The following is a 57,671-nucleotide window of genomic DNA, read 5'->3' on the forward strand; positions in this document are numbered from 1 at the left end:
GTCTTGACGCTTACAGATGCCGCAGCAGCGCGCGTGAGTGAAATCATGGCATCCCGTGAAGATGCACTTGGTATTCGCGTGGGCGTAAAAAAAGGCGGCTGCGCCGGGATGGAATACACTATTGAGCTCGTAAATGAACCAAAAGCCGGTGACGATTGCGTCGAGAAAGACGGGGCAAAGGTCTATATTGCGCCGGAAGCCGTTCTGTTTCTGCTCGGCACGCAAATGGATTTTGAAGTCACAACATTGCGCACTGGTTTTGTGTTCAACAATCCTAACCAGACGTCGGCTTGCGGCTGCGGAGAGTCTGTGGAACTGACCCCGGCCTCGCCAGAAAGCCTTCGCCAGATGCAAGGCGCTGCTTAGAGCGAGTCTTAAGAAAAAGATGCGTGGTAAAAAAGGTTAGAGCTTGGTCCCGCCAATGGATGACGAAACCTTACGAGAATTATTTGCGGGGTTGGGATCCATCAGTATTCGCCGTATGTTTGGCGGAAAAAGCATCTATCATCAGGGATTGATTATAGGGCTTGTCGTTCAGGATGAACTGCTTCTGAAAGCAGACATTCATACTGCAAATATGTTCATTGATGCCGGATCACGACAATGGTCTTACGACAGCAGAAAGACAGGCAAACCTGTTGCCATGCCCTATTGGAGCGTACCGGAAGAATCCTTCGATGATCCTGATCTTATGACCAACTGGGCAAGATTGGCATTTGCTGCAAGCCTCCGGTCAGGTACAAAAACTAAAAAGCCGAACTGAAAAATCAGCTCGGCTTTTGTTTTCTTATGCCAGAACCCCAGTGGGGATGAGCATGAATGCTGGAATATCGTTACCAAAACCTACTGGCACAGGACCATCATCATCGTCGCGATCGCGGCGACGTTTATGATGATCATACTGCGGCTTGCCACGACGCTCATCGTTTGATGTACGAATAGCATCACGACGCTCTTTAATTTCGTGAATAATGGGCTGGGGTTCATCGGCTTGAACGATCACAGGTGCCTCAACCTTTTGTTTATCTTTCGATTTACCCTTGGCATCTTTGCCTTTGCCTCGAGCGTTCCTGCCCTTGCGTGACGTATCTTCAGATTCGTCCACTGCTGGCAAAGTTGTCAAATCACCATCATGCCATTCAATCTTTTCGCCAATCATCGATTCGATGGCACTCAGATGCTTCGTGTCGGCGGTGGTCACCAATGTGAACGCCTTGCCCGAACGACCGGCACGACCCGTGCGGCCAATACGATGGACATAATCTTCCGAGTGAATCGGGATATCATAATTGAACACATGGCTGACGTCAGGAATATCGAGGCCGCGTGCAGCAACATCAGAGGCGACAAGCAGTTGAAGCTTACCTTCCTTGAAGTTCGAAAGCATCATCATGCGGGCGCGCTGATCCATATCACCATGCAAAGCGCCCGCATTGAATTCATGACGTGTTAATGAGCGGAAAAGTTCTGAGACATCTTTTTTACGATTACAGAAGATAATCGCATTTTTGATTGCATCACCTTCCGAACGGATCAAATCGCGCAAAGCTGCACGCTTGTCCCAATCTTTACGACCAGATTTAACAAGGCGTTGAGTTACGGTTTTTGCCGTCGAAGACGCTTTCGCTACTTCAATACGTGTTGGCGAATGCAGGAATTGTTCCGTCAGTTTGGTGATTTCCGGCGGCATCGTTGCCGAGAAAAACAACGTTTGGCGTGTGAACGGGATCAGTTTGCAGATCCGCTCAATGTCCGGGATAAACCCCATATCGAGCATCCGGTCAGCTTCATCGATAACCAGAATCTCAACGCCAGTCAAAAGCAGCTTCCCACGCTCAAAATGATCAAGAAGACGGCCCGGAGTTGCAATAAGCACATCTGCTCCGCGCTCAAGCTTACGCTCTTGATCTTCAAACGAAACACCACCAATCAACAACGCCACATTGAGACGCTGATTGACGCCGTATTTTACAAAATTTTCTTCGACCTGAGCAGCGAGTTCGCGCGTTGGTTCGAGAATAAGCGTACGCGGCATACGAGCGCGTGCACGCCCTTTTTCCAGCAGATGCAGCATCGGCAAAACGAAAGATGCAGTCTTACCCGTACCCGTTTGTGCAATGCCAAGCACATCCTTACGCTCCAGAGCTGGAGGAATAGCTCCGGCCTGAATAGGTGTAGGTGCTGTATATCCAGCAGCTTCAACGGCGGCGAGTACTTTCGGGGAGAGACCGAGTTCGGCAAATGTTGTCAATGGAGGCGCAGCTCTCTGTTCGGAAATGAATTCCACCTATCCTGTCATTGCAGCCACGTCATAATCCGGCGCAGGAACTAAGGCAAAAAAGGCGTCTGCAACGCAGTAAGCGTTTTCTTGCAGCATCGCCTACGTCTAAAGAGAGCAAAAGTCAACTAAAATACCGTCAACGGATATAAAGTGCCCATTTATTTGTATTTTATTGTATTTCTATCAGCCACTACAAAAGACTTTACTAAAAGCAAAGCCAACTAATGTCTAAATTGTTCTGTCAAAATTCGTTCATCCCAGGAATGATTTTGATCAAACAAGATGGCAACGTGACTATTGATAGCTTCGCGCACCGTCACCGCTCTGACAGATTTGACTTCGTTATTGTCCGCCACGGCATTGACGGGCCGCTTTCCAATTTCAAGTAAATCCATACGTACAGTGACATGGTTCGGCAAAAGCGCCCCGCCCCACCGGCGTGGACGAAATGGGCTAACAGGTGTCAAAGCAAGCAGAGGTGCCTCTAAAGGCAGGATTGGCCCTTGAGCAGATAAGTTATATGCTGTTGATCCAGCCGGTGTAGCAACCATCAGGCCATCACAAACCAATTCCTCGAGCCGCACTTTTCCATCAATCGTTATGCGAACTTTTACAGCCTGATAAGATTGCCTGAAGAGAGAGACCTCATTAATCGCCAGCGCCTTAAAAGGTGGCATATGTTCTGTTTCAGCAATCATTTCGAGCGGACGGATCGTTTCCTTCTGGGCAGCACGTATTCTCGCTGGCAAATCATCCAGACTAAATTCATTCATAAGAAAACCGACAGATCCTCGGTTCATTCCGTAGACAGGCTTACCGCTGTTCATGAAATCACGAAGGGCCTGCAGCATTGTACCATCGCCACCCAATGCGACCACAACATCCGCATCTTCGGCAGCAACATGGCCATACCGCTTCACCAACTCTTTCTGAGCTGCCAGTGATTCCTCAGTTCCAGAGGAAAGGAAATGAATCGTCAGGGATTTATCGTCCATATTATTTCATTCCTGAGTGCCAGCTGCCGTAATTTCCACAGGCAAGAGAGCTATCATATGCAAAACTTGCTTACCATTGCCTTTGAATGTGAATTTTCGCTTTACACGGCTGAAAATTATGCTAATTCCACGCCTGTGCTGCCCTTATAGCTCAGTTGGTAGAGCACCTGATTTGTAATCAGGGGGTCGGGAGTTCGAGTCTCTCTGGGGGCACCACTTTTCCTTCAAAGTGCTGTTTATAGCTGAGTTATGAATACGTTAGCCTATTAAAGTCAGTTTTAACGCCTGACCAAGTATCCCCAACTGCTATTTGGTTTTATTGAGTTTTCTGAAACGTTTCCCTCACCTATTTACCTGTCGAAATCAGCCCGTCATCATCGCGACAATCTTCCTCCAATAGGTCGTGATCAGCTCGCCGAAGGTTTTGGCAAAAGCTCAAAAGCCTGATTGCCCCTCGCTCATACTATCGGCCGGCCGATACGTACCACGTGGAATGCAATATGCTTCACGCTTTGCGGATATGAGAAATCACCGATCCGATCTACCTCTCGCTTCAATCGAGAGGCCGGAACAACTTCCGACTGGGCGGTGGTTCTAAAATACTGAGCCATCTACAAACAAGCATCGGAAGACGTGGCCTGTTTGATTTGGGATGTCAAGCTGATTGACTATAATCAATGCCTGAAATTTTCTACCATTCTAGGCTGCATAAGGTAACAATTGCTTGTTTATATTGGATTGAGGGACACATGGGATCGCGATTTCAACTGGCTTCAATAATTAGTTCTATGGCTTTTATAGTCTTGGTGGGGATTGGCTTTATTGTGATCCTGACAGTACCGACTCTATCTGCAAATCCGGTTTATCCAATGATTATCGCTCTGGTCATCAGCGCCGTAATCACGCCTGTCGTTGGTTGGCTCATCGCGTCTCGTATACTGAAAACTTGAAAAGATAATTCTGCCTCACATTCAACCGGATGCTCTAACTATGCGTGGATTGATTATTCCCTGACAGCATTGGGCCTGCACCCGACTCTGTAACTTCAGCATCACTTGTTCGCGCCGATTGGCAGCTCGTGGGAAATCGCTAAGTATGGCGAATTTCCTGTGAGTTTACCTCTGTGAATGACGTATAGGGCGGGTTCAAAACTGAGTAGACATCGCATTATTCATAAACGCCAGACTAAAAATCTGTACGCCGCTTCTTCTCCTGATATCCTCAAATCCATGCATTTTAGCGGCTTTACACCGTGAATGCGTGATGGTGCTAAATCAAGAGACAAGGATTTTCCCAATCGCAGTCCAAAAAATTGCCTCATAAGTTGCATTTTTAATACATACATCAAAAACGAGTTGGTATAATAGTTATGCGTAATTTAGGGGGAGTTTTCCATGAAATATCTTTTATTATCCGCAGCGGTTTCTCTCATAGCAACGTCTTCATATGCCGCTGATGCAGTTATTGTTGAAGACGTAGCGGTTATCACACCTGTCCACTAACGTTGGGCGGTTTTTTGTTGTCACCACACAACAGTGGCTTCAAGGCACAGCCGATCCCGAAGGCAATGGACAGCTTTATTGAAACAAGCCGATTGCTGCGGACTCAATCAAGAACAAGATCACCTTGCTCCGGATCCTGTTGAGGGAATAACCGGAAAAACCATTTGAAATCAAAAGCCGATTAACGTAATCTTTCTATTGTTGATCATATGATTGTTCACTTTGAAAAAAACTAAGAATGTCAGCTTTATATAAAGCGACGGAACGTTATCTTACTAATATAAAATAATTTGTAATTATTTGAATATTACAACTATTGTCTTCATAATTATTATATAATAAGCCTGCATAATATATTGGGCACAATCTTTTTGGCGAAATCAAACATGTCTCAACGGAGAATCTGCATTTCGGTTGCTACTCGAAACAGACCCAACATGCTTTGCAAGTTATTTGCGTCGCTTGCCGTGATTGTAAAACCTGCAAATGCTGATGTTTCATTTCTTGTTGTTGAGAATAACGCCTCTCCGACTCTTGAACAAACAATCGCTAATTTTCGGGTTCAAATGCCTGAAACTCAAATAGACTATGTGGTGGAAGGTGTTTTAGGCATCTCATCAGCACGTAACCGTGCCCTCGATCATGCGATTGAGCAAGGTTACGATTATCTTGTCTACGTAGATGACGACGAATTTGTTGACGCTGAATGGCTCGTGAAGCTGCTTGCCGAGCGTGATCGCCTTGATCTCGACATATTAGGGTCGCCGGTCAGGCCGATACCTTTTGATGAAAATCTTACGATTTTACAAAAACTCGTTTGGTCAGGTATTGAACGAAGTGGTTATAAATCGGAGCAAAAGTGCCGGCGCAAGTGCGAATCCGGGCGTGGCGATTCAATCAAGGTTGCTACGGGCAGTTGGATGGGGAAACTGGATTTCTTTCGCAGGACCGGCCTCCGGTTCGATTCTCATTTTGGACTTACCGGCGGAGAAGACTGGAACCTTTGGGCCACCGCAAAATCGCTCGGCGCTAAAACCGGTTGGGCGTGTGATGCGATTGTCTATGAGACTGTTCCCTCATCCCGTTTGACGCTGAGCTATCACTATCGCCGCAATCGCGATCATAACATCACAGAATTTGGTGCACGGTACCGAGAAAACCCGAGCAAGACGCTGAAAAAGCTACCGTTGAAGATTGCTGGCCGCGCGCTCAAATTTGTTGGCACCAGTCTATCTATTCCCTTTCGTGGTGGTCAGGGTATCGTCTCATCAGCGACCGCACTGGGAGGACTGGTTGGTCTCTTGCAAGGGTGCTTTGGCAAAAACTCGATGCATTATGCTAATACGACAGGCCACTGAGCAAAAAGAAAAAGCCCTGCAAAACGCAGGGCTTTTTATTGATCAATACCAGCCGACAGCGACCTGCGCTTCTTCTGACATGCGGTCGGCCGACCATGGCGGATCGAATGTCATGGTAACTTCGACCATGGAAACGCCTTCAACTGCACCAACGGCATTCTCGACCCAGCCCGGCATTTCGCCAGCAACAGGACATCCAGGGGCAGTCAGAGTCATTTCAATCTTGACCGTACGATCATCCTCGATGTCGATCTTGTAGATCAGACCGAGTTCGTAAATATCCGCTGGGATTTCAGGATCATAAACAGTCTTCAATGCGCTGATGATATCATCTGTCAGCCGAAGAAGCTCTTCCTGCGGAATAGCAGACGCGGAAAAAACAGACTTTCCATCTGCCGATGCATCTACATCGTCCGTCTTGGTTTCAGCCTGTTCCTGAACTTTCTGTTCGATCTCGGTCATCCGAAAAACTTCCTTGCCTTTTCCAAGGCTTCCGCCAGCACGTCCACTTCAGCACGGGTGCTGTACATACCGAAAGATGCACGGCATGTAGACGTGACGCCAAAGCGTTTCAAGAGTGGTTGAGCGCAATGCGTGCCTGCGCGTACAGCGACGCCTGCGCGGTCAATGACCATAGATACGTCATGCGCGTGAATACCATCAAGCGCAAACGAGATGATGGCTCCCTTGTCCGGTGCGTTGCCATAAATGCGCAAACTATTGATCTTGCTCAATTGCTCATGCGCATAGATACGCAAATCTTCCTCGTGAGCTGCGATTGCAGCGCGACCGATCTTGTCCATATATTCAAGTGCAGCACCAAGGCCAATCGCCTGAACGATTGGCGGCGTGCCAGCCTCAAAACGATGTGGCGGGTGATTGTAAGTGACGTTTTCCTCCGTCACTTCTTCGATCATTTCGCCACCGCCCTGAAACGGGCGCATCTTCTCAAGCATTTCCGCGCGACCATAAAGAACGCCAATACCTGACGGACCATAGACCTTGTGTCCGGTAAAGACAAACCAGTCGCAGCCGAGATCTTGCACATCGACCGGCATGTGGACCGCGCTTTGGCTACCATCAACCAACACCGGAATACCGCGCGCATGCGCCAATTCTACGATCTTCTTGATGGGAGTGACCGTACCGAGCGCATTGGACATATGAGTGATTGCGACAAGCTTCGTACGTTCGGTCAGACGCTTTTCGAATTCCTCGATATGGAACACGCCTTCATCATCAACCGGTGTGAAGACGAGCTTTGCGCCCTGCCGCTCGCGGATAAAGTGCCATGGTACGATGTTGGAATGATGCTCCATGATCGAAAGCAAGATTTCATCACCCTCGCCGATATTCGGCATGCCGTAACCGTAAGCGACCGTGTTGATCGCTTCTGTCGCATTCTTGGTGAAGACGATTTCGCCAACAGATGCGGCATTCAAAAAGCGGCGGACAGTCTCGCGTGACTTTTCGTAAGCATCTGTTGCAGCATTGGAAAGAAAATGCAGGCCGCGATGCACATTGGCATATTCATTCGCATAGGCATGCGTAATCGCATCAATGACGCTTTGCGGCTTTTGCGCAGACGCGCCACTATCGAGATAGACCAGCGGCTTGCCATGAACCTGTCGTGACAGGATGGGAAAGTCTCTGCGGATCGCTTCGACATCATAAGCTGCTGCAAGTTGATTCTTCTGATCCATGATCGTTCCTTCTACCATTGAGGCAGAAAAGGCGGAGTGAAAAACTCACTCCGCCTTTTTTAATCAAGCGTGAGCTGCAAGCCAGTTCGAGAGTACTTCTTCCAGTGCCTCGACCAGAGTTTCGTTTTCCAACTCTTCAATAATCTCGGCAATGAAAGCCTTGATCAGCAGACCGCGGGCTTCGTTTTCAGGAATGCCGCGTGCCATCAGATAGAAGAGGTAGTCTTTCGAAAGTTCCGTAACCGTTGCACCGTGACCGCAAGCCACGTCATCCGCAAAGATTTCCAGCTCCGGTTTCGCATCAAACTCACCGTCATCAGACAACAGCAGCGTGTTGCAGGCCATGCGAGCATCGGTCTTCTGGGCGATCTGTGCAACACGGATCATACCCTGGAACACACCGCGCGCACGGTCCTTGACCACGTTGCGGATGATCTGGGTCGAACGTGTATTTTCCACCAGATGGGCCACCGTCATGGTTATGTCGGTGTGAGAATCATCTGACAGAAGATTGAGGCCGCGAAGCTCGAAATCCGAATCCTCTCCTGCGACAGTCAGATGCACTTCCTGACGAACCAGTTTGCCACCCGCATTGACGATGTAAAGCGTAAGCTTCGAACCGGCACCAATGGTTGCATTGAACTGGGCGAGCTGTGTTCCCTGACCAAAGTCACGCAGGATAACCCATATGACATCAGCACCATCACCGACGCTTACATGGCTGACGGAGGTCGAGAGAGCATCGCCCTCGCCGCCATTTTGACGCTCGATGATCGTTGCTTTTGCATTCGCACCGATTTCGACTGGGAAGCGCGTATGGCCCTGCCCGGTCTTCTGGATATTCTGCAGCTCAAGCGGCGCCTCTAGTTCAACGCCATCAGCAATAGACAATGACCAGCCGTCGCTAACATAAGAAGCGTTGATCTGGCCGATCGTATCATCGGTTCCCCGAATGGTAAGCTGTGGGACGAGCGAACCATCAGCAAGTGCATCACGCACCGCAGAGAGCGTCACGCCATCCGGCGCCTTGGCGTCAAGCGCTGCACCATTGCTGGCAGCAATGACCGTTGAGCCTGCTAGAAGTGCAGGAAGCGCATTGGTTCCAGCAGTCGGATTGAAATCTGGCACGGCTTTCAGCAGCGTGCGGAAATCTGTGTAGTGCCAGCTTTCGATGCGGCGCGACGGAAGACCTTGTACTTTAAGCTCTTCGAGCGCGTTGTCGCGTGCAATGACAACGTCGCCATTACCAGGCAGTTCGCCCATGCGGATCGCGAAGCCATCAATCAGTGCACTTTCAGCTGGCGTCCTTGGTTTTGAGGTCTGGATGTTCATAATCCGCTCCTCAGGCTACTTCGCCGATAATGTCGGCATAGCCATTTTCTTCAAGGTGGTTTGCCAGGGTCTTGTCACCAGACTTGATGACTTGTCCCTTGTAAAGAACATGAACACTATCCGGCACAATATAATCGAGCAGACGCTGATAGTGGGTAATCACGATCACAGCGCGGTCGGGCGAACGCAGTGCATTCACGCCATCGGAAACAATCTTCAGCGCATCGATGTCGAGACCGGAATCGGTTTCGTCGAGGACGCAGAGGCTTGGCTCAAGAAGCTGCATCTGAAGAATTTCAGCGCGCTTTTTTTCGCCGCCTGAGAAGCCAACATTGAGCGGACGCTTCAGCATGTCCATGTCGATGTTGAGGCCGCCTGCTGCTTCTTTCACCCGCTTGATGAATTCAGGAATCTTCAGTTCCGCTTCGCCGCGCGCCTTGCGCTGGCTGTTCATCGCAACCTTCAGGAATTCCATCGTGGCAACGCCAGGGATTTCCATCGGATACTGGAACGCGAGGAAGATGCCCTTGGCGGCGCGTTCAGCCGGATCGAGTTCGAGGATCGACTCGCCATTGTAAAGAATGTCGCCTTCAGTCACTTCATAATCATCGCGACCTGCAAGAATGTAGGACAGTGTCGACTTGCCCGAGCCGTTCGGGCCCATGATGGCGGCAACTTCGCCCTTGTTTACAGTCAGGTTCAGTCCACGGATGATTTCGGTATCCGTGTCAGCGATCTTTGCATGAAGGTTCTTGATCTCAAGCATGGGTATAACCTTGTCTCTCAGCGCAGCCTCAAAAAGAGCTGCTTATGCCAGTTAAAGGGCTGGCCAGAAAAATCGGATGCGGGAAGGCAATAAGGCGCGCCGGATTAACCGACGCTGCCTTCAAGCGAAATACCAATGAGCTTCTGTGCCTCCACGGCGAATTCCATTGGCAGTTCCTGAATAACTTCCTTCACAAAACCATTGACGATGAGCGCGATTGCCTCCTCTTCCGGAATGCCGCGCTGCATAACGTAGAACAGCTGGTCTTCGGAAATCTTGGAGGTGGTTGCCTCGTGCTCGAACTGTGCCGTTGCGTTTTTCGCCTCGATATACGGCACGGTATGCGCGCCGCAATCGTTGCCGATCAGGAGTGAGTCGCACTGGGTGAAGTTACGGGCATTGGTCGCCTTACGGTGAGCCGAAACTTGTCCGCGATAGGTATTATTGGAATTGCCTGCCGAAATACCCTTGGAGATGATGCGGCTCGACGTGTTCTTGCCGAGATGAATCATCTTGGTACCGCTGTCGATCTGCTGATAGCCATTGGAAACGGCGATCGAGTAGAACTCACCACGCGAATTGTCACCGCGCAGAATGCAAGAAGGGTATTTCCACGTTACCGCGGAACCGGTTTCCACCTGAGTCCACGAAATTTTGGAATTATCACCACGGCAATCGCCACGCTTGGTAACGAAGTTGTAGATGCCACCCTTGCCGCTACTATCGCCCGGATACCAGTTCTGAACGGTCGAATACTTGATCTCGGCATTATCCAGCGCGATCAGTTCAACAACTGCTGCGTGGAGCTGATTTTCGTCGCGCTGTGGGGCCGTGCAACCTTCAAGATAGGAGACATAAGCGCCTTCTTCCGCAATGATCAGCGTGCGTTCAAACTGGCCCGTATTCTTTTCATTGATACGGAAATAGGTCGAAAGCTCCATCGGGCAGCGAACGCCCTTTGGTACATAGACAAATGAACCATCGGTGAAGACCGCAGAGTTCAGCGTCGCATAATAGTTGTCAGAAACCGGAACAACAGAAGCGAGATACTTCTGAACCAGTTCAGGATGCTCGCGAATCGCTTCCGAAATCGAGCAGAAAATCACGCCTGCCTTCGCAAGCTCTGCCTTAAAGGTCGTGACAACCGAAACACTGTCGAAAACGGCATCAACAGCCACGCGGCCCGATGCATAGACGTTGTCCGAAGGGTTGCCATCGATTTCGCTTGGATCACCCTGCTTGCGCACGCCAGCCAGGATTTCCTGCTCACGCAGGGGAATACCAAGCTTTTCATATGTGCGGAGCAATTCCGGATCGACTTCATCGAGCGATTTCGGACCGGTCTGATTCTTCGGGGCTGCGTAATAATACGCATCCTGAAAATCGATCTTTGGATAGTCCACGCGTGCCCATGTTGGCTCCTCCATGGTGAGCCAGCGTTCATAGGCCTTCAGACGCCACTCAAGCATCCATTCCGGCTCTTCTTTCTTAGCGGAAATGAAGCGAATGATATCTTCATTAAGACCCTTTGGGGCCTTCTCGGATTCGATTGTTGTCTCAAACCCGTACTTGTACTGGTCCACGTCCAAGCCGCGAACCTGATCAATGGTCTCCTGCACTGCAGGCATTGGCGTTCTCCATCCTCGTCGAATTCAAGGTTCGACAGTTGCAAACGTCAGGGCGATGATAGTCGCTATCTTCGCCACAATATAGTGTGCGTGACGCTTCTTTAAAACCCTTCTAAACTCAATTTCAAGCCCGGCTTTAAATTTGCTGGTAAAATTCAAGAATAATTTACGAGGTTAGGTCCGATTAGGCGTCTAACTGGCCTTTGAGCGCTCGTGACGGGCAACGATTTTGCGCAAAACGTCAAGGAACTGATCGACAGATTCTATTGAAGCATTCGGTTCGAGCGAAACACGGATCGCGCCTGGCCCTTCCTCAAGGCCCATTGCAGCCAGTACATGACTTGGGCCGACTTTGCCCGATGAACAGGCTGATCCTGCCGACAATGCTATTCCGCCAAGGTCGAATGCGATTTGAACGGTTTCAGCCTTTTGTCCGTCCAGCGAGAAGAACGTCGTGTTCGGCAGACGATCAACGGATTTACCGTGGATCTTGGCACTGGGTGCAATCTCCATAAGACCGGCCTCGAGGCGATCTCGCGCTTCGAAAGACCAGCCATTGCCGTTCAGTCGAGTGGCCGCAACATCCGCAGCTGCACCGAAGCCCGCAATTAACGGTAGCGCTTCCGTGCCTGCACGATGACCCTTTTCCTGACCGCCACCACGGACCAGCGCTTTCGGCATCATCAGATCGGAAATAGCAATCACGGCACCGACGCCTTTGGGACCACCAATCTTATGTGAGGAGATTATGAGATAATCGCCAGAACTATCTGAAATATCTAGCTTAAAACGGCCAGCCGCCTGCACCGCATCGACAACGAAGATGCCGCCCGCCGACTTAACAAGTGCTGCAATCTCACGTGTAGGCTGGATCACGCCTGTTTCATTATTAGCGGCCTGGACCGCCACAAGCGGCAAGCCCGCGCTCTTGTCGTGCGCTTCCAGCTCCTGCTTGAGAGTGTCAAGACGCAGAATTCCATTTTCATCGACCGGAAGAACCGTGATGTTTTCTGGTGCAAACTGTCCACCTGCCAACATACAAGGGTGCTCGGTTGCACTGACATAAAGATGCGAAAGACGCACCGGCGAACGGCCCATCATATAGATGGGTGTCAGCAAGGTGGATGCGGCTTCGGTGGCACCAGATGTGAAAAAGACATGGTCAGGCTTAGCATTAACGAGTGCCGCGACACTACGGCGAGCCGATTCGACCAAAGCACGGGCAGCCCTGCCCTCGCGATGCACGGATGAAGGGTTGCCGGTAATGCCTAATGCCTCGATGACTGCATTGCGCGCTTCATCGAGCAAAGGCGCACTGGCATTAAAGTCCAGATAGAGCCTCTTGCCGCTTCCGATCACCGATACTATCTCCTAAGCGAAGCCTTTAAGTGGCGATAGCGCAATTTTCTTGAATTTTCAGTCAGGAAAAGCCTATTAAGCCACATCAGGTACTGAACTGCGGTCCAGTCTATCGAAATTTCAAATTGGTTCTAGAAGCGGCACAAGCACACGTCAAGCTTGCCGCCCTGAAGCCGATCTTCCGATCACCAGCGGAGTACACATGCCAGAAGTCATTTTCAACGGCCCTGCCGGACGCCTTGAAGGTCGTTATCAGCCTTCACGGGAAAAGAACGCGCCTATCGCCCTGATCCTGCATCCGCACCCGCAGTTCGGTGGAACAATGAACAACAAGATCGTCTACGATCTGTTTTACATGTTCCAGCAGCGCGGTTTTACGACGCTTCGCTTCAACTTCCGCGGCATCGGTCGCAGTCAAGGCGAATTCGATCATGGTGCAGGTGAATTGTCGGATGCCGCAAGCGCGCTCGACTGGGTGCAGGCATTGCATCCGGATTCAAAAAACTGCTGGGTTGCCGGTTATTCCTTTGGTTCATGGATCGGGATGCAGCTTTTGATGCGCCGCCCGGAAATCGAGGGCTTCATCTCGGTCGCACCGCAGCCTAACATATACGACTTTGCGTTCCTTGCGCCTTGCCCGTCCTCTGGTCTGATCATTCATGGCGATCAGGATAAGGTCGCGCCTCCGAAAGATGTTCAGGTGCTTGTTGACAAGCTCAAGACACAAAAGGGTATCACGATTACCCAGAATACCATGCCGGGCGCGAACCACTTTTTCTCAGGTATGGGTGACCAGCTTATTGAAGAGTGTTCAGAATATCTGGAACGCCGTCTTGCTGGCGAGCTGGTTGAAATTCGCCAGAAGCGCCTGCGTTAGAATGTGATCTTATGCAAGCCCGGTGAGCATAATCACCGGGCTTTTATTTTGTTGGAAGCGCCAAAACACCGCCAGAAACAGGTTGATCGCAGCCAGTCGTTGTCGGATAGGTGAGCGGTAGCCCGCGCATTGAGCGCACAGCCAGATAGGCCCATGCTTCTGCTTCCATGGCATCGCCATCAAACCCAGCAATATCAGCATCCAGCACGCGTGCACCCTCCCGTTCTGCAAGCGCACTCAGTTCAGCCATGATTGCTGCATTCTTACGACCACCACCACTGACGATATAAGTGCGAGGCCTCGATGGCAGATGTGAAGCCGAACGAAGAATGGCGGCGGCACTGACATAGGCAAGCGTACGCGCCCCTGTCGCCAAATTTGCCTCATCTTTTTCAGGAACGACAAAGTCGCTCCGGTCCAAAGAACGACGGTAATTCCCTTTAAAAAACGCGTGATCGAGATATTTTAAAGCCAAAACTTCATCCACCGCGCCGCTCATCGCCGTGATGCCCCCCGGATCAAAGCTTCCCTGTTCATGCAATTCCATCCACTGATCGATGAGCATATTGCCCGGCCCACTGTCATAGGCCATCAGCGCACCACCCTCACCGACATAGGTCAAGTTGGATATGCCTCCGATATTGACAAAGACGACGGGCCCTTCGAGACCGAACGGAAGATTAGCGGCCAAAGCTGCGTGATATGCAGGAATCAGTGGCGCGCCCTCGCCACCGTGCCGCATATCTTCCGCACGCATATCATAAATAACCGCTATGCCTGTCTCTGCAGCTAAGAGTGCACCATCGCCGATCTGCACTGTCAACGCTTCGCTTGGGCGATGAAGGACGGTTTGACCGTGAAAGCCAATTACGTCGATTTCATCCGGCTTCAAAGAATGCGCATAAAGAAAATCCTGAACTGCTATCGCATGCAAAAGCGTCTGATCATGTTCAAGCTGTTTAAGAATGCCTGGACGTTCATTACGCTTGTTGATGCTGCGTGCATCAACAAGGGCCGCTTTGAGGCGTGAACGAAATCCATCAGAATAACTCACGGCCGCAGAAGCACCGCGCTCAACATAGTTCTCGCCATCAGTGATAATCAGCGCAATATCGATACCGTCCATTGAAGTGCCGCTCATTAGCCCTATTGCGCGTTTCAGATCGGACATACCGGACTTTCCTTGTTATTTTTGCGTGAATAATGCTAAAGGCAAAATATCATAAGACAGTAAGGACTTACTTACTGTCCGAGTTAATAACGCCTAACCAGTCAGGAAAAGGGCATGTCCGGTTTTAAATCCGATTTTCTTCGCACGCTTTCCGAGCGCGGCTTTATACATCAAATGTCTGATGAAAGCGGCCTTGATGAATTGTTGGCCAAGGAAACCGTGACGGCCTATATTGGCTTTGATCCAACAGCACCAAGCCTCCATGCTGGCGGTTTGATTCAGATTATGATGATGCACTGGCTTCAGCAAACCGGCCATCGCGCGATAGCTCTTATGGGCGGCGGCACAGGCATGGTTGGCGATCCGTCCTTTAAAGACGAAGCACGCAAGCTGATGACCGAAGACACAATTGCCGAAAACATTGCTGGTATCAAACGCGTTTTTGCAAATTACCTCACCTTTGGTGATGGCCCAAAAGATGCCATGATAGTCAACAATGCCGATTGGCTGCGTAACATAAACTATCTCGAATTTCTGCGCGATGTCGGCCGTCATTTCTCGGTCAACCGTATGCTGTCGTTTGATTCGGTTAAAACACGTCTTGATCGTGAGCAATCGCTTTCGTTCCTCGAATTCAACTATATGATCCTGCAAGCCTATGACTTTGTTGAACTCAACAAGCGCTATGGCGTGCGCCTGCAAATGGGTGGCTCGGATCAGTGGGGCAATATTATCAACGGTATCGATCTCGGTCACCGTATGGGTACGCCACAGCTTTATGCTCTTACCTCGCCTTTGCTGACCACAGCTTCCGGCCAGAAGATGGGCAAGTCACTCGGCGGCGCGATCTGGCTTAATGCCGACATGCTCAGTGCCTATGATTTCTGGCAGTACTGGCGCAACACGGAAGATGCCGACGTAGAGCGCTTCCTGAAGCTCTACACGACGTTGCCAATGGATGAGATTGCGAAACTCTCAGCCCTCGATGGCTCGGAAATCAACGAAGCAAAAAAGATTCTCGCAACCGAGATCACCGCTATCCTGCATGGCCGCGCTGCGGCTGAAGAAGCTGCAGAAACCGCACGCAAGACATTTGAGGACGGCGAGTTGTCCCAGAACCTTCCAACTGTCGGCGTGCACAAAGCGACACTGAATGATGGCATTGGCGTATTGGCGCTAATGGTACTTGCAGAACTCTGCGCAACCAATGGCGAAGCACGCCGTCATGTTGAAGGTGGTGCAGTTCGTATCAATGATGAGATTGTGACCGACCCACGCTTGTCCATCAATGCAACAGCTCTCAACGAGCAAGGCGTCATCAAAGTTTCGCTCGGCAAGAAGCGCCACGTGCTGATCCGCCCAGCGTAATGTGATAACTATGGAAATGAATTAGCCCGGCTTAATAAGCCGGGCTTTTTTCGTTTTTTAATCAGAATTCGAAGATCGAACGGAAAATACCGGGTGCGATGATCGAAATTGGGTTCACGATCACCTGTGGCGCTTTGGCGGTGCCTTCAAGTTTGAACGTGATACCCAAAAGACCGCGATCACGTCCATTGCCCAACAGGGCTCCGAAGATCGGCACCTCACCAAAAATACGGTTTACTCCATAGGCAGGCATGAAAGTGCCGGTAATCGACATATTGCCACGCCCATCATAGAGCGTGCCCTGAAATGTCGTCCCGACTGACGGGCCGCGCACGACAGCTCTCGAAAGCTTGAGATAATCGCTTCCTTTTTCGATCAGCGAAAAGCCACGCTCTACATCAACCCGCGACACATCAATATCGCGCTTCACTGCCTGATTGAGGCTGTTACCGCCACTAGAGGGTGAACTGGAGACGATTGTGGCCAGACGAGGCTCATTGATAATCGAGAAATTACGTGCATCAATCTGACCAGTGAGCGGGCCGTTGCCCTGCCCTGCAAGGCCAACTGTAATCTTGCCACCGCGCATTTTGTCATAGAAGTCAAAGAACCGCAGAGTGGCACCGGCATCATTCGACTGCAAGGAAACAGACCGTGCATCGCCCTGATCATTATTTGTCGCTGCAAAAGCCTGACCAGAAGCGGTCGTCGCATTGACCGACACGCCGGATAGTTTGTTTCCGGCGCTTTCATAAGAAACCGCCAGATTGTTCAGTTTCTCGTCGTTAAAGCCGATGACTTCATCGATCTGCGCGCTGACCACGACCCGTGAGCTTTTGCCGCGCGAGCCTTCGCTCTTTTTACCGAGGTCAGAAATCTGTTTGATGATAGAGCGCGCATCAAATTGTTTGCCACGAATATTCACGCGGTAACCGCCCTGACTTTTCGTCGCTTTGATGCTCATCTGATCAGAGCGTGTGAGACGCAAATCGCTGAAATCAGCGGACTGCAGATCGCCACCAGAAATGACCAGATTGCCTTTCGCGCCAAAAGCATCGCCCGTCAGGACCAGATTCTGAATATCGATTCTGCCATCGTCGTTCTTGCTTCTGACCAAATCAAACGTGGCTGTGGCGGGAACACCTGCTCCTTTGCGCCAGCCGAGCCATGGCAGGCTGATCTGGGTTTTATTGAGATCAGCAGATACATGCCGCTTATCGCCATTTTCCATACCCAGATCGACAGAGATTGGCCCTGAGAACAAATCTTTCAGACCGGGCAGAATTTTGTCGCGTGACGCATCGTCGAGTAGGAGCTTAATTTTCTGGTCCCGCTTAACCGGCCCGGAACGGTCAACGGGTTCCGTCATAGAAATGGTCGCAGGCACGCCATCCAGCTTGGCATTGGCAGTTATGATTGCCGATTTCTGATCAACCTTGATGCTGCCATCCGCATCACTGACTTTCGAGCCACCGACAAGCTTCGATAGGGCCAGATTTTTAAAACCTATATCGGCATCCCAAGTCAGTGTTCCGGGCGGCGCACCCTTTGAAACCGCAAAGCCGACTTTGACACGTGCATCGACATCGCCTGTTGCATCTTCCGGCAGAAACGGAACATTTTTCAGAACATCAATCGGCTTCTTGCCTGCAATTTCCGCAATTGCAGCAGCGCTGCCCGTAACCCGCAAATCAAGATCTGCAATCACCGGTCGCTGAGGTCCCCATGGGATGATCAGCGTTCCATCAGAAACCGACGCCTGCCGGTTATCGGGCGTATAAGAGGTGCCGCTTGCCAGCTTGATTGTCGTATGAGCGCCACGAACCGAAATATTCCCCGTCACATCGCGGACAGGCGGCAGTTCGCCGACAACATCAAAACGTGTTCCTGTGACATTAAAATCGGCTTTAATTTCGTCCCCGGTCAGAGGCGGCGGAAGTCCCGGCCCATTAAACCGTCCGGCAGCGAGCGACACTTCGATGCGGCTGTCTTTCAGCGTTCCGCCGAACAGATTTTTCAGAACCCATTCACGCGCACCATCTGCCACATCAATCGGCCACAAATGCTTCGCATCTGCCACGGGCATTTCCGGTATCCTGAGTATGAAAATCATCTCAGGCGAACCGTGCCCAAACGCCATGCTGCCCTGACCATAAAGCTCGCCGGTCGCGGTGCTCACATCAAGATCGGAAAACTGGATACGCTGCTGTTTTGCAAGGAAGCGTCCTGCAATTTTTACACCGAAAATGACTTCAGGATCAGTCGATTCAGCCGGAAGACTGGTTGCGGAACTTGTCACGATTTCAAATCGATAGGACGGACTATCGACGTTATTATCTGCCTCCGGTTCCGGGCCTATCGCCCCATTAAACTCGGCCTTCATGCCGCCCAGTTGGAGACGGGACGGTTTCACTTCAATTTTGCCGCTGCCAACTGAATGCTCAAGGCGAAGCAAGGCTTGTCCGCGCAGATCATCAACGCGGCCAAGTTCCATATCGATTTCATTGACTGCCAGTTCCGCAGAAATCCGCTCCGGCGTATCACCGCTCGCAGATCTGCCTGATAGGGACAGGTTTGCGCTGCCTTTAAAATCAAAATGGGCAGGATTGACGCGATTGCCGTCAATTACAGGCGCAACCTCTTCCGGCGAGCCAAGTTCAACAGGAAGATTGCTTACCGTAATGGCAAATGCATCAAGTTCATTCTCATTGCCTTTGCGGTCTATCGACCCTTCGATATTGACGACCTCGCCCTGCCATAAGGCGCTTCCCAGAACGGAAATCTTTCCGTGATCTTCTGAAAAACGTAAGTTCTGAACTTCCACGCTTTGCAGCTTATCGCCGGTCTTAAAACGGATAGTCGTATTCGACATTGCGATAGCTTGCGTATTCTGGTCGCGCAGAAGCTCCAGATTGCGGCGCATTGCCGAAAAAAGCTCTCCTGAAAGCGCATCGAAATTGATGTAACCTTTGTCGTCATAAGGCAGCGACTTCCAGAATCCAGCGCCTTTCTGTTCCGGCAAATCGAATGCAGCGCCATCAATCTCCAGTTCAGCAAGGCGAATGTCTCCGGTCAGCAATGGCAGCGGAGCAAGGCCCAGCCGAACGGACTTTACATTCTCGATGAAAATTCCGTGCTGCGGATCAGAAATAGACACATCACGCGCTTCGAGGGCCACATGGCTGTTCTTATCGAGTGAAAGCCCGGCGCTGCCAATCGATGCAGAAGCCTGATCACCCAGAACATTGTTCAGGGTCTTCTGTGCTTCGTCGCGCAGCAAATCACTGTTGATGCCACCACGCAGAATGATAAATCCAGCGCCGCCAATCAGTACAAGCACGATGCAAAGTGACAGGAATGCATGAGAGCACCACCAAACGAATGAACGTCTGCGGCGCGCAACAAAAGGCACAGAATCATCTTCGCCGTCACTGGTCAGACGGTCGATTCTTTCCATCTCGCGCTTCGTGAAGCGGATCTTGTGCTGCTTATCTGTCAATATTCCAGCCGAACACCTGAATGCTGTTTTCAGAAAACCTCATGAAGAATTTCATGATGTCCCTGTAACCTACTGATCTATAGTCTCTCAGAGCTGTTTCAATGCAAGAATAATCACTTGCCAAAACACCCCGTAAATAAATGCCAAATCACCCGGCCTCGCCCGAATAGTTGCACAAGGCGGACCCGAATGCGATAGAGCGTACTGCATTAATCCTATAACAGCGCTCGCTCTATCTTTTTGTTTTTGCGTATGTCGTTATCGGAAAACCGGTTTCCACTTTTCCGCGACATGCAATAGCTTTGAGTGTAACAGTCCGTTTGGACCTATATCTACAAAAGAAAGGCCTAGATATGGCTCGTCCCCAAATTGGAGATCAAGCACCGGATTTTTCATTGCCTTCCGATAATGGAGTAATCTCATTGTCGTCACTCAAAGGTTCGCCGGTCGTCGTTTACTTCTACCCAAAAGATGACACATCCGGCTGCACCAAGGAGGCAATTGCGTTTTCCCAGCTAAAGCCGGAGTTCGACAAGATCGGTACACGCATTATAGGTCTTTCGCCTGATAGCGCCGAAAAACATGCTAAATTTCGTAAAAAACATGATCTGACAGTCGAGCTGGCGGCAGATGAAGACCGATCGACGTTGGAAGCTTATGGCGTCTGGGTGGAAAAGAGCATGTATGGCCGTAAATACATGGGTGTTGAACGAACCACATTTCTGATTGATGCCGATGGACGTGTGGCGCATATCTGGGAAAAGGTGAAGGTCGCCGGTCATCCTGAAGCCGTTCTTGAAGCAGCTCGCGCGCTTTAAACCGGCGAATATGTAGATTGAACTGATTACAAAAGCTTCAGATAAGCTTTGTTAACCATGATAAAATTCTGTTGATTCGATTGGTAAAAGCAAAGCAACCTGCATGTTCAGAATTCGGTCTAAAATCGTTGGATTTGGTACGGCGTGTGTCGGCCTTTGCTTTGGCGCTGGCATTTCTATGATCACATATAACGGCCAGTCAGAAAGGCTACCGAACGACAGACTTGCGTCACTGACAAAAGGTTCGGCAGTGATGCAGCCGTTGCCCGCAATACCATCTGAGCCGATGCCAAAAATCTCTTCTCAGCAAGAGCTGATTATTCCTGATAACGCGCCCAATGTTCATGGCATTGATCCGATCATCACCGGGCCACGCGCTTATAAACCCAGAGCAGAGATCAGGAGTACTGCTTCAAAAGGTTCCTGATGCCAAATATCCCTTCGTGATCAAATCAAAACATAAAAAACCCGGCCATAAGCCGGGTTTTCTGCTTTCTTATCGGGACAATCAAAGCGCCGATCTGGATATTTTTCGACGCACATCTTGTTTCGAAAACCGTTCCACACTTTTCGGGATGCGCCCTAATCGATGTCTTCGATTGCTTCGCCGCCGCCCTGAATGCGATGCGCGAGCGCAGCTTCCATAAATGGTGTTACCGCGCCATCAAGCACTTCCTGCGGATTGGTACTTTCAACACCTGTGCGAAGGTCCTTTATGAGCTGGTAAGGCTGAAGGACATACGAGCGGATCTGGTGACCCCAGCCAATATCAGTCTTGCTGGCATTGGCGGCATCAGTCGCTTCTTCACGTTTTTTCAGCTCTTCCTCGTAAAGACGTGCGCGCAACATCGACCATGCCTTCTCGCGGTTCTTATGCTGCGAACGCTCGGCCTGACACTGCACAACAATTCCCGATGCAATATGCGTAATGCGCACGGCCGAGTCCGTCGTATTGACGTGCTGACCACCAGCACCTGATGCACGATATGTATCGATGCGAACATCGGCCTCTGTCACCTGCACATCGATATTGTCATCAATGACCGGATAAACCCAAATACTGGCGAACGATGTGTGACGACGGGCGTTCGAATCGTAAGGCGAAATACGAACCAGACGGTGCACACCGGATTCAGTTTTCGCCATACCGTAGGAGTTATGGCCCTTGATGAGGATCGTCGCAGACTTGATGCCTGCTTCTTCGCCGTAATGCACTTCCATCACGTCGACCTTACGTCCACTGCGTTCAGCCCAGCGTGTGTACATACGCAGAAGCATAGACGCCCAGTCCTGACTTTCCGTGCCGCCAGCGCCAGCATGAACTTCAAGATAGGTATCATTGGCATCCGCTTCACCCGAAAGCAGCATATCGATCTGTCGCCGATCGACTTCCTGCTTGAGTTCACGAATAGTGTTTTCGGCATCAGCTATAATCGACGTATCGTCCTCTTCTTCGCCCATGGCGATGAGTTCGATGCTGTCATTCAACGTCTGTTTGAGCGAATTAATGCCATTGATGCTATCTTCCAGCTGCTGGCGCTCACGCATCAGCTTCTGGGCTTCCTGTGCATCATTCCAAAGGGTCGGATCTTCCGCCCTCTGGTTCAGATAGCCCAGGCGTTTGATTGCCTGATCCCAGTCAAAGATGCCTCCTCAGCAGGCTTATGGCCTGCTGGATTTCGTCAACCAGCGTCTCGATTTCCGCGCGCATGGGCAAATCGTTCCTTCAATAAGTCTGCAATATGTGGAGAAAATACAAGCTCATGAGAGCTGACCTCACACCTGAAGCCGAACCAGCATAAAGCTGTTCAAGCGCCGCGGACCATAATTAGCCCGTGGCGCAGTGTAAAGAGGTGCAAATCAGTAAAGTCCACCAGAACCTGAATTGATAGCACGCGTGGCTTGAGGCGACTGTGGCTGAACGGGCGAGCCTTCACGGTACTGATCCATACCAATGACCGAATAAGTATCAGATGGTCCGGTACCCGGTTTAAACGCTTCAATGATGAGGTTTGGATCGCCTTGATTGGTGCGCATACCCGTTTTCCGGTTAATCGCGATCAGGGTCATGCCTTCCGGCACCCGGAAATCTACCTTCGGCGTTCCAGCCAAAGCATGGGTCATGAAATCCTTGAACACCGGAGCGGCCAGTCCGCTACCCGTACCGCCACGACCAAGAGGTGTTGGTGTGTCATAGCCCATGAAAACGCCGACAACCAAATCTGGCGTAAAACCAACGAACCAAGCATCTTTTTCGTCGTTTGTCGTCCCGGTCTTGCCAGCAAGAGGCCGATCAAGGCTTTTCAAAATCTGTGCTGTACCGCGCTGAACCACGCCTTCCATCATCGATGTGATCTGATAAGCAGTCATTGGATCAAGAACCTGATCACGGTTATCGATCAAAGTTGGCTCTTCCTGACCGGACCATTGCTGAGCGTTACAGCCTTCACACTGGCGCCCATCGTGTTTGAATACGGTCTTTCCATAGCGGTCCTGAATACGGTCGATCATCGATGGCGTAATGCTCTGCCCGCCATTTGCTATGACGGAATAAGCAGTAACCATACGCAAAACGGTTGTTTCGCCTGCACCAAGAGACATCGACAAAACAGGCAACATCTTGTCGTACACACCGAAACGCTCAGCATATTCCGCAACAGTCTTCATGCCCATATCCTGTGCGAGACGCACAGTCATAAGGTTACGCGACTGTTCAATACCATAGCGCAATGTCGAAGGGCCGGAGAACTTGCCGGAATAGTTTTTCGGAGCCCATACGCCAAGCGCGCCCCCCTGATTGACCTCTAACGGACCATCAAGAACGACGGATGCCGGCGTATAGCCATTATCCAGGGCTGCCGCGTAAACGAATGGCTTAAACGATGATCCAGGCTGGCGATAAGCTTGCGTGGCACGGTTAAATTCCGATTGTCCGTACGAAAAGCCACCGACCATTGCGAGGACACGCCCGGTATGGGGATCCATAGCAACCATTGCACCCTGCAATTTCGGCGGCTGCTGCAAGCGGAAACGCGATTCACCTTCACCAACTTTGGAAACATAGACAATATCGCCGGTCTTCAGGACCCCTTCTGGCGACCTTGCGCTGCCACGTTTACCGTCAATATTGGTGACACGCATCGCCCATTTCATATCGTCAGCAGCAATAAAGGCACGATCTCGCGCTTTTCCGCGCGAACCGGATCCATCAATTGACGGCTGCAAGCCGATATCTGCGCCCGCGGCTGAAACATTGAGAACCACGGCAAGCTGCCATTCCGGAACGTCTTCAAAAGCCTGCAGATCACCGAAAGCTGTGCCCCAATCGCTGCCGATTTCCGCGTGCTTTAAAGGGCCACGCCAGCCGCGCGCTTCATCATAGCGGAGCATGGCTGACTGCAAGGCTTTACGGGCTTCCACCTGTAAGGCTGGATTAAGTGTCGTTCTGACGGACAAGCCGCCCTCGTAAAGAGCATCGACACCATATTTCTGGATAATCTGGCGACGCACTTCTTCACTGAAATATTCGGAAGCGAACAAATAATGGGTGGCTGTGCGGGTTTTAACGCCGAGCGGCTGCTTCTTAGCTTCATCAGCCTCCTGAGCCGTTATGTAACCGTTCTCAGCCATGCGATCGATTACCCAGTTGCGGCGTTCAATCGCGCGGTCCGGGTAACGGAATGGATGATAGTTGTTTGGTCCTTTTGGCAAAGCAGCCAAATAAGCGGCATCGGCAATACTGAGCTCACCGACACTCTTGTCAAAATAGGTTAGCGCAGCACTCGCGATACCGTATGAACCAAGGCCGAAGAAAATTTCATTGAGGTAAAGCTCAAGAATGCGATCCTTGGAATACGCCTGCTCGATCCGCATCGCGAGAATTGCTTCTTTGATCTTGCGATCATAGGTCTGGTTCGAAGAAAGAAGAAAGTTTTTGGCAACCTGCTGGGTAATCGTTGAGGCACCAACCGGGCGTCGACCGGATCCTGCGTTTTTAATATTCGTAACAACAGCGCGAGCAAGACCGCCGAAATCGAGACCATGATGCTCATAAAAGGTCTTGTCTTCGGCAGAGATAAATGCAGCCTTTACCCGATTTGGCACGGCCTGAATTGGCAAATACATGCGGCGTTCGCGCGCATATTCCGACATCAGACTACCATCCGATGCATGAACACGCGTCATGACTGGCGGCTCGTACTTGGCGAGCACTTCATAATCGGGCAGATCTTTCGTAACACTGCTGATGTATACAGCAACACCACCGGCAACGATCAGTGCCAGAACAGTTCCAATCCCGAAGAAATATCCGATAAGCCTTACCATGTATCCGGAATCCCGCCTTCAGATCATTCGAAAAAATAGAGAATGACCAACAATAATGCTCGTTAATCAGTGCCATGCGGCGATAGCTGGTTTAGTGACCACCAATTGCGTCAAAGACAAGATGGCTTATGCGTTTTTACCAATTTAAAGCCCTATTAAAGGCATGCGGACCTTAAAAATGCACAAAACTGTTGCACGCATACATCGTATAAGCTGGGATAGATATCAATCCCCGCTAAACATTACATTATTTTAACCCCGCGACAAAGCATCCGGGTGTTTCTGCATTTCAAATGCTTTTATCGCGGTTGCGATACGATCAGCCAGCTTGCGACGCCATTGAGGGTTGCTGATAAGCTTCTCATCTTCGGCATTGGATAGATAACCGATTTCGATGAGTACAGATGGCACATCCGGCGCCCGCAATACCTGAAAACCCGCAAAACGGTGAGGATTGTTGATGAGATTAACCTGCCCCTGAAGCGAACTAATGACTTTTTCGGCAAAACTGAGTGAAAATGTATGAGTCTCTCGCCTTGTCAGATCGAGCAATATATCCGCAACTTCCGGAAGCTCTTCGGGAGCAGCCCCACCAATGCTGTCCGACTTATTTTCTCGCTCTGCCATGGCGCGTGCGACGGAATCTGAGGCCTTATCAGATATTGTATAGACAGTCGCGCCGCGAATATCACCCTGGTTGATGGTATCTGCGTGGATAGAAATGAAGAGGTCAGCCGAATATTGGCGCGCAAGGCGTACGCGCTCAGACAACCTCAAAAATTTGTCGTCATCCCGCGTCATCAAAACCTTGATGTTACTTTCTTTCATCAACCGATCTCGCAACTCCTGTCCGAAAGCGAGGGTCAGATCTTTCTCTTTGATGCCGCTCAGACTTTCAGCACCACTATCTATGCCGCCATGTCCGGGATCAATCATAACGATGAATGGACGCCCCTTCTCCTTGTCTGGCAGGACCGATGCAGCTTTTATTCCAGCATGTTGCCCTGTTGATCCAGTAACATCATTTGAAGCAGCAAGCTTTTTGCTAAATTGCTGCTCCGAAGTGGCAACCATGTCGGCAACAAGACGGTAGCCCGATGTCGTTTCATTCTTTATGACTTGAACGCTCTCCAAATCAAATGGACCGCGCATCGTCAAAATGAGGCGGGAGCGGTTTTTACCGACCAGACCATAGCGTACTCGCGAAACAATTCCCCTCGCCGCCAAGCTATTTTCGTCGAACCCAAAGCGTGTTTCGGGAAGATCGAAAACCAAACGATGAGGATTGCCCAAAAGAAGCGTTGAGAATTTCGGCTCCTGATCGAACATAATGACAACGCGCATACGCAGATCGTCCCCCGCCATACGATAGGTCAGAGCGGATAACGGAGCGTTATCGGCAGCCGTTGCTGGGCCAACATAAAAAAACGCCGAACATAACATCACCAAGAGCACACATAAATTTCGTGCGTTCAATTTGTTTCGGGCAATTTTTTGAAAGCTCATACAATGCATAGGTGTTCGCAATCTGGACATTATGAATTAATCGAAGACCAGGCGTTCAGGCCAAAACTTATGTGCGCGCGCATTCGATAAATAAAACCGTATCGAATTATGGTTAACAAAGGTTTCAAACTCCCCTTTTGGGCGGCACAGACTATCCTTCAATTATTCTATAGCCACCTTTCGGCAAAATTACGATGAAGGTGTCAACTGATATTCATACTTGTCATAGCTCGAACGACGCCATAAAAGCTAAACTAGGCTTTGGAATAGCTGTCAGAATCGTTTGCCGGTTTTCTAAACGGATCGAGACGAAAGATAGCTAAAACAGTGATGTATTGTATTCACTTCCCATTAGCCCGCACAGAATTCAACGGAATACGGCACCCCCGCCGCCTCCGTTTTTTAATCGGCCGACGGCGCATGGATACGCGCTGTCGCCAGTGCTCTGAAAAGAGCAAAGAGGTCGGCCCGGCTTTTTCGGGCCATATATGAGGTCGTTTCGAACGGAACAGCTATGGGTCTAGCAAGACTGACCATCGCAAGCCTGAAGACCGTGATCGCCAGTTGGCCATCGCGCGCAGAAACAGCAGCTTTTGTTCCGACGAACCCATTATCATCCGGCAGATGCTCCCCAGCCAGGACGACAGCCTTCAGGGTTTCGTCCGGCGCACGCGGCTTGCGTCTTAGTGCCGGCAGGAAAGACAGTTATGTCCAACAAAATGCTTATCGATGCCTCTCACCCGGAGGAGACGCGCGTTATCGTAACGCGCGGGAACAAAATTGAAGAATTCGACTTTGAGTCGGAACATAAGAAACAGCTAAAGGGTAACATATATCTCGCACGCGTCACGCGTGTTGAGCCATCCCTTCAGGCTGCATTCGTGGAATATGGCGGCAATCGTCATGGTTTCCTCGCATTTTCTGAAATTCATCCTGATTATTATCAGATTCCTGTTGCTGATCGGCTTGCACTGCTTGAAGCAGAAGCAAAGGCAGCGCGCGCAGCAGACGACGAAGAAGACGAGCCGAAGGCAAAGAACAACGACCGTTCACGCCGTCATCGCCGTCGTGGACGTCGTGATGATCAGAATGCGAACGTTGCTAAAAACGGAGTGCCAGCTGCGGAGCCAGTCGGTCCGGCTTTTGCAGATTACATTGCTGGCACGCCGGCTATCGCCTTGATGAAACTGGCCGGTGATGTTGTTTCAGAAGGCGTTGAATCAAGCGACAATGATGATGATGACGAGAACGATGTCGAAAATGAAGAAGACATCGTTGAATCGGTTGGTTCGGAAGATGCGATGGAAGAACTTCCTTCGCACGGGCGGACCAACCGTCGTCAGTACAACATTCAGGAAGTCATCAAGCGTCGCCAAATCATTCTGGTTCAGGTGGTCAAGGAAGAGCGCGGCAATAAGGGCGCAGCTCTCACTACCTACCTTTCGCTTGCTGGTCGTTATTCCGTTCTGATGCCAAACACGGCTCGGGGTGGTGGTATCTCGCGCAAGATCACTAATCCGCAGGATCGCAAGCGTTTAAAGGAAATTGTCAAGGAACTTGAAGTGCCGCAGGGCATGGGCGTGATCCTTCGCACCGCCGGTGCAAATCGCACCAAAGCGGATATAAAGCGAGATTACGAATATTTGATGCGTATGTGGGAAAATGTTCGCACATTGACCCTGCAATCAACGGCACCCTCGCTCGTTTACGAAGAAGGCAGTCTGATCAAACGATCGATCCGTGATCTTTACAACAAGGAAATCACCGAGATTCTCGTTGCTGGTGAGACCGGCTATCGTGAAGCAAAAGACTTCATGCGCATGCTGATGCCGACCCATGCAAAAGTCGTTCAGCCTTATCGTGAGCAGGTTCCGGTTTTCACACGTTATGGTCTGGAAGCGCAGCTTGATCGCATGCTGCTTCCGCAGGTCACACTGAAGTCGGGTGGATACCTCATTATCAACCAGACAGAAGCCCTAGTTGCCATTGACGTAAATTCCGGTCGTTCGACGCGTGAACATTCGATTGAAGACACGGCGCTTCAGACCAATCTGGAAGCTGCAGAAGAAGTCGCACGCCAGCTGCGCTTGCGCGATCTTGCCGGTTTGATCGTTGTTGATTTCATCGACATGGAAGAAAAGCGCAACAATCGCGCAGTCGAAAAGAAGATGAAGGACTGCCTGAAAGACGACCGCGCGCGTATTCAGGTTGGCCGTATTTCGCATTTCGGTCTTCTGGAAATGTCACGTCAGCGTATTCGGGCATCAGTGCTCGAAAGCACGATGCAGGTTTGTCAGCATTGCGGTGGTACGGGACATGTGCGCTCTGACTCCTCGATGGCACTCCATATTATTCGTGGCATTGAAGACTATCTTCTGCGCCATTCGGGCTATGACATTACTGTACGCACTCCGGTTGCATCGGCGCTTTATGTTTTGAATCACAAGCGCGAACTACTTGCTGATCTTGAGGGCCGCTTCGGTGCTTCAATCAGCATTGACGCAGACGACAGTGTTGGTCATCAGCATTTTGTCATCGACAAAGGTGCGCCATCCACGCGTCCGATTACGATCCATCCTGCGGCACCTATCGTCTATGAAGACGATCTGAACGACCCGGATATCCCGATGGACGAGGATGAGGCCGAAGAAGAAGTCAGAGACGAAGTATCTACCCGCGAAGAAAATAGCGAAGATGGTGATCGCAAGCGCCGCAAACGCCGTCGTCGTCGCGGTGGCCGTGATCGTGAAGGCGGTGAGCAGGCAGCACAAACAGATTCCGCATCAGAATCATCAGACGAAGATGACGAGGAAGATGCAAATCCGCATGGCAAAAGCGCGCTGAGCGAAGAGGATCGCCGTAAGAAGCGCCGCCGCGGTCGCCGTGGAGGACGCAAAAACCGTCGTGAAGATGATATTCATGCACGGAAAGTTCCAGCCCCTGAATTCGTCGGCTACACGCCAGTGATTCCAGTACCTGCGGAAGAATCGCCCGCTGAAGTCTCATCAGAAATCACTGTCAGTGAGGCTGTGGCTGTGGCTGTTGAAATAGCCGCTGTTGAAGCGCCAGTGGCCACTGAACCAGTTGTTGTTGAAGAAGACCAAAAGCCTGCAAAGCCAGCGCGCAAACCGCGTGGCCGCAAAGCTGCAAAAACTGAAGAAGCCGCGAGTGAAGATGTTGTCGTAGCTGATCCGGCAGAAGAGCCAGCCAAGCCTGCTCGAAAGCCACGTGGACGCAAAAAAGTTGTTGAAGATGAAGCAGCAGCAGAAGCCGCCGTCCCCGCAGTGGAAGCGGAAGTTGCAAAGCCGAAGCGTCGCACCCGCAAAGTTGCAGCAAAGGCAGAAGCTGAGAACCTTGCCGCTGAGTCCGAATTAGCACCTGCCGCTGAGCCTCAAAAGGCTGCAGAACCTGAAAAGGTAGCTGAGCCAGTGGTTACGTCCAGCGAAACTGAGGAGCAGAAACCAAAACGCGGCGGCTGGTGGCAGAAAAAGGGATTTTTCTAAGTCTTGACGCTTTAAGCATTCAATAAAAAAAACCGGCGGAAATGCCGGTTTTCTTTTTGTTTCTTGAATTTTAAAGCGCTGGTCTGACGGGATCGGCGCTCTAATTTTTCGTTTTATGGCGCATCATTTTCTGATGGTAGCGGGATCAGGATCAGAAATCAGTCCCGCGAACTCATCTCCCCGCGTAGGCGTTTCATCCCTTCGGGAAGCCCTCCAATTTCAGGCTTTTTGCTGCGGAAGCCATCCTTCGAGCCGCCGTACCACTTCTTCCATGTCTTCAGAACTGCCTGCATAGGAAAAACGCATCGTACGGTGGCCATCGATAGGATCAAAATCCCGACCGGGAGTTGCTGCAATATTTGTTTCAGCAATCATACGACGCGCAAATTCCATGCTGTCATTGGTGAAGCGCGAAACATCGCAATAGGCGTAGAATGCGCCATCCATAGGAGCGGCAAGATTTAACCCCATGGGTGGCAGATGATCGAGCAAGATTTTACGGTTCTGTCGATAACGATCCTTGACGCGCTCAAGCTCAACGGTGGCATTGAACGCTTCGATTGCTGCGCGTTGTGACAGTTCTGGCGCAGAAATGTAAAGGCTTTGACCAAGACACTCGATCGCGCGGACGTCCGCATCCGGCAGCACCATCCAGCCGATGCGCCAGCCAGTCATGCAGTAATATTTCGAAAATGAATTGATGATCGTAACATCGTTCGAAATTTGCAAAGCCGTGACGTCTTCTGCTTCATAAGATAGACGATGGTAGATTTCATCCGAAATGACGCGGATACCCAGCCCGTGCGCGGTCTCAATAATCGCTTTGAGCTCGGTCTTGTCGATAACAGCACCCGTCGGGTTGGCAGGGCTCGCAAAGAGAACGCCCTTTAAAGGTTTCTCCGCATGGGCGGCAGCAAGGGCTTCAGCAGTCAGCGCACCGGACGCCCCGCTATCATTGGCGATTTCCACCACTTCAAGACCAAGCGTGGTCAGAATATTACGATAAGCCGGATAACCTGGGCGAGTAATTGCAACACGATCACCGGGATCGAAATAGACTAGAAAAGCGAGGTTGAATGCAGCCGACGAGCCTGTCGTAATAGCAATGCGTTCAGGAGAAACAGATACGCCGTAACTATCTGCATAGTGCTGGGCGATTGCTTCACGCAATTCGATGAGGCCAAGCGCATCAGTATAACCGATACGGCCATCTTTCAGGGCACGCTCAGCTGCCTCCCGCACGATTTGCGGCGCCGGGTCTGCCGGTTGCCCTACTGCCATCGAAATAATCGGGTGGCCCGCTGCACGTCTACGGTTGGCTTCCGCCAGAACATCCATGGCGTGAAACGGTTCGACCGCACTACGGTTTGAAAGAATATTCAACTGAGCCTCCCAAAAGCACGAAATGCTATAAAGCACCCTCGCCCTACAATCGCCGGATTGGTAAAGCAACAGCGGCTTCAGTAAAAAGAGTAATCAAGTTTCCTGTAAGCTTCGTTGATCGATGATCTCTATCGATGAAATGCCAGGCAGGTTATAAGATTCGGGTTACTCTGTTTGAGCAGGATGCGGGGCACCATGGGAAGCATGACTGTAACTTTGCCGACCAAAGCGTTTTCTTTCCATAGCCTGATGCGTCGTTCCGTCGTCGCTTTTTCGGCGCTTGCCGTGGCTGTTACAGGGATACTTCCCGCAAAGGCCCAGTCGCGTGGCGGTGGCGTGCCAATCGTACGCGATGCGGAAATTGAAGCCCTTGTCTCTGATTATGCTGCCCCCATCCTCCGAGCTGCAAAACTTGGCGGGCGCGGCGTAAGTGTCATTCTCGTCAATTCCCAGAGCTTCAACGCCTTTGTTGATGGACGCCGCATTTTCATCAATACGGGCGCAATCATGCAGTCAGAAACACCCAATGAAATTATTGGCGTGATTGCGCATGAAGCCGGCCACATTGCCGGTGGCCATCAGGACCGATTGCGTGAGCAGTTAAGTCGTGCCCGGACTATGGCGGTTATCGGTATGCTGTTGGGCGTTGGTGCCGGTGTTGCAGGTGCTGCATCTGGCAGCAGTGCGGCAGCAGGTGCTGGCGGCGGCATTGCCATGGGTAGTTCTGAAATGGCGATGCGCAATCTGCTGAGTTATCAACGCACCGAAGAAATCACCGCCGATCGTCTGGCTGTGAATTATCTCAATGCCACAGGCCAATCCACAAAAGGCATGCTCGATACATTCCAGCGTTTTGCGACAGCACTTTCGCTTTCTGGTACCCAGATTGATCAATATCGCATTAGCCATCCATTGCCACGTGAACGTATAGCCAATCTGGAAGAGCTCGCGAAGAAGAGCCCCAATTATAATAAAACGGATTCTGCCGCCCTCCAACTCAGACATGATATGGCGCGCGCTAAAATCGCTGCTTATTCCTCTAATAATATGGGCGCATTGCAGAGGATGTTCCGATCCAACCCCGGCGGCCTGCCAGCACGTTATGGCAATGCAATCACCACCTATTTGAATGGTTCGGCACGTTCTGCAATTCCAAAGTTCGAGGCACTTATTAAAGAACAACCGAAGAACCCCTATTTTCATGAAATGATGGGAGAAGTTCTCATCAAAGCCAATGATGCACAGGGGGCCGCCAAAGCCTTTCAGCGTGCCGTTTCATTGGATACGCGCAAGTCTCCGCTGCTACGTATGAGCTATGGACGCGCTCTTATGCTTACCGGCACGAAAACCAATATGCCTGACGCTATCAAGGAGCTGAAGGCAGGAATCGCAGCCGATCCAGAGTTTCCGGGAGGATATGGCTATCTTGCGCAGGCGTATGGCCAATCTGGTGACATGGCACGCGCTGATCTTGCCACAGCCGACATGAACTATTATTCCGGCAACCTGCAGCAAGCTCAGATATTTGCCATTCGTGCGCAAAAGCAGATGAAACGGGGAACACCCGACTGGCTGCGTGCGCAGGATATAATCAACGCCAAAGCTAAAAAGTAAGTCGCTTAACAGGCCTCTCAAGCCGCGTATTAAGTGAGATTTCAGAACGTATGAAAGTGATCAGTATGAAAAATGTCATTCTTGGTTCCATCGGAGGCGCCATCGTCGGAGCAGCTGCACTCGCACTCGGCTATTATGCAGGCACCGCACATCAGCCAGCGTCTGTAGCCCCCGTCGTCGCTCCCGTCGAAACGACCGCAGCGCCGCAATTGAACCAGCAGGCCGTAGAGGCCATCGTTCGCAACTATCTGCTGCAAAACCCGGAAATCATGGTTGAAGTGCAGACGGCACTCGAAACCAAACAGGCAGAAGCCGCACAGGAACAGGTGAAACAAGTTCTAGCTTCAAATCAGGGTCTTCTCTTTAATCCGGCACATGATGCGGTTTTCGGCAACCCAAATGGTGACGTTACTGTTTATGAGTTTTTTGATTACAATTGCGGATATTGCAAACGCGCCCTGCCCGATATGGAAGCGATCCTCAAAAACGATAAAAATGTCCGCTTCGTCATGAAGGAATTCCCAATCCTCGGACCAGATTCCATGCGCGCACATGTCGTCGCACAGGCTTTCAAAGCCCTCTTGCCTGAGAAATATGCCGAGTTTCATGAAGTCCTTCTGGGCGCACAGGAACGCGCAACAGAAGCTTCAGCAATTGCTGACGCGGTGAAGCTAGGGGCGGATGAAGCAACGCTGCGTGAGAAGATGAAGGATCCGGCAATCACCAATGCTTTTCAGGAAAACTATCAGCTTGCCCAAAAGCTCAATATTACTGGAACACCGTCTTATATCATTGGAAATGAGCTCGTACCCGGTGCAATTGGTGCCGAAGGTTTGATCGAAAGAATCGCTGCGGCCCGAACTGCCAAGAAAAGTTGAGTTGATTGAGATTACACCCGGTTGATTTTCCTACATGGCGTAATCAATCGTTCAATACTAACAAGCGGCTATTTTTGCCACAAATTGCGTTCATTCCACAAAGAATAGCGGGAAAAACGCTGTGGTTGAACATTCACATTGATTTAGAGGGTTTCGACTTGCGTCTAAGCCCTCTATATGGAATGCGAAGTGTAATCGAAATTTTGTAATAGGCCCGTAATCCATAACGGATGAACATGGTAAAAACGGTTTTTGTTCTGAACGGCCCCAATCTCAATTTTCTTGGGAAGCGTGAGCCGGGTATCTACGGTGTGGCAACGCTCGATGATATCGAAGCGAGCTGCAAGCGTGAATCTGAACAATTGGGCCTTGCTGTCGATTTTCGGCAAACGAATTATGAAGGTGATCTGGTCAGCTGGATTCAGGAAGCAGGCGACAAAAATGCCTATGTCCTGATCAATCCAGCAGCATACAGCCACACTTCGGTTGCTATTCACGATGCCATTCGCTCGGCCAAGGTTACGGTCGTGGAAGTGCATTTGTCGAATATTCATGCGCGTGAAGCTTTCCGGCATCACTCCTATGTCTCCGCAGTCGCCAAAGGCGTCATCTGCGGCTTTGGCGCGGAAGGATACCTGCTCGGCCTGCGCGCACTCGCGGCAATTGCCAAAGAAGAAGAAAACAACGGGCAAGCGTAAAGGGGCCTGATATGTCCAGCAAAAACTCCGTCATCGACAAAGAAACAATCCGCGATCTCGCGAACATTCTCAATGAAACCGACTTGACCGACATTGAAGTCGAACATGGTGAACTGCGTATCCGCGTTTCGCGCAATGTAACTGTTCAGGCTGCGGCTACCGTCATGCAGGCAGCACCCGTTGCCGCCGCTGCACCTGTCGCTACTGCTGTTGCTGCAGAGCCGACCAAAGCGGAACTCAGCAAGAATGCGGTTCCTTCACCAATGGTCGGGACGGCGTATCTCGCGCCCGCTCCTGGTGCACGCAACTTCATCGAAGTGGGAACACAGGTCAAAGAAGGCCAGACGCTTCTGATCATCGAAGCTATGAAGACGATGAACCAAATCGCGGCTCCACGTGCCGGCACGGTCAAGGCTATTCTGGTTGAAGATGCAACACCTGTTGAATTCGGCGAACCGCTTGTCGTCATCGAGTAAGATGACCATCAGGTCAGAAGAGTTTCAGCTTATTCAATGAACGGGCAGCAAAGCGCAATGTTTCAAAAGATACTCATAGCCAATCGTGGCGAAATCGCTCTTCGTGTGCTCAGGGCTTGTAAAGAACTGGGCATCAAGACGGTGGCAGTTCATTCCACGGCAGATGCCGATGCGATGCACGTCCGCCTTGCGGATGAAAGCGTGTGCATCGGACCGCCTCCATCACGTGACAGCTATCTGAATATTCATCAAATCGTTGCTGCTTGCGAAATCACTGGTGCGGATGCAATTCATCCGGGCTACGGTTTCCTTTCCGAAAATGCCAAGTTTGCTGAAATTCTTGAAGCACACGGCATTACCTTTATCGGACCAACTTCTTCGCATATCCGTATCATGGGCGACAAGATTGAAGCCAAGCGCACCGCAAAGCGCCTTGGCATTCCAGTCGTTCCCGGTTCGGATGGCGGCGTCACTGACGAAGGTGAAGCCAAGCGCATCGCAAAAGAAATCGGCTATCCGGTTATCATCAAGGCATCCGCTGGTGGTGGTGGTCGCGGCATGAAGGTAGCCCGCACCGAAGACGATCTTGCTGTAGCCCTCGCAACGGCACGTACTGAAGCGGGTGCAGCATTTGGAGATGATGCCGTCTATATCGAGAAGTATCTCGAAAAGCCGCGTCATATCGAAGTGCAGGTCATGGGCGATGGTGCAGGCAATGCAATCCATCTTGGTGAACGCGACTGTTCCTTGCAGCGTCGTCACCAGAAGGTGTGGGAAGAAGCCAACTCGCCAGCGCTCAATGCTGAAGCACGCGACAAGATCGGCATGATCTGCGCCAATGCTGTGGCAGACATGGGCTATCGTGGTGCGGGCACGATCGAATTCCTGTATGAGAACGGCGAGTTCTATTTCATCGAAATGAACACACGTCTTCAGGTGGAGCATCCAGTTACGGAAGCAATCACCGGCATCGATCTCGTTCATGAGCAGATTCGCGTCGCCGCTGGCCTCGGCCTTTCGGTCAAGCAGAGTGAGGTGCGCTTCCATGGCCATGCCATTGAATGCCGCATCAATGCTGAAGACCCACGCAACTTCACACCTTCACCGGGTCTCATCACCCATTACCATACGCCGGGCGGTCTTGGTATCCGCGTGGATTCGGGCGTCTATTCAGGCTACCGCATCCCGCCATACTATGACAGCCTCATCGGCAAGCTCATCGTCCATGGCCGCAACCGCGTTGAATGCATGATGCGTCTGCGTCGTGCACTCGATGAATTTGTGGTTGATGGTGTGAAAACGACCCTGCCCCTGTTCCAGGACCTGATTTCCAATCAGGACATCGCCAATGGCGATTACGACATCCATTGGTTGGAAAAGTATCTGGCCAAACAGTCTGAAACGTCAGGTGCATAAATAAAGTGACCGCAGGAGCCTCCCCGGACGACTATTCAATCGAACCGGAGTTGCTCCTGCGCGCCTATGCCACCGGGGTTTTTCCGATGGCAGAAGAAGCAGACGATCCGGAAATTTTCTGGGTCCGTCCTGAAAAGCGCGGCATCATCCCGCTTGATGGCTTTCACATCCCGAAAAGCCTGCAAAAAACCATCCGACAAGCGATTTTTGAAATCCGGCTCGATACTGACTTCGAGGGCATCATCGACGGCTGCGCAAGCGGCACCGGCGAACGTGCACGCACATGGATCAATAGGCCAATACGTGAAGCCTATCGGAAGCTTTTTGAAGCGGGTCATTGCCACACAGTTGAAGCATGGCATGACGACAAGCTTGTCGGCGGGCTTTATGGCGTTACGCTCGGACGCGCCTTCTTTGGCGAGAGCATGTTCACACGCAAGCGCGATGCGTCAAAAGTCTGCCTCGCCTATTTGGTCGATCATCTCAAACGGCAGGGATTCGTGCTGCTGGATACACAGTTTACGACAGCGCATCTCGAGCGCTTCGGCGCAATCGAAGTCAAGCGCAAGAAATATGAAGGGCTTCTCGAAGAGGCACTTCAGGGCAATGCCAATTTTTGATTTATAAAATTACTGACGTTTATCCGGCGCAGGCACATCAGATGTCTGCTTACAGTTTTTCAACCACACGTCATAAATCGGATGTTCCACGGCATTGAGACCGGGGCTGTCAGCAAACATCCACCCCGTAAAGATGCGGCGAATTTTACGATCAAGCGTGATTTCATCAACTTCAACGAAACCATCCGTGCGTGGTGCTTCGTTATCAGTGCGCGAGTAGCAAACTTTTGGCGTTACCTGAAGCGCACCAAATTGCACAGTCTCATTTATGTAAACGTCAAAGCTGGTAATGCGTCCGGTAATCTTGTCGAGGCCGGAAAACTCTGCGATGGGGTTAGAAATACGCTCAGCATAAGCTGCATTGAAACCAATAGAACCAGTTAATACCGTCAGCAAAGCCACTTTCGTTGCCTGCCTAAGCCAGCTTTTACCGTTTATAGTTGTAACGGGAGAAAACTTCTTCAAAACGGATATCCGTATCAATCTGGTTAATTAATAGCGCCGGAATAATTCCTACGGACCAAATGTGACGATTCGTTGCCCTGTCGCAAGCAACAATGACCGACCATCATTCGGAGAATAGATATATCCTCAGGCCTTTTACGCCAACCGAGCTTCATGAAAAAAAACGGCATGAACATTCATGCCGTTTTCCTTCAAAATTAGCTGCCCGGTGTCCAGGCATCGTATTCGCCCGTTACGCGTGGGCGTTCCGCAGGTGTCGTACCCGGAATGGCAATAGCACCTTTAGGACGGTAGGCCAGCGGCGAACCTGTCAGATTTTGCAAATGCGGCTTCTGCCAGTCGCGCGGCTTGTAGTCTTCCTTGCTTGGCGGTGTATCAACACGGTGGTGTATCCAGCCATGCCAACCCGGAGGAATAGCACTTGCTTCCGCATAGCCATTGAAAATGACCCAGCGGCGCGTACGACCTTCAGAGTCCTTACCACCCTGATAGTAGATATTGCCGAACTCATCTTCGCCAACCCGTTCGCCTTTGCGCCAGGTGTGAAGGCGGGTGCCGAGTGTCTGGCCATTCCACCAGGTGAAGACTTGCGTAAGAAATTTCTTCATGACCTATCCAGATCCGTAATTGCCACAGGCAGATCAACTGCCGGGTTTTGATGCTTATGGCCCTATCAAAGGCCCAAGGCAAGGGGCAAGTTGCCGCTGTCACAAGAGTATGAAGCGCATCACGAAAAGTGTAAAACAGCTTACAGACACGAAGCGCTCAAGCATTAAATCTACATAGACCAGCCTTCGAGAGACTTTTCCATAATGAGCACTGGTTCCTTGCAATCGGAATCGCCCCAATCTTCACTTCGACCCACGCGAGCATAGCCTTTGCGCTCATAAAAGCGCACCGACTTTTCATTGCGTTCTATAACTTCGAGCCGCAGCGTGTTCACGCCGGGAAAAGCCATTTCGACTTCTGCCAAAAGCATTGTGCCGATGCCCTGCACCTGCGATTCAGGGCGCACATAAAGCTGGTGAAGCGAGGCCTTGCCCTCTCCGGTCTGGCTTGCAAAAGCCATACCGTCGATACCGCCCTCACCGTTGTCTGCAACGATAAACTCAGAATATGGCTTCTTCAGATTGGCTTTCAGAGCCGCAACCGAATGCCATTTACCAGTGACGGCATTCACTGTTTCCCGACCTAGAATATCGTCAAAAGTCGCGTGCCAAGTCGAGACCAGCAATTCATGCACGGCCTTCAAATCGGCCTCGCTGGCGCTGCGAACCCACATTATTCTTCAATCCCGAGCTTGGACTTAACCAGATCATTGACGGCCTGCGGGTTAGCCTTGCCGCCCGTCGCCTTCATCACCTGACCAACGAACCAGCCTGCCATGCTTGGCTTGGCCTTGGCCTGTTCAACCTTGTCCGGGTTGGCGCTAATAATATCGTCAACGGCCTTTTCGATTGCACCCGTGTCAGTGACCTGCTTCATACCGCGTTCTTCAACGAGGCTTTTCGGATCGCCACCTTCATTCCAGACGATTTCAAACAGTTCCTTGGCGATCTTGCCAGAAATTGTACCGTCCTTGATCAGATCAATGATCGCGCCAAGCTGCGCGGGCGAAACAGGCGATGTTTCAATATCCTTGCCGGTCTTGTTAAGCGCACCAAGAAGATCATTAATAACCCAGTTTGCCGCCAGCTTGCCGTCACGGCCATCAGAAACTGCTTCGTAATAATCGGCGATCGCCTTTTCCGAAACGAGAATCGAAGCGTCATAGACGGAAATGCCGAGCTTTTCGACAAGACGGTCTTTCTTGACGTCTGGCAGCTCCGGCAGATCAGCAGCCAGCGCATCGACAAATGCCTGATCGAATTCGAGCGGCAGAAGGTCGGGATCCGGGAAATAGCGATAGTCATGCGCTTCTTCTTTGGAGCGCATTGAACGAGTTTCACCCTTCACCGGATCAAACAGACGGGTTTCCTGATCAATGGAGCCACCGTCTTCCAGAATGGCGATCTGGCGACGCGCTTCATATTCAATCGCCTGACCAACAAAGCGAATCGAGTTGACGTTCTTGATCTCGCAGCGTGTGCCGAATTCACCACCGGGGCGGCGGACAGAAACATTCACGTCGGCGCGCATCGAGCCTTCATCCATGTTGCCGTCACAAGTTCCGAGATAGCGAACAATCGTGCGCAGCTTGGTCAGATAAGCGCGTGCTTCATCCGACGAACGCAGGTCTGGCTTGGAAACAATTTCCATCAGCGCCACACCGGAGCGGTTGAGATCGACATAGGACATCGTTGGATGCTGGTCGTGCAGCGATTTGCCCGCATCCTGCTCCAGATGCAAACGCTCAATACCGATCTCCACGTCTTCGAACTGGCCCTTATTGTCGGGGCCGACAGAGATCATGATCTTGCCTTCGCCAACAATCGGCTGCTTGAACTGGGAAATCTGATAGCCCTGTGGCAAATCGGGATAGAAATAGTTTTTCCGGTCAAAAACCGATTTCAGATTGATCTGTGCATTCAGGCCAATACCGGTGCGAACAGCCTGCTTGACACATTCAAGATTGATCACGGGCAACATGCCCGGCATCGCGGCATCCACAAGGGAGACGTTCGCATTCGGATCGGCGCCAAAGGATGTAGATGCACCAGAGAACAGCTTCGATTCGGAGGTGACCTGCGCGTGGACTTCCATGCCAATGACGACTTCCCAATCGCCAGTGGCGCCAGAAATGAAGCGTTTCGGTTCTGGGGTGCGCGTATCAATAAGGGTCATGCTGGCTCGCAAATATTCGGATTGAGCTAAAAACTGATTGCTTACTGGCTAGAGCAAAGCCCCTTGGGATGCAAGCTTTTCAGCTGGTCAATTGCATGTGGTGAAACAGAAAAGGCCGCGCAATGCGCGGCCAATCCCGTATTCAATAAAGAGGAGAAATTAAGCCTCGTCGGACTTTTCTTCTGTCTTCTTCTTAGGAGCGGCCTTCTTCTTGGCAGCAGCCTTCTTGGCTGGCTTTGCTTCCGAAGCTGCATCTTCGTCTTCTGCGGTCAGCTCTTCCTTCGAGACCTTCTTATCGGTCACGTTGATGTTCGCCAGCAGATGGTCAACGACCTTCTCTTCGAAGATAGGTGCGCGGAGGTTTGCAACTGCATCCGGCGTCTTACGCAGGAATTCGTAGATTTCCTTTTCCTGACCCGGGTAGCGGCGTACCTGATCAAAAACCGCACGCTGCAGTTCTTCTTCGGTAACTTCTACACCAGCCTTTTCGCCGATTTCGGAGAGAACCAGACCGAGGCGAACACGACGTTCAGCAAGCTTGCGATATTCTTCACGAGCGGCTTCTTCAGTGGTTTCTTCGTCTTCAAACGTGCGGCCAGCCTGCTGCAGGTCGAAGTTGATCTGCTGCCAGATGTTGTTGAATTCAGCTTCAACCAGCTTTTCAGGTGTTTCGAAAGCGTAATCACCATCGAGCGCGTCGAGAATCTGACGCTTAACCTTCTGACGCGTGATCTGGCCGTACTGACTTTCGATCTGTTCGCGAACAACCTGACGCAGACGCTCAAGCGACTCGATGCCGAGCTTCTTGGCGGTTTCATCGTCGAGAACGAGTTCACCAGCCTTTTCGACGCCCTTAACGGTGATGTCAAAGGTTGCATCCTTGCCTGCAAGATGCGCTGCACCATATTCTGCAGGGAAAGTTACGTTGATAACCTTCTCATCGCCGGCCTTGAGGCCAACGAGCTGTTCTTCAAAGCCGGGAATGAACTGGCCCGAACCGAGAACAAGCTGCGCATCGGTGTCAGCGCCGCCTTCAAAAGGTTCGCCATCAACCTTACCGAGATAGTCGATCGTGACACGATCTTCATTTTCGGCCTTACCCTTCTTGGCTTCAAAGGTACGGGTCGAAGCTGCAACGCGCTTGACCTGTTCGTCAACTTCTTCGTCCGAGATGTCTACGACTTCACGGGTCACAGTGATCTTCGAGAAATCCTTGACTTCAATCTTTGGCAGAACTTCATAGGTCAGCGAGAAAACGAAATCGGCCTTGCCGTCCAGAACCTTTTCAGCTTCTTTTTCGTCTTCAGACATCGAAACGACTGGCTGCGTTGCCGATTTTTCGTTGCGGTCAGCAAGAATAGAGCGTGACGAATCATTCAGGATTTCGTTCACGATCTCAGCCATGAAGGACTTGCCATAGGTCTTGCGCAGGTGTGCTGTTGGCACCTTGCCTGGACGGAAGCCATTGATCTTGGCGCGACCACGTGCAGTTTCGAGCCGCTCGGAGAGCTTTGCTTCGAGATCTCCTGCCGGAACCACGACTTTAATCTCGCGCTTCAGCCCTTCATTAAGCGTTTCGGTAACCTGCATGTTCAAACCTTCACTTCTTTGTCATTGTCCCGCCGTTACCGGCGCTTATGCCTCGTCGCGGGAGAGAAATTCTTTGCCTTAAGGCAGTTGGTGCGGATAGAGGGACTCGAACCCCCACGGTCTCCCGCCAGAACCTAAATCTGGTGCGTCTACCAATTTCGCCATATCCGCCTCTGAACCGAAGTGCATTCAACCGAACGCACCAAATTCGCCTCAGATATTGAACCGCCTCTCGAAAGCGCGCGTCTCTATATCACTCAATTTTCCCGGTTCAAAGGAAAAAAGCCGATTTGCTGGCATTGATTTTCAAGCCGGTTCAAACCGAAGCGCTTTCGTGCTTTCCGCCCCTATATAGCGATCTTATCGCCTTAGCCAAGCCTTTTTAGAATAAAGCCGGATTAATAGAGCGGCTCCTCGTAAAGTTGCCTGCCTTTATCGCGTAAAGCTTTGATAACAGCGGTGCCTGCATCATCAACGGCGATCACAGCGGTAATCTGCAAATCACGCTGACCATCTTCGATTACCCGCCCCTCGCCCTCCGGAACATAATAGCGCTCGATACCGTAACGCACATTGAGCGTCGCATCGGGATCGTCGGGAATCTTGTAGTTCGATTCTCCGCGAATCTGCACTTCATCCTCAGGGAGATCTGTAAAAGACATGAAAGATGCTCGCGAGATATGCCAGATGCCATCAGGTCCAGACTTCAGTGCAACATAAACAGTCCGCGAAGAATCAACGGGCGTACCTTTGATGATTTTGCGATCAATCGACGTTATGTCATAGCCGAGGATCACATAATCCCCACGCATCAAGTCGCGAGGATCGACAGGTTTGGTCTGGAGAACAACTTCATGACCGGACCGCAATATCGAGGCGCGCTGCTCAATGCTTGCATAGAGAATACCGCTCTGAAGCAAAGCTGCGACCACAGCGCCAGCATAGAGCCACTTAGCCTTGATCAAGCTCATGGCTGCACCTCCGTTTCCCGCTTCCGTCCGAAACGGCTTTCCATACGCCGCACGAAGGTAGCCAGGAGAAGAACCAATATGCCAGCGGTCAGGAAAAAGCCCGAAGTACCGATCATCGAGCCAACGGTTGAAAAAGCGAGATAAAGCACTTCTAAAGAAAATGCGGCATATGCAATCGAACGCAAGCTGCCATTATCCCGCCCACATACGGCAAGCGAACCAATCGATAACGCCAATATGAGAATCCCATAGACGACATCCTGCGTGATATTCTTATCAAAGATGGTCGAAAGCATCTTGTCGACCTGAAGAATGCCAAGCGCCATTAGGGCCAACAACAAGCCATAAGAAGCGAGCGGATGCGCGAAACGTGTGAGCCGCTGAAGTGCGTCATGCGCGAAAGCATCAATAAGCATGAAGCCAATACCGACAACCAACATCAAACCGAGAATCAAACGGCTTTCATTTTCTGAATAAAGAAGCGCAGCCCAGCCGAGTACAAACAGACACAATATATGTGCAGCGTGACGCGATTGCGTGAAGCGCGCTGCGAGCGCACCAGCAAGGACCAGCAATGGACCGATCCAGCGATAGGTCATTTCACCGTAATTGTTATCGAAAGCGTAGGTCGAGAGATAGAAGCAAGCCACCCCTGCACCAAAGGCAGTCAGCGCGGATGAACGCAGCAGGAAGGCAGACGCGAATACACCGACAGCCCAAACAACCGCCGCCGAATGCACATCGCCCGACATATGATACATTTGGCCTATAAGCGCGATACCAGCACCAAATGAAGATGCAGCAATTATATAGAGAGCCTGCGGCAGGATGGTATCGCCACGTATCTGTCGCCATGCGCCACCGATATAGCAAACCCAGATCAATATGAAGACAAGACCGATACGCATGATGCGCGGCATGTCCTGCCAGTTTGCCGCCACAAGCATGATGACCGCAGCGCCGAGCAGCAGCCCGCCTAATGTTGCAAGAACCGAGCCGAGACTGAACCGGGGGCCACGTTTTTCAAGATCGGCATTCAACCGGGAAGCTGTGTCTGCATCTATAAGACCGTCATGCTGCCAGCGTGCGATCATGCGCTCTACTGAAATTGAAAACGACAAAACAACTCCCGAAGAATCTATGCGTTGAAGCCGTGAGGCACTAAGCGGCTGAGAACATATAGGAAACTCACCAGCCGGCAAACAAATACCTTCTGTCGCTTTACGGCAATTTTGTGCCTGACCAGTCTAATCGATTTAGCTCGTCGTGCGGAACCCGCAAAGCAGCTATGCAATCTTGGGTCTGCAAGTAGCGAAAACAATGAGTTATATCATGAGCAACAAAACGAGATGAATTGAACCACAGTTCCTCAAAGATGAAGGAATAAAACGATGAACCTGCTTCGCTCATACAACAACTGGCGCCGTTACCGCGATACTGTCAACGAGCTTAACCAGCTCTCGACTCGCGAACTTAACGATCTTGGCATTTCCCGCGCAGACATTCCGTTTGTCGCACGTCAGTCCAAGGGACGCTAATCAGATTTGACTTTGCTGGGCCTGAATCCTCCTCCCATCAGGTCCGGTTTGTCGCAAAGCGCTCCTCCTCCCATGCTTTGCGATACCAAGACCGGTCTCTCCTCCTCCCAATTCCGGTCTGACAATAATGGCATCCGTCGCACCTCCTCCCGCGCCGGATGCCATTTGTTTTTGTGGTATAGGTTCTCTGCTCTGATGCGCTTCGCCCATTGAAGGCGACATTCAAAGGAGGTAAGGGATTGCCATGTCAAAAGATACCAACCTCTCCCCCGTACATGTCGTAGGCGGCGGCCTTGCAGGCTCCGAAGCCGCGTGGCAAATCGCGCAGGCTGGCGTGCCTGTAATTTTGCATGAAATGCGCCCGGTCCGCGGCACAGACGCACATAAGACAGAGCAGCTGGCAGAGCTGGTCTGCTCGAATTCTTTCCGCTCAGACGACGCCGAGACAAATGCCGTCGGCGTACTCCATGCCGAAATGCGCCTTGCAGGTTCGCTGATCATGGCCTGTGCCGACGCACATCAGGTTCCAGCCGGTGGTGCACTCGCGGTCGATCGCGAAGGCTTTTCGCAGGCAGTGACTGCGAAACTAGAAGCGCACCCGCTGATTACGATTGAGCGCGAAGAAGTCACCGGCCTCCCACCCGAAGACTGGGGTACGACAATTGTTGCTACCGGCCCACTGACTGCGCCGACGCTTGCAGAAGCGATTCAGGCACAAACAGGTGCTGATGCACTCGCTTTCTTTGATGCCATTGCGCCGATCATCCATTTTGATTCGATCAATATGGATGTGTGCTGGTTCCAGTCGCGCTACGACAAGGTTGGACCCGGAGGCACTGGCAAGGACTACATCAACTGCCCCATGGACAAGGAGCAGTATGAGGCTTTCGTTGCTGCCCTTATCGAAGGTGACACGACCGATTTCAAGGAATGGGAAGGGACGCCCTATTTCGATGGCTGTCTGCCGATCGAAGTCATGGCCGAGCGCGGCCCGGAAACCTTGCGTCATGGTCCAATGAAGCCAATGGGCCTCACCAACGAACATAATCCGACGGTCAAACCTTATGCAGTGGTGCAGCTTCGTCAGGACAATGCGCTGGGCACACTTTACAACATGGTCGGTTTCCAGACGAAGCTGAAATACGGCTCACAGACCGGCATCTTCAAGATGATCCCCGGCCTTGAAAATGCGGAATTTGCGCGTCTTGGCGGTCTGCACCGCAACACCTATCTCAATTCGCCAGTGCTTCTCGATAACGTTCTGCGGTTGAAATCTCGTCAAAACCTGCGCTTCGCCGGCCAAATTACCGGCTGTGAAGGTTACGTCGAATCATCGGCCATCGGCCTTCTCGCTGGCCGTTTCACTGCCGCTGAAAGACTCGGCAAGACACCAGTTGCACCACCTCAGACCACTGCTTTTGGCGCCCTGCTCGGCCATATCACTGGTGGTCACATCGTTGCCGACGACGATGAACCGGGCAAACGCTCGTTCCAACCCATGAACGTCAATTTCGGCCTGTTCCCACCAATCGACGTACCAAAACCGGAAGGCAAGCGTCTGCGCGGCAAGGAAAAGACGATTGCAAAAAAGCGGGCCTTGTCTGCACGCGCACTCGCAGATTTCCAGGAGTGGCTCGGTAACAACGTATAAGTTTCGAAAGAAATTTATATTTTAATTCAAAAAGATAAGGCGGCTTTCTTATTCAGGAAAACCGCCTTAACTGTTTTAAAAATTAGCTCTAAACATCAGCCATTGTTTACGTATGGCCGACAGGTCAGCGACCTGATCGGCAGCTTTGCTGCCAAGCCGTTCAACAGAGCTAAGATAGGCTGGAACAAGTGCCAGCGGCAAAAATACCGGGCTAAGGCTTTTGGGTAAATCCTTCTTGGCCCTATCAAAGATCGCCAGATGTTCACGCGCAAGGGCTGTCATCACACTGATAACGCGCCCATGAGCGGACTTGTCTTCGTTGCCAATGAAGGCGTCGCGCGTCACGCCAACCGCCTGCAGCATATCGGCAGGCACATAAAGCTGTCCGCGGCGACGATGGATCGGCATAAGGCGCAAGAGGCCAGTCACCGCCTGTGCAACGCCGGCATGACCGACCGTATCTGTATGGGCCTGCGCCGCATCACGATCTAGAATGAAACCGGCAAGCTGGATAAGTGCCGATGCAGTTTCCCCACAATAGCCTTCCAGATCGTTCCGGCTTGGCATGGGATCGTCATAGAGGTCGAAAATGCGGGCATCGCAATAATTATCGAAAGCCACGCGTGGCAAATCATATTTGGTGATGGTGTCGATCAGCGCTGCAGCAACTGGATGTGCGTCCGCGCTGCCGCGCTCCTCACCGTTAATGAGATCGCGCCACCATTGAAGACGGACTTCACCGGGTAATGGCTCGTGTACAAGATCGCGAATCCGGGCGATCTCTGCGTTGAACGCATAAAGTGCAGCAAGCGCGCCACGTTTTTCCTCCGGCGCATAAAGCACCGACAGATAACGATCCCGGTCGGCTTCGCGCAGAAGCGCCAGACAATGTGCCTCATTCTCGTTCATGGAAATCAGTCTACCGCAATCAGCGCCGCTGCAACTGCACGATCTTCCGCGAGCAGTACATTATATGTGCGCACGGCAGCGCCCGTGCTCATCGGATCAGACGAAATACGATGTTCGCGCAGCATAGCGCGCACATCTTCCGGTATACGGCGAAGATCCATTCCTGTACCGACCAGAAGAATTTCGATGTCAGTAGCCTGTTCAAGAATAGCGCCAAGATCCTGGCGTGAGAGGATCGGTGGCGTATGTGGCTCCCAGCCGTGGATGCCGGATGGCAGACACAGGATAGAACCCTTATGCGACATATCGGCGAAGCGAAATCCGCCATTGCCATATGCATCAATGGGTGCTCGGCCCGGGAAATGGGCCTCACGAATTTCTATACCTTTTGCCATTTTAGTTTTCCAGATTGAGCGACTGTGCAAGATCATCGCCCATTGCATCGTCACCATCCGCAGCACGCGGCTTGAGGCCGAATTGTACGAGCAGAGGCGCTGCAATAAAGATCGAGGAATAGGTTGCCACTATGATGCCCACACTCAACGCAAGTGCGAACATGCGGATATCTGCACCACCAAACATATAGAGCGGAATGTGCGCAATGAAAGTCACAAAGGCCGTCGGCAATGTGCGCGACAAGGTCTGATTGATGGAGGCGTCAATAATTGCAGGCAAAGGCGCACTGCTATAGCGCTTCAGGTTTTCACGCACGCGGTCATAAATCACGATGGTATCGTTCAGCGAGTAGCCGATGATCGTCAGAACCGCTGCAACACTCCAGAGATTGAACTCCATGCGGAACACAATGAAGACACCCGCCAGAATGATAACGTCATGGAGCGTCGAAAGAACTGCACCGAGAGCCAGTTGCCAGCGGAACCTGATCCAGACATAGACAAAGATGCCGGCAAGAGACAGGAACAGCGCCATAAGCCCGGCCTGAGAAAGCTGCTCAGAAACGGTAGGCCCAACCACTTCGACACGCTGGAACGAATAATCCTGCTCGAACTCACCGCGCAGTTTCACTGCTACTGTCTGTTCGGCATCGTCACCCACTTCCTGGCTGCCAATCAGCACGAGTGCTGAGCGTGGGGAGCTAACCGGCAGCACACGCGCACTGTCGATATTAAGCTCACTCATGCGCTCTTCAATATCAGGAAGATTCGCATCGCCGCTCCGCGCCTGCAACTCGACCATAGAGCCGCCGCGGAAATCAATTCCGTAGTTGATGCCAATATTTACAAACAGCGCAACAACGATTGCAGAAGCGAGAATAGAAATGGCGAGCGTCACAAATTGAAGACGCATGAACGGAATATGTGTCACCGTCGGAACGAGCTTCAAACGACGCTTGGGAATTTCTTTTGGCTTGGCGGTACGCACCCACTGAGCGATGAGCAAACGCGTAAAAGTAAGCGTCGTGAAAAGTGTTGTCAGAATGCCGATTGTTACAGTCAGAGCAAAGCCATGGACGGGTCCCGATCCCATAAGGAACAGAACGAGGGCAGCAATCATCGTCGTAAGATTGGCATCAACAATGGTCGAAAGTGCGCGATAAAAACCCGATTCCATCGCCTGAACAACAGAATAACCTTTGCGGCGATCCTCGCGTACACGCTCGTAAATCAGAATATTGGCGTCGACAGCCATGCCAATGATCAGCACGATACCGGCCACACTTGCCAACGAAATCGACGCTCCTATCAGTGACATGATTGCCACCAGAATAATGACATTCACAACGAGTGCGACCATGGCGATCACGCCAAGCACACCGTAAGACAGGATCATAAACAGGCCGACAAGCAGTACTGCAAGAACGGCCGCGGATACCGCAGCACTTGCATAATCATCGCCGAGAGCTGACGCGATTGTGCGTTCCTCCAGAACCGAAACGGCCTTAGGCAGTGCACCGGATCGCAGAACTACAGACATGTTGTTTGCTGCCTGCAGATCGAAAGCCCCGGAAATCTGCAATTCATCCGTATCAAGAGGCTCATCGACTACCGGTGCTGAAACCACCTGATTGTCTACGACAATTGCAAAAGTCTTATCCGTTATCTGAGCAGTTGCAGCTGCAAGGGCACGGCGTCCTTTTTCATCCAATGTCAAAGTGATGACGGGCTCGTTGTCATCTTCGGCAAGCGTCGCTTTTGCATCAACGACATCTTCACCCGTGAAGATCGGATCTTTTTTCACGAGATAACCGACGGGTGGATCATCAGAGGAATAAATAATAGAACTATCCGTTGGCGAAGCGCCGCCACGAATAACATCATCGGGCGATATGCTATCATCAACAGCGTGAAACGAAAGCTGACCGCGGATACTCAGAATGTCTTTTAAAAGCTGAGCATCATAAAGGCCGGGCACTTCGACGCGGATACGGTTACGGCCATCCTCTTCCACGATTGGATTGCCATAACCAAGCTCTTCCAAACGCTGCCGCATGATTTCTTTTGTGCGATCAACGTCTCCTCTCCCGGCATTTTGCACCTGAAGAACGAGGCGCGATCCGCCTGAAAGGTCAAGCCCCAGCGCGACCTGCTTGGTTGGTAGAAATCCGGGCAGATTTGCCAGAGTTTCACGCGAGAAAAAATTAGGCGAAGCGATGATGAAGCTGGCGATAATCGCCAACCAGATCAGAGCCGATTTCCAACGTGAAAAATAAAGCATCGGTCAGCAATTCCGTTTCGGCTTAGGGAGAGCTTTCGGGAGCGCAATCAAACAACTCACCGGTTTGTAAATGAGCCAATATAAAATCACAGCTCACCACAATAATGAGCAGGCCCCGGTTAGAGAATCCTTACCGGGGCCTGCTCTTTACAAAAATTACTTATTCTTGTTGTCCGCGACTGGTTCGCCCTTAACACGCACTTCTGAAAGAGCGCTGCGCAAAACGCGGATCTTAACGCCTTCAGCGATTTCGACGTCGAGTTCACCATCGTCGTGAACCTTCTGGACCTTACCGACAATGCCGCCACCCGTTACAACCGTGTCGCCGCGACGTACTGCTGAGAGCATTTCCTGACGTTTCTTCATCTGTGTGCGCTGTGGACGGATGATGAGAAAATACATGATTACGAAGATCAGGACGAATGGCAGAATGCTCATGAGCATATCTGGTCCAGCGGCGCCGCCGGAAGCTTGTGCAAAAGCTGGTGTTACGAACATTAGGTACTCCTCTGGAAGTCTCAAAGACAAATTCTTAATGGCATTACAATGGTTAGTGCGCCAATTGCAACTGACGATGGCTTTACTCAGTCAAGGTCTAACACTTTTCCTGAATGCTGTGGCATGTTAAGCCCTGAACCTCATCATCTGAGGGCATGGAATGACGACCGAAAATATACTCAGCCAGAAACTCGACCGCCTGATTGCGGCTTTGGAGCGTATCGCACCACCACAGCCAGCGGTGCCAGACCTTGAAACGGCGGATTGTTTTGTCTGGGCACCCGAACGTCTGACTCTGGATCCAGTCAAGCGCGTCAATCGGGTAGACATAGCGCTCATACGTGGTGTGGACCTGGTCCGTGACCAGCTGGTCGATAATACCCGCCGCTTTGCAAAAGGATATCCAGCCAATAATGTGCTGCTCTGGGGCGCACGCGGCATGGGCAAGTCATCGCTCGTCAAAGCAGCGCAAGCCACCGTCAATGCCGAGCAGACTGACAAGCCTCCCCTCAAACTTGTCGAAATTCACCGGGAGGATATCGATAGTCTCCCTGCCCTGATGAATATCATCAAGGAAGCACCCTATCGCTTTATTCTCTTCTGCGATGACTTATCGTTCGATCACGACGACACATCCTATAAGTCGCTGAAAGCAGCACTTGAAGGTGGTGTTGAAGGCAGACCGGATAACGTCATTTTCTATGCGACATCCAATCGCCGCCATCTCATGCCGCGCGACATGATTGATAATGAACGCTCCACCGCAGTCAATCCCTCGGAAGCGATTGAAGAAAAGGTTTCGCTCTCTGATCGCTTCGGTCTGTGGCTCGGTTTCCATAAGTGCAGTCAGGATGACTATCTCGCGATGGTCGACGGCTATGCGGCGCATTACAAGCTGGATTATGATCCGCAGAAGATGCATGCAGAAGCACTCACCTGGTCCACCACGCGCGGAAACCGCTCAGGCCGTGTTGCCTGGCAATATATCCAGGATCTCGCCGGCCGCCTTGGCAGAGCTATTTAAGGTAAAAGCAGACAAAGAAAAAGGCGGGTAAAAGCCCGCCTTTGTTGTTCATTAGATTTAATTCCGATCACGATTCCAGATACTTGGAAGGATTGACCGGCGAAGAGTTCTTGCGCACTTCAAAATGCAGCTTCGGCGACTTCGCATTGCCGCTCATGCCCGACTTGGCGATGTCCTCACCACGACGAACCTTCTGACCGCGCTGCACGAGAATCTGGCTGTTATGGCCGTAAACCGTAACCAGGCCATTGTCGTGGCGGATCAAAACAGTCTGGCCGAATTCTTTCAGACCGTCACCTGCATAGATAACGACACCGTTTTCTGCCGCCTTAACCGCCGTGCCTTCCGGCACCATAATGTCGATACCATCATTAACCGCAGTTCCGTCGCGCTGACCGAAACTTGTCAGAACGCGACCGCGAACCGGCCAGCGCATCTGCGAAATTCCTGTCGAAGACGGTGCTGCCGACTGATCTTTCTCAGCATCTTCAATCACCTTATTGCTCGCCTGCGGCGGCGTGTAAGGCTTGACGTTCGACGCTTCATTCGGCGCTACGGATGCCGTCTGTACGGGTGCTGCAGCCGCTGGCTTCACTGGCTGTGGCGAAACCGCTGCGACCTGTGTCGCAGCACCGGCAGCAGATGGAATAACCAAATTCTGACCAACGCGGATCGCACCGTTTGTCAGACCATTTGCCTGCTTGAGCTGCTCAACCGGTACACTGTGCTTCTGCGCAATGGAAAAAAGAGAATCACCAGACTTAACCGTATAACCGCCGCCCGCTGCCGCAGTCTGTGCGGCAGCTACAGGTGGCACGACGTGACCGGCTGCTGGAATCGGTTTGCCGTTCGCTGTTGCCGGCAACTGACCCAGCACCTTTTCTTTCGCGCCTGTGGCAGCATTGTTTGCAGCACCGGCAGCACTCGCAACCTGCGTTCCCGCATTGTTTACACGGTTAACAACTTCGTTCTTTGTCTGATACACCTGATTCTGTGCTTGGGTTGCTGCAGCAGCAACTGGAGCCGACGAAACCGGCGGCAGGCTGTTGCGCTGCACTGTCCCGCTGGAAACAGGCGGAGCAGATGCGACTGGTGCAGATGCGTAAACACCACTCGCTGGTTGCTGCTGCACCACTCGCTGATTAGAGGTGGACCCCGTAAAAATACCATCGGTGAAGCGCATTGTATCGGCGCTGCACCCTGCACCAAATCCGGCAATCAGAACGATCGCTGCATTCCGCAGGAGACGTTCGGACGTATGCTGCAATATTGGAAAACGCATGTTCAACTCGCCCATACTCTGAAACTCACTTGGACTCATTAAAACGTGTTAATGTTACTCGCTGGTTAAGAACCCGGATATTTCCGAAAATTTATTCACCAATTAAATACCATAAGCTCAAACATCTGCTCAATTTACAGCAGTTTAGTACCTTACCTCCTTAAAGTGCGGACGATGAGCCTCACAAAACGGAGGAGATACCTTCGATAAATGGCTGATAGCGAACAGGCATAATGTCTTGCTGTTCGAAGCGGCTCCCGACTTTCGCGATGCGCGTCATCATCTGCACGCCATCCCCCGGCCCTACGGGCGCGACCAGAACACCGTGTGTTGCAAGAAGCTCTACGAAATGGCGTGGGATATCTTCACAAGCGAGCCAGATCACGATGCGATCAAATGGTCCGCCCGGCATACCATGGCGACCATCTGTATGCTTTACCATGATATTTTCGCGTTTGAGCGTCACGAACTGCTGCAATGCACGGTCGCAAAGCTTGCGGTATCGCTCCACCGTTGTTACGCGGCCAGATAACATCGACATGACCGCTGCGGTAAAGCCCGAACCTGTGCCGATCTCGAGAACACGATGACCAGATTCGAGATCAAGCGCGGAAATTACGCGCGCCTGATCATCGATACCTTCAATATATTCTCCACAATCAAGTGGCGCGGTCCGCTGGCTGAAAGCAAGATGCGCCCACGCAGATCCCATAAAGCTCTGGCGCGGGGTCGCTTCTATTGCACCAAAGAGGCGGGCATCATTGATGCCTCGCGCTCTCATACGCATTACGAAGGATACAAATCCTTCCCTGTCCGAAAGCTGCGGGCGTTCAGACACAGCCTGTTTCATGCTTCGACCCCAAGTGCCTTGCCAAGATCAGCACGCACCTTCTGCGCGGTCAGGTCGAGCTGAAGCGGTGTTACAGAAATAAAGTCATCCTTGATCGCAGCGACATCACTGTCTGCGGCAACTTCTGCCTTCATACGACCGAACTGAAGCCAGAAGTAAGGGAAGCCGCGGCCGTCGCGACGCTCATCGAGACGCGCATCATGGCTAAGTTTACCCTGAGCTGTCACGCGTGTTCCTTTGACGTCATCGGGCGCACAATTGGGGAAATTCACGTTGAGCAAGACGCCCTCCGGCCAACCCGCCTCAATCAGCTTTTTGATCAATTCGGGCGCGTGTGTCTCGGCGGTTTCCCAAGGCAGGACACGGCGACCGTCGTCGTAATCATATTCCTGCGAGAGTGCGATTGCCTTTACACCCAGAAGCGTGCCTTCCATCGCACCGGCAACCGTGCCGGAATAAGTGACGTCATCCGCCATATTCGCACCGGAATTGACGCCAGACAAAATCAGGTCTGGCGCCCCTGGAAGGACATGACGCACACCCATGATAACACAATCGGTCGGTGTGCCACGCAGTGCAAAATGACGATCGTCAATCTGGCGCAAACGAAGAGGCTCTGACAGCGTCAGAGAATGTGCAAGGCCACTCTGATCTGTCTCAGGAGCAACCACCCATACATCGTCTGAGAGCTTTCGTGCGATGCGCTCCAGAACTGCGAGGCCTTCGGCGTGGATACCATCATCGTTCGTCAGCAAAATACGCACGTCATCACTCCTTCATTCAGGTCATAAGATTTAATTACGCTGCTTTTTCAATGCGCGTAAGACCGCCCATGTATGACTGCAATACTTCAGGAATATGAATGCTGCCGTCTTCCTGCTGATAATTTTCCATAACAGCGATTAAAGCTCTGCCAACGGCCACACCCGAACCATTGAGCGTGTGAACAAAGCGCGTTGCTTTTTCAGTTTCGGGACGATAGCGCGCATTCATGCGGCGCCCCTGGAAGTCACCGCAAACCGAGCAGCTCGAAATTTCGCGATAAGCATTCTGACCCGGCATCCACACTTCGATGTCATAGGTCTTCTGCGCGCCAAAGCCCATATCGCCGGTGCAGAGCACCACAGTACGGAACGGCAGACCAAGACGCTTCAAAACTTCTTCTGCACAAGCCGTCATACGTTCATGTTCCGCAGCAGAACTGTCGGCATCGGTAATCGACACCATTTCCACCTTGAGGAACTGGTGCTGGCGCAACATGCCGCGTGTATCGCGACCGGCAGAACCAGCTTCCGAACGGAAGCAAGGGGTCAATGCCGTGTAGCGCTGTGGCAATGTTTTCGCGTCAACAATTTCGTCTGCAACCAGATTGGTCAATGGTACTTCCGCGGTTGGAATCAGCCAGCGGCCATCCGTTGTGCGGAAAAGATCCTCTGTAAACTTTGGTAATTGACCGGTGCCATAAACCGCTTCGTCACGCACCATCAATGGCGGCATCGTTTCCATATAACCATGCTCTGTGGTGTGCAAATCAAGCATGAATTGACCCAACGCGCGTTCGAGACGGGCAAGCGGTCCTTTGAGAACTGTAAAGCGCGAACCGGCGATTTTAGCAGCGCGCTCAAAATCCATAAACCCGAGTGCTTCGCCAAGCTCATAATGTTCTTTTGGCGTGAACGAGAAATTTCGTTGATTACCGACACGGCGGATCTCAACATTATCAGCTTCATCTTCACCAAGCGGCACATCGTCGGCTGGAATGTTTGGCAGTTTCGAAAGCGCGTCGTTAAGTTCCTTGATCAGGCAACGTTCGGTTTCTTCCGCTTCTGTCAAAAAGGCTTTCAGCTCACCAACTTCGGCCCTCAACTTTTCAGCGGTTGCCGCGTCTTTTTCGGCCATGGCTTTGCCGATTTCCTTGGATGCCGCATTGCGCCGTTCCTGTGCAGCCTGAACCTTGCCGACATGTTCACGGCGCTTTTCATCCAGCGCGATCAGTTCGGACGCGTGCGGCGGAGTTCCACGCTTGGCAAGCGCATTATCCAAAGCTTCAGGGTTTTCGCGAATCCATTTGATGTCGAGCATGGGAAAAGCCGTTTCGTGTAATTTAACAAGAAGAGAGGCTGCTATCACGCAGCCTCTGTTTAGCATCAGTCCAGATCAGGAAGTCGGGGCAGTGTCGTCAGCGTCGGCCTCATCCTTCGCCTCACGTCTCTGCTTTTCTATCATTCGGGCCAATATGATGGAAATCTCGTAAAGAAGGATCGTTGGTATAGCAAGACCGATCTGGCTTGCAGGGTCCGGCGGCGTGAGCACCGCAGCCACCACAAAGGCAATAACAATCGCATATTTACGCTTGTCTCTCAGTCCTTCTGAGGTCAGTAAGCCGGCCCTTGTCAGGAGACTTGTAATAACCGGCAACTGGAACACCAGACCAAACGCAAAAATAAGCGTCATAATGAGGCTGAGATATTCAGACACTTTCGGCAAAAGCGAAATCTGAACTTCTCCATTTCCGCCGGTCTGCTGCATCGCCAGGAAGAACCACATAACCATCGGCGTGAAGAAGAAATAGACGAGTGCTCCTCCGATGAGGAACAGAATTGGCGAAGCGATGAGAAAAGGCAAAAATGCCATGCGCTCATGCTTATAAAGGCCTGGCGCTACAAACTTGTAAATCTGTGCCGCGATAATGGGGAATGCCAGAACCACGCCGCCAAACATGGCGACCTTCACCTGAGTAAAGAAAAACTCCTGTGGCGCAGTATAGATCAATTCAGCCTTCGAACGGTCCATTCCGGCCCAGTCAATCGCCCACTGATAAGGAACGACCAGTAGATTGAACAGGTGCTTTGCGAAGGCAAAACAGAAAACAAATGCGATAAAAAACGCCAAAATCGCCCAAATCAGGCGACGACGCAGTTCAATCAGATGTTCGAGCAGCGGAGCGGCGCTCTGCTCAATTTCAGCCTCATCCGGTTTCAAGCTTTGCTTCCTGTCTTTTCAGTCGTCTTTTTGGTCGTCTTTTTAGCGGGAGCAGCAAGCTTTTCCGGGCTGGTCGCCGGTTTGGCTTTTGCCACAGCGGGTTTCTTTACAGCCGCGACCTTAGCCGGTTTGGGGGCAGTTGGCCTTGCAACATCATCAGATATAGCAGCCGTTGCCTTTGGCTTCGCTTTCGTCGTTTTCGCTTTAATCGACTTGGCTGTGACAAGCTCATCTGCTGGCGCAAGGGGTGCGGGCTTCTTGCGCGGTGCTTTCGGCTTGGCAACAGGCTTTTCGACCGGAGTTTCAACAGGAACCGTTGCACTGTTTGGCTCAACGGGTGTCGTTACTTCCGCAAACTTTGCAGGCTCAGCCGGAGACATTGATGTCGTCGACTGAAGACCCGCCCGAATTTCTTCGCCTGCACTGCGAATCGGATCAAAAACCTGTGTCAGCTTTGAGCGCGGGTCGAGCTTACGCGCCTCATCGACAATGTTCTTCACATCCTCAAGTTCGGCTTCCTTCAAAGCTTCATTGAACTGATGTCGAAACTCGTTGGCCGTACTGCGCATGCGCGCCGTCGCTTTGCCGAAAGCCCTGAGCATCTTCGGCAAATCCTTGGGCCCAACCACCACGATCATAACGATCGCGATAATCAGCAGTTCAGACCAACCGATATCAAACATATTGATACTCCGCGCTTCTGGCGCGCGCCCCGTCTCTCGGCGGAAAACCGCAATTCAAATCACAAATATGCCGCTTTTCAAGGCGGGTTTTGCGATCAATTCGTTGTTCTTGCACATGCTGCGCACACCATTGTACGCAGCCCATCAAGATCACATCAGGACTTTGTCGTCTTCTTGACATCCTTGATGGTATCATCAGCACGCGCATCAATTGTTCGTGCATCAGCTTTGGCATCTTCCTTCGCAGCATCTTCTTCAGACATGCCCTGCTTGAAGTTCTTGATGCCCTTGGCAACGTCCCCCATCAGTTCCGGAATTTTGCCACGGCCGAAAAGAAGCAGCACAACTGCAAGAACGATCAGCCAGTGCCAGATAGAAAAGCTACCCATTTTATTCCTCTCAATGCCGTGATCCACGGCGTATTTCTGTATTGCTGATTACGATTTAAGCGTTTTCAACAAATCTTTCAAACAGAAGTGTGACCGTGAACGAAGATACACCAATTTTATTTGTCATATGTTGTTTCAGATCAATCTCCGCGCGGCGCAAGCAATCCCAACCCTTCGAGATCGATGTCTTCCAGCGGATCTTCATCCGCAGTTAATTCATCTGGATCGACATTGGGAACCGGAATCGAAAACCCATTGGGAATGCGTGCAGATAACAACCCTGCCCCGCGCAACTCTTCCAG

Annotated in this window: 50 protein-coding genes, 2 tRNA genes and 1 pseudogene (2 of these 53 running past the window's edge); 18 read left to right on the top strand and 35 right to left on the bottom strand. The window is 51.4% G+C overall.

The window, feature by feature from the left end; all coding sequences use genetic code 11:
- Nucleotides 1-366 carry the 3' portion of a Fe-S cluster assembly scaffold SufA gene (sufA, locus tag H5024_RS07875; RefSeq protein ID WP_187545133.1) on the top strand. 15 nt of this gene lie to the left of the window's left edge, so only the last 366 of its 381 coding nucleotides appear in the window; its start codon lies beyond the left edge, outside the window; it ends in the stop codon at nucleotides 364-366.
- A 55-nt stretch (nucleotides 367-421) separates the two neighbouring features.
- Entirely contained in the window at nucleotides 422-763 is a 342-nt protein-coding gene (locus H5024_RS07880; RefSeq protein ID WP_187545135.1) for a TfoX/Sxy family protein, read from the top strand.
- Between the two features lie 24 nt (nucleotides 764-787).
- Here H5024_RS07880 and H5024_RS07885 read toward each other — a convergent pair whose 3' ends face one another.
- Both H5024_RS07885 and H5024_RS07890 read right to left on the bottom strand, forming a co-directional pair.
- A complete protein-coding gene (locus tag H5024_RS07885) occupies nucleotides 788-2,251 on the bottom strand; it encodes a DEAD/DEAH box helicase (protein WP_187546698.1) in 1,464 nt (487 codons plus the stop codon).
- 251 nt (nucleotides 2,252-2,502) lie between these two features.
- Nucleotides 2,503-3,276, bottom strand: coding sequence for an NAD kinase (locus tag H5024_RS07890; protein ID WP_187545137.1), 774 nt, complete (start codon nucleotides 3,274-3,276; stop codon nucleotides 2,503-2,505).
- Between the two features lie 140 nt (nucleotides 3,277-3,416).
- Here H5024_RS07890 and H5024_RS07895 point away from each other — a divergent pair.
- Together H5024_RS07895 and H5024_RS07900 are read left to right on the top strand one after the other, a co-directional pair.
- A tRNA-Thr gene (locus H5024_RS07895) sits at nucleotides 3,417-3,492 on the top strand.
- 1,672 nt (nucleotides 3,493-5,164) lie between these two features.
- Nucleotides 5,165-6,136: a glycosyltransferase gene (locus tag H5024_RS07900; RefSeq protein WP_187545139.1), complete on the top strand. Its 972-nt coding sequence runs from the start codon at nucleotides 5,165-5,167 to the stop codon at nucleotides 6,134-6,136.
- A gap of 42 nt (nucleotides 6,137-6,178) precedes the next feature.
- Here H5024_RS07900 and H5024_RS07905 read toward each other — a convergent pair whose 3' ends face one another.
- The 6 genes from H5024_RS07905 to H5024_RS07930 form a co-directional block, all read right to left on the bottom strand.
- Nucleotides 6,179-6,598, bottom strand: coding sequence for an SUF system Fe-S cluster assembly protein (locus H5024_RS07905; RefSeq protein ID WP_187545141.1), 420 nt, complete (start codon nucleotides 6,596-6,598; stop codon nucleotides 6,179-6,181).
- Nucleotides 6,595-7,839, bottom strand: a complete 1,245-nt coding sequence (locus H5024_RS07910; RefSeq protein WP_187545143.1) for a cysteine desulfurase — start codon at nucleotides 7,837-7,839, stop codon at nucleotides 6,595-6,597. The genes H5024_RS07905 and H5024_RS07910 overlap by 4 nt, the downstream gene beginning before the upstream one ends.
- 63 nt (nucleotides 7,840-7,902) lie before the next feature.
- Complete coding sequence (gene sufD / locus H5024_RS07915) at nucleotides 7,903-9,171, bottom strand: Fe-S cluster assembly protein SufD (RefSeq protein WP_187545146.1); 1,269 nt, start codon at nucleotides 9,169-9,171, stop codon at nucleotides 7,903-7,905.
- 10 nt (nucleotides 9,172-9,181) lie between these two features.
- The gene (gene sufC, locus H5024_RS07920; protein ID WP_007874788.1) at nucleotides 9,182-9,937 is read right to left on the bottom strand and encodes a Fe-S cluster assembly ATPase SufC; all 756 of its coding nucleotides are present in this window, start codon (nucleotides 9,935-9,937) and stop codon (nucleotides 9,182-9,184) included.
- Nucleotides 9,938-10,041: 104 nt separating this feature from the next.
- Nucleotides 10,042-11,565, bottom strand: a complete 1,524-nt coding sequence (gene sufB, locus H5024_RS07925; protein ID WP_187545148.1) for a Fe-S cluster assembly protein SufB — start codon at nucleotides 11,563-11,565, stop codon at nucleotides 10,042-10,044.
- A gap of 192 nt (nucleotides 11,566-11,757) precedes the next feature.
- Nucleotides 11,758-12,924 (bottom strand): cysteine desulfurase family protein, encoded by a 1,167-nt coding sequence (locus H5024_RS07930; protein ID WP_187545150.1) that lies wholly within the window; start codon nucleotides 12,922-12,924, stop codon nucleotides 11,758-11,760.
- A gap of 202 nt (nucleotides 12,925-13,126) precedes the next feature.
- On the opposite strand from H5024_RS07930, the gene H5024_RS07935 reads away from it, so the two are divergent.
- Nucleotides 13,127-13,801: an alpha/beta hydrolase gene (locus tag H5024_RS07935; protein WP_187545152.1), complete on the top strand. Its 675-nt coding sequence runs from the start codon at nucleotides 13,127-13,129 to the stop codon at nucleotides 13,799-13,801.
- Nucleotides 13,802-13,844: 43 nt separating this feature from the next.
- On the opposite strand, the gene H5024_RS07940 is transcribed toward H5024_RS07935, so the two are convergent.
- Nucleotides 13,845-14,972, bottom strand: coding sequence for an anhydro-N-acetylmuramic acid kinase (locus H5024_RS07940; RefSeq protein WP_187545155.1), 1,128 nt, complete (start codon nucleotides 14,970-14,972; stop codon nucleotides 13,845-13,847).
- A 114-nt stretch (nucleotides 14,973-15,086) separates the two neighbouring features.
- On the opposite strand from H5024_RS07940, the gene tyrS reads away from it, so the two are divergent.
- The gene (gene tyrS, locus H5024_RS07945) at nucleotides 15,087-16,340 is read left to right on the top strand and encodes a tyrosine--tRNA ligase (RefSeq protein ID WP_187545157.1); all 1,254 of its coding nucleotides are present in this window, start codon (nucleotides 15,087-15,089) and stop codon (nucleotides 16,338-16,340) included.
- Between the two features lie 61 nt (nucleotides 16,341-16,401).
- Here the strand turns inward: tyrS and H5024_RS07950 are convergent, their stop codons facing one another.
- Nucleotides 16,402-19,797 (bottom strand): DUF3971 domain-containing protein, encoded by a 3,396-nt coding sequence (locus H5024_RS07950; protein ID WP_187545159.1) that lies wholly within the window; start codon nucleotides 19,795-19,797, stop codon nucleotides 16,402-16,404.
- A gap of 395 nt (nucleotides 19,798-20,192) precedes the next feature.
- Between H5024_RS07950 and H5024_RS07955 the strand changes: the two genes are divergently transcribed.
- On the top strand, nucleotides 20,193-20,657 hold the full coding sequence (locus H5024_RS07955; protein ID WP_187545161.1) for a peroxiredoxin: 465 nt from the start codon (nucleotides 20,193-20,195) through the stop codon (nucleotides 20,655-20,657).
- Between the two features lie 103 nt (nucleotides 20,658-20,760).
- A complete protein-coding gene (locus H5024_RS07960; protein WP_187545163.1) occupies nucleotides 20,761-21,084 on the top strand; it encodes a hypothetical protein in 324 nt (107 codons plus the stop codon).
- 155 nt (nucleotides 21,085-21,239) lie between these two features.
- Here the strand turns inward: H5024_RS07960 and prfB are convergent.
- The 4 genes and pseudogenes from prfB to H5024_RS07980 all read right to left on the bottom strand — a co-directional run.
- A protein-coding gene (gene prfB / locus H5024_RS07965) for a peptide chain release factor 2 (protein ID WP_187545165.1) occupies nucleotides 21,240-22,368 on the bottom strand; the annotation gives its coding sequence in 2 pieces (ribosomal slippage) (nucleotides 21,240-22,298 and nucleotides 22,300-22,368; 1,128 coding nt in all).
- 149 nt (nucleotides 22,369-22,517) lie between these two features.
- Nucleotides 22,518-24,983, bottom strand: a complete 2,466-nt coding sequence (locus H5024_RS07970) for a penicillin-binding protein 1A (protein ID WP_187545168.1) — start codon at nucleotides 24,981-24,983, stop codon at nucleotides 22,518-22,520.
- 252 nt (nucleotides 24,984-25,235) lie between these two features.
- Nucleotides 25,236-26,426, bottom strand: a complete 1,191-nt coding sequence (locus tag H5024_RS07975; protein WP_247875258.1) for an N-acetylmuramoyl-L-alanine amidase — start codon at nucleotides 26,424-26,426, stop codon at nucleotides 25,236-25,238.
- A gap of 585 nt (nucleotides 26,427-27,011) precedes the next feature.
- Nucleotides 27,012-27,194, bottom strand: a pseudogene (locus tag H5024_RS07980) (hypothetical protein); the annotation flags it as partial.
- Nucleotides 27,195-27,196: 2 nt separating this feature from the next.
- Here H5024_RS07980 and H5024_RS07985 point away from each other — a divergent pair.
- Entirely contained in the window at nucleotides 27,197-29,992 is a 2,796-nt protein-coding gene (locus H5024_RS07985) for a ribonuclease E/G (RefSeq protein ID WP_187545169.1), read from the top strand.
- Nucleotides 29,993-30,211: 219 nt separating this feature from the next.
- Here H5024_RS07985 and H5024_RS07990 read toward each other — a convergent pair whose 3' ends face one another.
- Nucleotides 30,212-31,375, bottom strand: coding sequence for an aminotransferase class I/II-fold pyridoxal phosphate-dependent enzyme (locus H5024_RS07990; protein WP_187545172.1), 1,164 nt, complete (start codon nucleotides 31,373-31,375; stop codon nucleotides 30,212-30,214).
- Nucleotides 31,376-31,570: 195 nt separating this feature from the next.
- Between H5024_RS07990 and H5024_RS07995 the strand changes: the two genes are divergently transcribed.
- From H5024_RS07995 to aat, 6 genes are all read left to right on the top strand, one after another.
- Nucleotides 31,571-32,989: a M48 family metalloprotease gene (locus H5024_RS07995; protein ID WP_187545174.1), complete on the top strand. Its 1,419-nt coding sequence runs from the start codon at nucleotides 31,571-31,573 to the stop codon at nucleotides 32,987-32,989.
- Between the two features lie 65 nt (nucleotides 32,990-33,054).
- The gene (locus tag H5024_RS08000) at nucleotides 33,055-33,867 is read left to right on the top strand and encodes a DsbA family protein (protein ID WP_187545176.1); all 813 of its coding nucleotides are present in this window, start codon (nucleotides 33,055-33,057) and stop codon (nucleotides 33,865-33,867) included.
- 236 nt (nucleotides 33,868-34,103) lie between these two features.
- Complete coding sequence (aroQ, locus tag H5024_RS08005) at nucleotides 34,104-34,565, top strand: type II 3-dehydroquinate dehydratase (RefSeq protein WP_187545179.1); 462 nt, start codon at nucleotides 34,104-34,106, stop codon at nucleotides 34,563-34,565.
- 11 nt (nucleotides 34,566-34,576) lie between these two features.
- Nucleotides 34,577-35,041, top strand: a complete 465-nt coding sequence (gene accB / locus H5024_RS08010; protein WP_187545181.1) for an acetyl-CoA carboxylase biotin carboxyl carrier protein — start codon at nucleotides 34,577-34,579, stop codon at nucleotides 35,039-35,041.
- 57 nt (nucleotides 35,042-35,098) lie between these two features.
- Nucleotides 35,099-36,457 (top strand): acetyl-CoA carboxylase biotin carboxylase subunit, encoded by a 1,359-nt coding sequence (gene accC, locus H5024_RS08015; RefSeq protein ID WP_187545184.1) that lies wholly within the window; start codon nucleotides 35,099-35,101, stop codon nucleotides 36,455-36,457.
- A 50-nt stretch (nucleotides 36,458-36,507) separates the two neighbouring features.
- Nucleotides 36,508-37,077, top strand: a complete 570-nt coding sequence (gene aat / locus H5024_RS08020; protein WP_187546700.1) for a leucyl/phenylalanyl-tRNA--protein transferase — start codon at nucleotides 36,508-36,510, stop codon at nucleotides 37,075-37,077.
- A gap of 9 nt (nucleotides 37,078-37,086) precedes the next feature.
- On the opposite strand, the gene H5024_RS08025 is transcribed toward aat, so the two are convergent.
- The 8 genes from H5024_RS08025 to H5024_RS08060 form a co-directional block, all read right to left on the bottom strand.
- Nucleotides 37,087-37,557 carry a DUF2155 domain-containing protein gene (locus H5024_RS08025; protein ID WP_187546702.1) on the bottom strand — a complete coding sequence of 157 codons (471 nt, stop codon included), beginning with the start codon at nucleotides 37,555-37,557 and terminating at the stop codon, nucleotides 37,087-37,089.
- Between the two features lie 182 nt (nucleotides 37,558-37,739).
- On the bottom strand, nucleotides 37,740-38,150 hold the full coding sequence (locus H5024_RS08030; protein WP_187545185.1) for an NADH:ubiquinone oxidoreductase subunit NDUFA12: 411 nt from the start codon (nucleotides 38,148-38,150) through the stop codon (nucleotides 37,740-37,742).
- A gap of 170 nt (nucleotides 38,151-38,320) precedes the next feature.
- Nucleotides 38,321-38,824, bottom strand: coding sequence for a GNAT family N-acetyltransferase (locus H5024_RS08035; protein WP_187545188.1), 504 nt, complete (start codon nucleotides 38,822-38,824; stop codon nucleotides 38,321-38,323).
- Complete coding sequence (gatB, locus tag H5024_RS08040) at nucleotides 38,824-40,326, bottom strand: Asp-tRNA(Asn)/Glu-tRNA(Gln) amidotransferase subunit GatB (RefSeq protein WP_187545191.1); 1,503 nt, start codon at nucleotides 40,324-40,326, stop codon at nucleotides 38,824-38,826. Before gatB ends, H5024_RS08035 begins: the two co-directional genes overlap by 1 nt.
- Before the next feature lie 159 nt (nucleotides 40,327-40,485).
- Nucleotides 40,486-41,916 (bottom strand): trigger factor, encoded by a 1,431-nt coding sequence (gene tig, locus H5024_RS08045; RefSeq protein ID WP_187545194.1) that lies wholly within the window; start codon nucleotides 41,914-41,916, stop codon nucleotides 40,486-40,488.
- An 88-nt stretch (nucleotides 41,917-42,004) separates the two neighbouring features.
- Nucleotides 42,005-42,087 (bottom strand) — tRNA-Leu (locus H5024_RS08050).
- Nucleotides 42,088-42,314: 227 nt separating this feature from the next.
- Nucleotides 42,315-42,887: a GDYXXLXY domain-containing protein gene (locus H5024_RS08055; protein WP_187545197.1), complete on the bottom strand. Its 573-nt coding sequence runs from the start codon at nucleotides 42,885-42,887 to the stop codon at nucleotides 42,315-42,317.
- The gene (locus H5024_RS08060) at nucleotides 42,884-44,008 is read right to left on the bottom strand and encodes a DUF2157 domain-containing protein (protein WP_187545199.1); all 1,125 of its coding nucleotides are present in this window, start codon (nucleotides 44,006-44,008) and stop codon (nucleotides 42,884-42,886) included. The genes H5024_RS08055 and H5024_RS08060 overlap by 4 nt, the downstream gene beginning before the upstream one ends.
- Before the next feature lie 270 nt (nucleotides 44,009-44,278).
- Here H5024_RS08060 and H5024_RS08065 point away from each other — a divergent pair, with 270 nt between their 5' ends.
- Nucleotides 44,279-44,425 (top strand): DUF1127 domain-containing protein, encoded by a 147-nt coding sequence (locus H5024_RS08065; protein WP_007874707.1) that lies wholly within the window; start codon nucleotides 44,279-44,281, stop codon nucleotides 44,423-44,425.
- 244 nt (nucleotides 44,426-44,669) lie between these two features.
- Nucleotides 44,670-46,076 (top strand): methylenetetrahydrofolate--tRNA-(uracil(54)-C(5))-methyltransferase (FADH(2)-oxidizing) TrmFO, encoded by a 1,407-nt coding sequence (trmFO, locus tag H5024_RS08070; protein WP_187545201.1) that lies wholly within the window; start codon nucleotides 44,670-44,672, stop codon nucleotides 46,074-46,076.
- 75 nt (nucleotides 46,077-46,151) lie between these two features.
- Here the strand turns inward: trmFO and H5024_RS08075 are convergent, their stop codons facing one another.
- The 4 genes from H5024_RS08075 to yajC form a co-directional block, all read right to left on the bottom strand.
- Nucleotides 46,152-46,985, bottom strand: coding sequence for a phytoene/squalene synthase family protein (locus H5024_RS08075; RefSeq protein WP_187545203.1), 834 nt, complete (start codon nucleotides 46,983-46,985; stop codon nucleotides 46,152-46,154).
- A gap of 5 nt (nucleotides 46,986-46,990) precedes the next feature.
- Complete coding sequence (locus H5024_RS08080; protein ID WP_187545206.1) at nucleotides 46,991-47,380, bottom strand: Mth938-like domain-containing protein; 390 nt, start codon at nucleotides 47,378-47,380, stop codon at nucleotides 46,991-46,993.
- Nucleotide 47,381: 1 nt separating this feature from the next.
- Nucleotides 47,382-49,661, bottom strand: coding sequence for a protein translocase subunit SecDF (secDF, locus tag H5024_RS08085; RefSeq protein WP_187545209.1), 2,280 nt, complete (start codon nucleotides 49,659-49,661; stop codon nucleotides 47,382-47,384).
- A 156-nt stretch (nucleotides 49,662-49,817) separates the two neighbouring features.
- The gene (gene yajC, locus H5024_RS08090; RefSeq protein ID WP_187545211.1) at nucleotides 49,818-50,159 is read right to left on the bottom strand and encodes a preprotein translocase subunit YajC; all 342 of its coding nucleotides are present in this window, start codon (nucleotides 50,157-50,159) and stop codon (nucleotides 49,818-49,820) included.
- Between the two features lie 160 nt (nucleotides 50,160-50,319).
- Here yajC and H5024_RS08095 point away from each other — a divergent pair, with 160 nt between their 5' ends.
- Nucleotides 50,320-51,183 (top strand): ATP-binding protein, encoded by an 864-nt coding sequence (locus H5024_RS08095; protein WP_187545214.1) that lies wholly within the window; start codon nucleotides 50,320-50,322, stop codon nucleotides 51,181-51,183.
- 67 nt (nucleotides 51,184-51,250) lie between these two features.
- Here the strand turns inward: H5024_RS08095 and dipM are convergent, their stop codons facing one another.
- From dipM to scpB, 8 genes are all read right to left on the bottom strand, one after another.
- Nucleotides 51,251-52,480, bottom strand: coding sequence for a cell division endopeptidase DipM (dipM, locus tag H5024_RS08100; RefSeq protein WP_187545216.1), 1,230 nt, complete (start codon nucleotides 52,478-52,480; stop codon nucleotides 51,251-51,253).
- 166 nt (nucleotides 52,481-52,646) lie between these two features.
- A complete protein-coding gene (locus tag H5024_RS08105; protein WP_187545219.1) occupies nucleotides 52,647-53,315 on the bottom strand; it encodes a protein-L-isoaspartate(D-aspartate) O-methyltransferase in 669 nt (222 codons plus the stop codon).
- Nucleotides 53,312-54,079, bottom strand: coding sequence for a 5'/3'-nucleotidase SurE (gene surE, locus H5024_RS08110; RefSeq protein ID WP_187545221.1), 768 nt, complete (start codon nucleotides 54,077-54,079; stop codon nucleotides 53,312-53,314). Before surE ends, H5024_RS08105 begins: the two co-directional genes overlap by 4 nt.
- A 34-nt stretch (nucleotides 54,080-54,113) precedes the next feature.
- On the bottom strand, nucleotides 54,114-55,397 hold the full coding sequence (gene serS, locus H5024_RS08115; protein ID WP_187545223.1) for a serine--tRNA ligase: 1,284 nt from the start codon (nucleotides 55,395-55,397) through the stop codon (nucleotides 54,114-54,116).
- Between the two features lie 75 nt (nucleotides 55,398-55,472).
- Nucleotides 55,473-56,297: a twin-arginine translocase subunit TatC gene (gene tatC, locus H5024_RS08120; protein ID WP_187545225.1), complete on the bottom strand. Its 825-nt coding sequence runs from the start codon at nucleotides 56,295-56,297 to the stop codon at nucleotides 55,473-55,475.
- Nucleotides 56,294-56,980, bottom strand: a complete 687-nt coding sequence (tatB, locus tag H5024_RS08125) for a Sec-independent protein translocase protein TatB (protein WP_187545228.1) — start codon at nucleotides 56,978-56,980, stop codon at nucleotides 56,294-56,296. The genes tatC and tatB overlap by 4 nt, the downstream gene beginning before the upstream one ends.
- Before the next feature lie 155 nt (nucleotides 56,981-57,135).
- Nucleotides 57,136-57,369 carry a twin-arginine translocase TatA/TatE family subunit gene (locus H5024_RS08130; RefSeq protein ID WP_187545230.1) on the bottom strand — a complete coding sequence of 78 codons (234 nt, stop codon included), beginning with the start codon at nucleotides 57,367-57,369 and terminating at the stop codon, nucleotides 57,136-57,138.
- Between the two features lie 140 nt (nucleotides 57,370-57,509).
- Nucleotides 57,510-57,671: the 3' portion of an SMC-Scp complex subunit ScpB gene (scpB, locus tag H5024_RS08135; protein ID WP_187545232.1), read on the bottom strand. It continues 552 nt past the right edge of the window; 162 of the gene's 714 nt are visible here — the last part of the coding sequence; the start codon falls outside the window, past its right edge; it ends in the stop codon at nucleotides 57,510-57,512.

Source organism: Ochrobactrum sp. Marseille-Q0166 (genome assembly GCF_014397025.1).
Lineage (GTDB): Bacteria > Pseudomonadota > Alphaproteobacteria > Rhizobiales > Rhizobiaceae > Brucella.

Bases quoted from the DNA above. Each gene is read 5' to 3' on its own strand.
- H5024_RS07900 (WP_187545139.1), top strand. From the start codon at position 5,165: ATGTCTCAACGGAGAATCTGCATTTCGGTTGCTACTCGAAACAGACCC.
- tatB (WP_187545228.1), bottom strand. From the start codon at position 56,980: ATGTTTGATATCGGTTGGTCTGAACTGCTGATTATCGCGATCGTTATG.
- H5024_RS07975 (WP_247875258.1), bottom strand. From the start codon at position 26,426: ATGTTATGTTCGGCGTTTTTTTATGTTGGCCCAGCAACGGCTGCCGAT.
- H5024_RS08055 (WP_187545197.1), bottom strand. From the start codon at position 42,887: ATGAGCTTGATCAAGGCTAAGTGGCTCTATGCTGGCGCTGTGGTCGCA.
- H5024_RS08000 (WP_187545176.1), top strand. From the start codon at position 33,055: ATGAAAAATGTCATTCTTGGTTCCATCGGAGGCGCCATCGTCGGAGCA.
- yajC (WP_187545211.1), bottom strand. From the start codon at position 50,159: ATGTTCGTAACACCAGCTTTTGCACAAGCTTCCGGCGGCGCCGCTGGA.
- H5024_RS08030 (WP_187545185.1), bottom strand. From the start codon at position 38,150: ATGAAGAAATTTCTTACGCAAGTCTTCACCTGGTGGAATGGCCAGACA.
- H5024_RS07890 (WP_187545137.1), bottom strand. From the start codon at position 3,276: ATGGACGATAAATCCCTGACGATTCATTTCCTTTCCTCTGGAACTGAG.
- H5024_RS07960 (WP_187545163.1), top strand. From the start codon at position 20,761: ATGTTCAGAATTCGGTCTAAAATCGTTGGATTTGGTACGGCGTGTGTC.
- H5024_RS07905 (WP_187545141.1), bottom strand. From the start codon at position 6,598: ATGACCGAGATCGAACAGAAAGTTCAGGAACAGGCTGAAACCAAGACG.
- H5024_RS07910 (WP_187545143.1), bottom strand. From the start codon at position 7,839: ATGGATCAGAAGAATCAACTTGCAGCAGCTTATGATGTCGAAGCGATC.
- accC (WP_187545184.1), top strand. From the start codon at position 35,099: ATGTTTCAAAAGATACTCATAGCCAATCGTGGCGAAATCGCTCTTCGT.
- secDF (WP_187545209.1), bottom strand. From the start codon at position 49,661: ATGCTTTATTTTTCACGTTGGAAATCGGCTCTGATCTGGTTGGCGATT.
- H5024_RS07880 (WP_187545135.1), top strand. From the start codon at position 422: ATGGATGACGAAACCTTACGAGAATTATTTGCGGGGTTGGGATCCATC.
- tig (WP_187545194.1), bottom strand. From the start codon at position 41,916: ATGCAGGTTACCGAAACGCTTAATGAAGGGCTGAAGCGCGAGATTAAA.
- H5024_RS08095 (WP_187545214.1), top strand. From the start codon at position 50,320: ATGACGACCGAAAATATACTCAGCCAGAAACTCGACCGCCTGATTGCG.
- H5024_RS08080 (WP_187545206.1), bottom strand. From the start codon at position 47,380: ATGGCAAAAGGTATAGAAATTCGTGAGGCCCATTTCCCGGGCCGAGCA.
- H5024_RS07940 (WP_187545155.1), bottom strand. From the start codon at position 14,972: ATGTCCGATCTGAAACGCGCAATAGGGCTAATGAGCGGCACTTCAATG.
- aroQ (WP_187545179.1), top strand. From the start codon at position 34,104: ATGGTAAAAACGGTTTTTGTTCTGAACGGCCCCAATCTCAATTTTCTT.
- H5024_RS08065 (WP_007874707.1), top strand. From the start codon at position 44,279: ATGAACCTGCTTCGCTCATACAACAACTGGCGCCGTTACCGCGATACT.
- H5024_RS07955 (WP_187545161.1), top strand. From the start codon at position 20,193: ATGGCTCGTCCCCAAATTGGAGATCAAGCACCGGATTTTTCATTGCCT.
- dipM (WP_187545216.1), bottom strand. From the start codon at position 52,480: ATGGGCGAGTTGAACATGCGTTTTCCAATATTGCAGCATACGTCCGAA.
- H5024_RS07985 (WP_187545169.1), top strand. From the start codon at position 27,197: ATGTCCAACAAAATGCTTATCGATGCCTCTCACCCGGAGGAGACGCGC.
- H5024_RS07950 (WP_187545159.1), bottom strand. From the start codon at position 19,797: ATGGAAAGAATCGACCGTCTGACCAGTGACGGCGAAGATGATTCTGTG.
- H5024_RS07970 (WP_187545168.1), bottom strand. From the start codon at position 24,983: ATGGTAAGGCTTATCGGATATTTCTTCGGGATTGGAACTGTTCTGGCA.
- gatB (WP_187545191.1), bottom strand. From the start codon at position 40,326: ATGACCCTTATTGATACGCGCACCCCAGAACCGAAACGCTTCATTTCT.
- serS (WP_187545223.1), bottom strand. From the start codon at position 55,397: ATGCTCGACATCAAATGGATTCGCGAAAACCCTGAAGCTTTGGATAAT.
- H5024_RS08035 (WP_187545188.1), bottom strand. From the start codon at position 38,824: ATGTGGGTTCGCAGCGCCAGCGAGGCCGATTTGAAGGCCGTGCATGAA.
- H5024_RS08130 (WP_187545230.1), bottom strand. From the start codon at position 57,369: ATGGGTAGCTTTTCTATCTGGCACTGGCTGATCGTTCTTGCAGTTGTG.
- H5024_RS08075 (WP_187545203.1), bottom strand. From the start codon at position 46,985: ATGAACGAGAATGAGGCACATTGTCTGGCGCTTCTGCGCGAAGCCGAC.
- accB (WP_187545181.1), top strand. From the start codon at position 34,577: ATGTCCAGCAAAAACTCCGTCATCGACAAAGAAACAATCCGCGATCTC.
- H5024_RS08105 (WP_187545219.1), bottom strand. From the start codon at position 53,315: ATGAAACAGGCTGTGTCTGAACGCCCGCAGCTTTCGGACAGGGAAGGA.
- trmFO (WP_187545201.1), top strand. From the start codon at position 44,670: ATGTCAAAAGATACCAACCTCTCCCCCGTACATGTCGTAGGCGGCGGC.
- H5024_RS07995 (WP_187545174.1), top strand. From the start codon at position 31,571: ATGGGAAGCATGACTGTAACTTTGCCGACCAAAGCGTTTTCTTTCCAT.
- sufC (WP_007874788.1), bottom strand. From the start codon at position 9,937: ATGCTTGAGATCAAGAACCTTCATGCAAAGATCGCTGACACGGATACC.
- tyrS (WP_187545157.1), top strand. From the start codon at position 15,087: ATGTCCGGTTTTAAATCCGATTTTCTTCGCACGCTTTCCGAGCGCGGC.
- sufB (WP_187545148.1), bottom strand. From the start codon at position 11,565: ATGCCTGCAGTGCAGGAGACCATTGATCAGGTTCGCGGCTTGGACGTG.
- H5024_RS07935 (WP_187545152.1), top strand. From the start codon at position 13,127: ATGCCAGAAGTCATTTTCAACGGCCCTGCCGGACGCCTTGAAGGTCGT.
- sufD (WP_187545146.1), bottom strand. From the start codon at position 9,171: ATGAACATCCAGACCTCAAAACCAAGGACGCCAGCTGAAAGTGCACTG.